47 protein-coding genes (1 of these 47 only partly in view) are annotated in these 57,671 nt (G+C 65.7%); 34 read left to right on the top strand and 13 right to left on the bottom strand.

Annotation, left to right across the window (positions count from 1 at the left end; all coding sequences use genetic code 11):
* The 8 genes from carB to FNL14_RS08765 all read left to right on the top strand — a co-directional run.
* Positions 1-3,147: the 3' portion of a carbamoyl-phosphate synthase large subunit gene (gene carB, locus FNL14_RS08800; protein WP_091419894.1), read on the top strand. Its footprint begins 168 nt before the window's first position; the window shows 3,147 of its 3,315 coding nt (coding positions 169-3,315); the start codon falls outside the window, past its left edge; it ends in the stop codon at positions 3,145-3,147.
* Positions 3,140-4,018 carry an orotidine-5'-phosphate decarboxylase gene (gene pyrF, locus FNL14_RS08795; RefSeq protein ID WP_142059294.1) on the top strand — a complete coding sequence of 293 codons (879 nt, stop codon included), beginning with the start codon at positions 3,140-3,142 and terminating at the stop codon, positions 4,016-4,018. The genes carB and pyrF overlap by 8 nt, the downstream gene beginning before the upstream one ends.
* Before the next feature lie 112 nt (positions 4,019-4,130).
* Positions 4,131-4,448: an integration host factor, actinobacterial type gene (gene mihF, locus FNL14_RS08790; protein WP_170850801.1), complete on the top strand. Its 318-nt coding sequence runs from the start codon at positions 4,131-4,133 to the stop codon at positions 4,446-4,448.
* Between the two features lie 45 nt (positions 4,449-4,493).
* Positions 4,494-5,090: a guanylate kinase gene (gene gmk, locus FNL14_RS08785; protein WP_142059293.1), complete on the top strand. Its 597-nt coding sequence runs from the start codon at positions 4,494-4,496 to the stop codon at positions 5,088-5,090.
* Positions 5,091-5,105: 15 nt separating this feature from the next.
* A complete protein-coding gene (gene rpoZ / locus FNL14_RS08780) occupies positions 5,106-5,366 on the top strand; it encodes a DNA-directed RNA polymerase subunit omega (protein WP_003800778.1) in 261 nt (86 codons plus the stop codon).
* Between the two features lie 34 nt (positions 5,367-5,400).
* Positions 5,401-6,642 (top strand): bifunctional phosphopantothenoylcysteine decarboxylase/phosphopantothenate--cysteine ligase CoaBC, encoded by a 1,242-nt coding sequence (gene coaBC / locus FNL14_RS08775; RefSeq protein ID WP_142059291.1) that lies wholly within the window; start codon positions 5,401-5,403, stop codon positions 6,640-6,642.
* Between the two features lie 87 nt (positions 6,643-6,729).
* Positions 6,730-7,965, top strand: coding sequence for a methionine adenosyltransferase (gene metK, locus FNL14_RS08770; protein WP_050054961.1), 1,236 nt, complete (start codon positions 6,730-6,732; stop codon positions 7,963-7,965).
* Between the two features lie 107 nt (positions 7,966-8,072).
* Positions 8,073-10,220, top strand: a complete 2,148-nt coding sequence (locus FNL14_RS08765; protein WP_255470750.1) for a primosomal protein N' — start codon at positions 8,073-8,075, stop codon at positions 10,218-10,220.
* A gap of 53 nt (positions 10,221-10,273) precedes the next feature.
* Here the strand turns inward: FNL14_RS08765 and FNL14_RS08760 are convergent, their stop codons facing one another.
* The 4 genes from FNL14_RS08760 to FNL14_RS08745 are packed head-to-tail and all read right to left on the bottom strand — an operon-like array spanning position 10,274 to position 14,102.
* Positions 10,274-11,356, bottom strand: coding sequence for a glycosyltransferase family 1 protein (locus FNL14_RS08760; protein ID WP_142059289.1), 1,083 nt, complete (start codon positions 11,354-11,356; stop codon positions 10,274-10,276).
* Entirely contained in the window at positions 11,353-12,282 is a 930-nt protein-coding gene (locus FNL14_RS08755) for an alpha/beta fold hydrolase (RefSeq protein WP_142059287.1), read from the bottom strand. Before FNL14_RS08755 ends, FNL14_RS08760 begins: the two co-directional genes overlap by 4 nt.
* Positions 12,283-12,289: 7 nt before the next feature.
* Entirely contained in the window at positions 12,290-13,159 is an 870-nt protein-coding gene (locus FNL14_RS08750; protein ID WP_142059285.1) for an aldo/keto reductase, read from the bottom strand.
* Positions 13,160-13,169: 10 nt separating this feature from the next.
* Entirely contained in the window at positions 13,170-14,102 is a 933-nt protein-coding gene (locus FNL14_RS08745) for a sugar-binding transcriptional regulator (protein WP_370455829.1), read from the bottom strand.
* Positions 14,103-14,269: 167 nt separating this feature from the next.
* Here FNL14_RS08745 and FNL14_RS08740 point away from each other — a divergent pair, with 167 nt between their 5' ends.
* From FNL14_RS08740 to glpK, 3 genes are all read left to right on the top strand, one after another.
* Positions 14,270-16,087 (top strand): glycerol-3-phosphate dehydrogenase/oxidase, encoded by a 1,818-nt coding sequence (locus FNL14_RS08740; protein ID WP_142059283.1) that lies wholly within the window; start codon positions 14,270-14,272, stop codon positions 16,085-16,087.
* Positions 16,088-16,178: 91 nt separating this feature from the next.
* The gene (locus FNL14_RS08735; protein WP_142059281.1) at positions 16,179-16,925 is read left to right on the top strand and encodes an MIP/aquaporin family protein; all 747 of its coding nucleotides are present in this window, start codon (positions 16,179-16,181) and stop codon (positions 16,923-16,925) included.
* Positions 16,926-16,969: 44 nt separating this feature from the next.
* A complete protein-coding gene (gene glpK / locus FNL14_RS08730; protein WP_142059279.1) occupies positions 16,970-18,484 on the top strand; it encodes a glycerol kinase GlpK in 1,515 nt (504 codons plus the stop codon).
* Positions 18,485-18,600: 116 nt separating this feature from the next.
* Here glpK and FNL14_RS08725 read toward each other — a convergent pair whose 3' ends face one another.
* Positions 18,601-20,142, bottom strand: a complete 1,542-nt coding sequence (locus FNL14_RS08725) for an FAD-dependent oxidoreductase (RefSeq protein ID WP_255470749.1) — start codon at positions 20,140-20,142, stop codon at positions 18,601-18,603.
* Between the two features lie 287 nt (positions 20,143-20,429).
* Here FNL14_RS08725 and leuS point away from each other — a divergent pair, with 287 nt between their 5' ends.
* From leuS to holA, 5 genes are all read left to right on the top strand, one after another.
* A complete protein-coding gene (gene leuS, locus FNL14_RS08720; protein ID WP_142059277.1) occupies positions 20,430-22,955 on the top strand; it encodes a leucine--tRNA ligase in 2,526 nt (841 codons plus the stop codon).
* 55 nt (positions 22,956-23,010) lie between these two features.
* Entirely contained in the window at positions 23,011-24,006 is a 996-nt protein-coding gene (locus tag FNL14_RS08715) for a DegV family protein (RefSeq protein ID WP_255470748.1), read from the top strand.
* Between the two features lie 80 nt (positions 24,007-24,086).
* Positions 24,087-25,004, top strand: a complete 918-nt coding sequence (locus FNL14_RS08710) for a ComEA family DNA-binding protein (protein ID WP_142059274.1) — start codon at positions 24,087-24,089, stop codon at positions 25,002-25,004.
* Between the two features lie 333 nt (positions 25,005-25,337).
* Complete coding sequence (locus tag FNL14_RS08705; RefSeq protein ID WP_255470747.1) at positions 25,338-27,152, top strand: ComEC/Rec2 family competence protein; 1,815 nt, start codon at positions 25,338-25,340, stop codon at positions 27,150-27,152.
* Positions 27,086-28,102, top strand: coding sequence for a DNA polymerase III subunit delta (gene holA, locus FNL14_RS08700; RefSeq protein ID WP_142059270.1), 1,017 nt, complete (start codon positions 27,086-27,088; stop codon positions 28,100-28,102). Before FNL14_RS08705 ends, holA begins: the two co-directional genes overlap by 67 nt.
* Before the next feature lie 342 nt (positions 28,103-28,444).
* Here the strand turns inward: holA and rpsT are convergent, their stop codons facing one another.
* Positions 28,445-28,705 (bottom strand): 30S ribosomal protein S20, encoded by a 261-nt coding sequence (gene rpsT, locus FNL14_RS08690; protein ID WP_091419918.1) that lies wholly within the window; start codon positions 28,703-28,705, stop codon positions 28,445-28,447.
* Positions 28,706-28,889: 184 nt separating this feature from the next.
* Positions 28,890-29,444 (bottom strand): type II toxin-antitoxin system PemK/MazF family toxin, encoded by a 555-nt coding sequence (locus FNL14_RS08685; protein ID WP_142059268.1) that lies wholly within the window; start codon positions 29,442-29,444, stop codon positions 28,890-28,892.
* Positions 29,445-29,621: 177 nt separating this feature from the next.
* Between FNL14_RS08685 and lepA the strand changes: the two genes are divergently transcribed.
* Together lepA and hemW are read left to right on the top strand one after the other, a co-directional pair.
* Complete coding sequence (gene lepA, locus FNL14_RS08680; protein ID WP_170850802.1) at positions 29,622-31,475, top strand: translation elongation factor 4; 1,854 nt, start codon at positions 29,622-29,624, stop codon at positions 31,473-31,475.
* A gap of 36 nt (positions 31,476-31,511) precedes the next feature.
* Complete coding sequence (gene hemW / locus FNL14_RS08675) at positions 31,512-32,741, top strand: radical SAM family heme chaperone HemW (protein ID WP_142059266.1); 1,230 nt, start codon at positions 31,512-31,514, stop codon at positions 32,739-32,741.
* 83 nt (positions 32,742-32,824) lie between these two features.
* Here the strand turns inward: hemW and FNL14_RS08670 are convergent, their stop codons facing one another.
* Positions 32,825-33,244, bottom strand: a complete 420-nt coding sequence (locus FNL14_RS08670) for a DUF4870 domain-containing protein (RefSeq protein WP_091419925.1) — start codon at positions 33,242-33,244, stop codon at positions 32,825-32,827.
* Positions 33,245-33,384: 140 nt separating this feature from the next.
* Positions 33,385-34,239, bottom strand: coding sequence for a DUF3097 domain-containing protein (locus tag FNL14_RS08665; RefSeq protein WP_091419927.1), 855 nt, complete (start codon positions 34,237-34,239; stop codon positions 33,385-33,387).
* 175 nt (positions 34,240-34,414) lie between these two features.
* Here FNL14_RS08665 and hrcA point away from each other — a divergent pair, with 175 nt between their 5' ends.
* The 3 genes from hrcA to FNL14_RS08650 all read left to right on the top strand — a co-directional run bounded on the left by hrcA (position 34,415) and on the right by FNL14_RS08650 (position 37,423).
* A complete protein-coding gene (gene hrcA, locus FNL14_RS08660) occupies positions 34,415-35,428 on the top strand; it encodes a heat-inducible transcriptional repressor HrcA (protein WP_091419928.1) in 1,014 nt (337 codons plus the stop codon).
* A gap of 82 nt (positions 35,429-35,510) precedes the next feature.
* Entirely contained in the window at positions 35,511-36,638 is a 1,128-nt protein-coding gene (dnaJ, locus tag FNL14_RS08655; protein ID WP_091419930.1) for a molecular chaperone DnaJ, read from the top strand.
* 2 nt (positions 36,639-36,640) lie between these two features.
* A complete protein-coding gene (locus tag FNL14_RS08650) occupies positions 36,641-37,423 on the top strand; it encodes a 16S rRNA (uracil(1498)-N(3))-methyltransferase (RefSeq protein WP_142059264.1) in 783 nt (260 codons plus the stop codon).
* Positions 37,424-37,434: 11 nt separating this feature from the next.
* Here the strand turns inward: FNL14_RS08650 and FNL14_RS08645 are convergent, their stop codons facing one another.
* On the bottom strand, positions 37,435-38,394 hold the full coding sequence (locus FNL14_RS08645; protein ID WP_255470746.1) for a GerMN domain-containing protein: 960 nt from the start codon (positions 38,392-38,394) through the stop codon (positions 37,435-37,437).
* A 376-nt stretch (positions 38,395-38,770) separates the two neighbouring features.
* Between FNL14_RS08645 and FNL14_RS08640 the strand changes: the two genes are divergently transcribed.
* From FNL14_RS08640 to FNL14_RS08620, 5 genes are all read left to right on the top strand, one after another.
* The gene (locus FNL14_RS08640) at positions 38,771-39,859 is read left to right on the top strand and encodes a PhoH family protein (protein ID WP_091419935.1); all 1,089 of its coding nucleotides are present in this window, start codon (positions 38,771-38,773) and stop codon (positions 39,857-39,859) included.
* Positions 39,856-40,329: an rRNA maturation RNase YbeY gene (gene ybeY, locus FNL14_RS08635; RefSeq protein ID WP_142059262.1), complete on the top strand. Its 474-nt coding sequence runs from the start codon at positions 39,856-39,858 to the stop codon at positions 40,327-40,329. The genes FNL14_RS08640 and ybeY overlap by 4 nt, the downstream gene beginning before the upstream one ends.
* Positions 40,326-41,657 (top strand): hemolysin family protein, encoded by a 1,332-nt coding sequence (locus FNL14_RS08630; protein ID WP_142059260.1) that lies wholly within the window; start codon positions 40,326-40,328, stop codon positions 41,655-41,657. The genes ybeY and FNL14_RS08630 overlap by 4 nt, the downstream gene beginning before the upstream one ends.
* On the top strand, positions 41,641-42,600 hold the full coding sequence (gene era / locus FNL14_RS08625; protein WP_091419940.1) for a GTPase Era: 960 nt from the start codon (positions 41,641-41,643) through the stop codon (positions 42,598-42,600). Before FNL14_RS08630 ends, era begins: the two co-directional genes overlap by 17 nt.
* 215 nt (positions 42,601-42,815) lie before the next feature.
* Entirely contained in the window at positions 42,816-44,264 is a 1,449-nt protein-coding gene (locus tag FNL14_RS08620; protein WP_142059366.1) for an LCP family protein, read from the top strand.
* 77 nt (positions 44,265-44,341) lie between these two features.
* On the opposite strand, the gene FNL14_RS08615 is transcribed toward FNL14_RS08620, so the two are convergent.
* Positions 44,342-46,294: a M13 family metallopeptidase gene (locus FNL14_RS08615; protein ID WP_142059257.1), complete on the bottom strand. Its 1,953-nt coding sequence runs from the start codon at positions 46,292-46,294 to the stop codon at positions 44,342-44,344.
* 252 nt (positions 46,295-46,546) lie between these two features.
* Between FNL14_RS08615 and leuA the strand changes: the two genes are divergently transcribed.
* From leuA to FNL14_RS08600, 3 genes are all read left to right on the top strand, one after another.
* Positions 46,547-48,286 carry a 2-isopropylmalate synthase gene (gene leuA, locus FNL14_RS08610; RefSeq protein ID WP_142059255.1) on the top strand — a complete coding sequence of 580 codons (1,740 nt, stop codon included), beginning with the start codon at positions 46,547-46,549 and terminating at the stop codon, positions 48,284-48,286.
* A 122-nt stretch (positions 48,287-48,408) separates the two neighbouring features.
* Positions 48,409-49,161, top strand: a complete 753-nt coding sequence (gene recO, locus FNL14_RS08605) for a DNA repair protein RecO (protein ID WP_142059253.1) — start codon at positions 48,409-48,411, stop codon at positions 49,159-49,161.
* A 2-nt stretch (positions 49,162-49,163) separates the two neighbouring features.
* Positions 49,164-50,000 carry an isoprenyl transferase gene (locus FNL14_RS08600; RefSeq protein WP_091419949.1) on the top strand — a complete coding sequence of 279 codons (837 nt, stop codon included), beginning with the start codon at positions 49,164-49,166 and terminating at the stop codon, positions 49,998-50,000.
* A 30-nt stretch (positions 50,001-50,030) separates the two neighbouring features.
* Here the strand turns inward: FNL14_RS08600 and FNL14_RS08595 are convergent, their stop codons facing one another.
* A complete protein-coding gene (locus tag FNL14_RS08595) occupies positions 50,031-51,029 on the bottom strand; it encodes an alpha/beta hydrolase (RefSeq protein WP_142059251.1) in 999 nt (332 codons plus the stop codon).
* A 121-nt stretch (positions 51,030-51,150) separates the two neighbouring features.
* Between FNL14_RS08595 and FNL14_RS08590 the strand changes: the two genes are divergently transcribed.
* A complete protein-coding gene (locus FNL14_RS08590; protein WP_142059249.1) occupies positions 51,151-52,233 on the top strand; it encodes a quinone-dependent dihydroorotate dehydrogenase in 1,083 nt (360 codons plus the stop codon).
* A 78-nt stretch (positions 52,234-52,311) separates the two neighbouring features.
* Here FNL14_RS08590 and FNL14_RS08585 read toward each other — a convergent pair whose 3' ends face one another.
* Positions 52,312-52,914, bottom strand: coding sequence for a DUF3043 domain-containing protein (locus FNL14_RS08585; protein ID WP_091419954.1), 603 nt, complete (start codon positions 52,912-52,914; stop codon positions 52,312-52,314).
* 91 nt (positions 52,915-53,005) lie between these two features.
* Here FNL14_RS08585 and FNL14_RS08580 point away from each other — a divergent pair, with 91 nt between their 5' ends.
* From FNL14_RS08580 to ctaD, 4 genes are all read left to right on the top strand, one after another.
* A complete protein-coding gene (locus FNL14_RS08580; RefSeq protein ID WP_142059246.1) occupies positions 53,006-54,457 on the top strand; it encodes a dipeptidase in 1,452 nt (483 codons plus the stop codon).
* A gap of 167 nt (positions 54,458-54,624) precedes the next feature.
* Positions 54,625-55,014, top strand: a complete 390-nt coding sequence (locus FNL14_RS08575; RefSeq protein WP_050055216.1) for an iron-sulfur cluster assembly accessory protein — start codon at positions 54,625-54,627, stop codon at positions 55,012-55,014.
* A gap of 187 nt (positions 55,015-55,201) precedes the next feature.
* Positions 55,202-56,074 carry a cytochrome c oxidase subunit II gene (coxB, locus tag FNL14_RS08570; protein ID WP_091419957.1) on the top strand — a complete coding sequence of 291 codons (873 nt, stop codon included), beginning with the start codon at positions 55,202-55,204 and terminating at the stop codon, positions 56,072-56,074.
* 10 nt (positions 56,075-56,084) lie between these two features.
* On the top strand, positions 56,085-57,671 hold a 1,587-nt coding region (ctaD, locus tag FNL14_RS08565), incomplete at its 3' end, for a cytochrome c oxidase subunit I (RefSeq protein ID WP_142059364.1).

Genomic DNA, 57,671 nt, shown 5'->3' with positions numbered 1-57,671 from the left:
GACCCCGAGTTCGCCGACGCCACCTACGTTGAGCCCATCACCCCCGAGGTGGTGGAGAAGATCATCGCCAAGGAGCGCCCGGACGCCGTGCTGCCCACCCTGGGCGGCCAGACGGCCCTGAACACCGCCATCGCCCTGGACAAGAACGGTGTGCTCGAGAAGTACAACGTGGAGCTCATCGGCGCCAACATCGCCGCCATTGAACTCGGCGAGGACCGCGAAAAGTTCAAGGGCGTGGTGGAACGCTGCGGTGCCGAATCCGCCCGCAGCCACATCATCCACAGCATGGACGAGGCCCTCAAGGCCGCCGACGACCTCGGCTACCCCATGGTGGTCCGCCCGTCCTTCACCATGGGCGGCCTCGGCTCGGGCCTTGCCTACAACGAGGACGACCTCCGCCGCATCGTGGGCCAGGGCCTGCAGTACAGCCCCACGTCCGAGGTGCTGCTCGAAGAGAGCATCCTGGGCTGGAAAGAGTACGAGCTCGAGATGATGCGCGACAAGAACGACAACGTCGTGGTGGTCTGCTCCATCGAGAACTTCGATCCCGTCGGCGTCCACACCGGCGACTCCATCACCGTGGCACCCGCCCTCACCCTGACCGACCGCGAATACCAGCGGCTGCGCGACATCTCCATCGCCGTGATCCGTGAAGTGGGCGTGGACACCGGCGGCTGTAACATCCAGTTCGCCATCGACCCCGCCACCGGCCGGGTGGTGGTCATCGAGATGAACCCCCGCGTGTCCCGTTCCTCGGCGCTGGCGTCCAAGGCCACCGGCTTCGCCATCGCCAAGATCGCCACCAAGCTCTCCCTGGGCTACACGCTGGACGAGATCCCCAACGACATCACCCAGAAGACCCCCGCGTCCTTCGAACCCACCCTCGACTACGTGGTGGTGAAGGTTCCCCGCTTCGCGTTCGAGAAGTTCCCGGCAGCGGACAACACCCTCACCACCACCATGAAGTCCGTGGGCGAAGCCATGGCCATGGGCCGCAACTTCACCGAAGCACTGCAGAAGGCCCTGCGCTCCCTCGAGCAGAAGGGCTCGCAGCTGGACTTCAGCAGCGTTCCCGAGTGGGAAGTCGCCGAGCTGATCGAAAAGGCCAAGCGCCCCACCACCGAGCGCCTGCACCAGGTCCAGCGCGCGCTTCTGGGCGGTGCCTCGGTGGAGGATCTCTTCGAGGCCACCAAGATTGACCCGTGGTTCCTGGACCAGCTCCAGCTCCTCAACGAGATCTCCCGCGAAATCCGCCAGGCCGGGGCGCTCACGGCTGAGATGCTCAAGCGCGCCAAGCGGCACGGTTTCTCGGACGAACAGATCGGTGCCCTCACGCACAACTCCGAGGCCGTGGTCCGCGGCGTCCGCCAGGCACTGGGCATCCGCCCCGTCTACAAGACCGTGGACACCTGCGCCGCGGAATTCGCTGCCTACACCCCGTACCACTACTCGGCCTACGACGAGGAGGACGAGGTAGCGCTGCACGCCAAGCCCTCGATCCTGATCCTCGGCTCCGGCCCCAACCGCATCGGCCAGGGCATCGAGTTCGACTACTCCTGTGTCCACGCCTCCATGGCCCTGCGCAAGGCCGGCTACGAGACGGTCATGGTCAACTGCAACCCCGAGACCGTGTCCACTGACTACGACGTCTCCACCCGCCTGTACTTCGAGCCGCTGACGCTCGAAGATGTGCTGGAGGTCATCGCGGCCGAAGAGCGCACCGGCGGCGTAATGGGCGTCTTCGTCCAGCTCGGCGGCCAGACACCGCTCAAGCTCGCCCAGCAGCTTGCCGACGCCGGGGTGCCCATCCTGGGCACGTCGCCGGAAGCCATCGACCTCGCCGAGCACCGCGGCATGTTCTCCCGGGTCCTGGACAAGGCAGGGCTGGTCTCGCCGAAGAACGGCACCGCCGTCTCCTTCGAGGATGCCAAGAAGATCGCGGACGAGATCGGCTACCCGGTCCTGGTCCGCCCCTCCTACGTTCTGGGCGGACGCGGCATGGAGATTGTCTACGACGAGCCCAACCTGTCCCGCTACATCGCCAACGCCACGGAAATCACCCCGGACCACCCGGTGCTGATCGACCGCTTCCTGGAGGACGCCGTCGAAATCGACGTCGACGCCCTCTTCGACGGCACCGACATGTACCTTGGCGGCATCATGGAGCACATCGAGGAAGCCGGCATCCACTCCGGCGACTCCGCCTGCGTCCTGCCGCCCATCACCCTGGGCGCCAACGTCCTGGAGCGGGTACGCACTGCAACCCGGGCCATCGCCGAAGGCGTGGGCGTCCGCGGCCTCATCAACATCCAGTTCGCCCTGGCCTCGGACGTGCTCTACGTCCTCGAAGCCAACCCGCGCGCATCCCGGACCGTGCCGTTCGTCTCCAAGGCCACCGGCGTGCAGATGGCCAAGGCCGCGGCCCTGATCGGCACCGGCGTGACCATCAACCAGCTCCGCAGCGCCTACAAGATGCTGCCGGAGGTGGGCGACGGCTCCACCCTGCCCCTGGACGCTCCGGTGTCCGTCAAGGAGGCAGTCCTGCCGTTCAGCCGCTTCCGCACCCTCGAAGGCAAGGTGGTGGACTCCCTGCTTGGCCCCGAGATGCGCTCCACCGGCGAGGTCATGGGCATCGACAAGCACTTCGACACCGCGTTTGCCAAGAGCCAGGCCGCGGCCAACAACGCGCTGCCCACCGAAGGCAAGATCTTCGTCTCCGTGGCCAACCGCGACAAGCGCTCAGTGATCATGGGCGTCAAGCGGCTCTCGGACCTCGGCTTCGAGATCGTCTCCACCGGCGGCACGGCGGACGTCCTGCGCCGCAACGGCATCCAGGCCACCCCGGTCCGCAAGGTCGCTGAAGGCAGCAGCGCCGAAGGCGAAGGCACCATCGCGGACCTCGTCATCGCCGGCGAGATCGACATGGTCTTCAACACCCCTTCCGGCGGCGAAGCCCGCAGCGACGGCTACGAACTTCGCGCCGCCGCCACCTCCATCGGCATCCCCTGCATCACCACGGTGGCCGAATTCAACGCCGCCGTCCAGGCGATCGAGGCCATGCGTACCTACGAGTGGTCCGTCACCAGCCTGCAGGAGCACGCGGCAGCCCTCGCCGAGTCCCAGAAGGCGGCCCTGCAGCATGCCTGAGCAGGCAGCAGGCAACAGCCCGGTATCCGCCGCCGGCCGGGAGTCCTTCGGCTCCCGGCTCGGCGCCGCCATGGCCGCCCGCGGCCCGCTGTGCGTTGGAATTGATCCGCACCCGTCCCTGCTGTCCGCCTGGGGGCTGAAGGACGACGTCGACGGCCTCCGTGCGTTTTCCCTGACGGTCCTGGAAGCGGTGGCTTCCCTCGCTGCCGCGGTCAAGCCGCAGGTGGCGCTCTACGAGCGCCATGGATCCGCCGGGATTGCCGTCCTGGAGGAAGTCCTTGCCGTTGCCCGGGATGAGTCCGTGCTGACCATCGCCGACGCCAAGCGGGGCGACATCGGATCCACCATGGCTGCCTACGCCGACGCCTGGCTCCGGGATGGTTCCCCGCTGGCCGCCGACTCGGTAACCCTGAGCCCCTATTTGGGCTTCGAATCATTGCGTCCGGCCCTGGACCTCGCGGCCGAAACCGGCCGCGGCGTGTTTGTCCTGGCTCTGACCTCCAACCCCGAAGGGCCGTCGGTCCAGCACGTCGGGGGAGCGGATTCGGTGGCCCGCCGCATTGCCCAGGCAGCCGGCGGGGAAAACCGCCGTTACCCCGGCGATCTGGGTTCTGTGGGACTGGTTGTCGGCGCGACGGTAGGCTCCGCCCTGGCGGACCTTGACGTGGACCTCGCGGCCATGCGTGGACCCATCCTGGCGCCGGGCCTCGGCGCACAGGGCGCCACGCCGGCCCATCTGCGCGCCACCTTCGGCAACGCCTATGGCCAGGTATTGGGAACGTCCAGCCGGGAGATCCTCTCGGCCGGCCCCAAACGGCAGGAACTGCGGGACGCCGCCCAGCGGACCCTCGACGGATTGCGCGGCGAATAGGGGAGCCGTTTCCCCTGATCCATTGATTCGAGCAGCACCAAAGGGTAGTTTCAGGACAAGTCCAAGGGCGGCCGCCCCTGGACGTAACCGCCGAGATCCGGGGGTGCCACCCATGGTGCTTCGACCCTTATCCGCGTCCGAGCGTACAGACGCCCTGAACAAAGCGGCGGCAGCCAGGGCCACCCGCGCGGCGGCCAAGGAAAGCCTGAAGAACCGCGAGCGGTCCGCGGCCGAGATCATCAACTCGGCCATGGAAGACGAAGCCATGGCGCGGATGAAGGTCTCGGAGTTGCTGGAGGCTTTGCCCGGCATCGGCAAAGTCCGGGCCGCCGCCATCATGAAGCAACTGGGCATTGCGGCTTCCCGCAGGCTCCGCGGCCTCGGCATCCACCAGCGCCGGGCGCTGGTAGATTTTATAGACGAGAACTAGGGCTGGCTCCGGCCGCCTTCCCTGAAATCCGGCATAAAGGAATACGTGAGCAAAAAACCTGGACTGACAGTCCTCGCAGGTCCGACGGCTGTTGGCAAAGGCACCGTGTCCACCTTCATCCGGGACAACTACCCGGAGGTTTGGTTGTCCGTATCAGCCACCACCCGGGCCCCCCGGCCGGGCGAAATCGACGGTGTCCACTACTTCTTCAAATCCAAAGAGGAGTTCGAGCGGCTCGTGGCGGACGGCGAGCTCCTGGAGTGGGCAGTGGTCCATGGCCAGAACACATACGGCACCCTGAAAAGCACCGTGAACCAGGCCATCGCCGAGGGACGCTCCGTGCTGCTGGAGATCGACCTGCAGGGTGCGCGCCAGGTCAAGGCCGCCGTTCCGGACGCCCAGTTCGTTTTCCTCGCGCCCCCCACATGGGACGAAATGGTCCGCCGGCTGGTGGGCCGCGGCACCGAAACCCCCGAGGAACAGCAGCGCCGGCTGGAAACCGCTAAACTGGAGCTTGCTGCTGAACCGGAGTTCGACCATACCGTCATCAATGACGACGTTCGCCGGGCGGCGGACGAGCTTGTTTCACTCATGGGGCTGACCCCGCATCCGCATGGAGCGCGGGAAGCGTCAGCCCGCTAGGAATTTGGAGAATTCGTGTCCACGAACCTTGAAGGCATCATCAACCCGCCGATCGACTCGCTGCTCGAGGCAGCCGATTCCAAGTACGGCCTGGTGATCTTCGGTGCCAAGCGTGCTCGTCAGATCAACGCCTACTACGCCCAGCTGCACGAGGGCCTCTTCGAGTACGTCGGCCCGCTGGTTGACACCAAGCTGAACGAAAAGTCGCTGTCGATCGCCCTGCGCGAGATCAACGAAGGCAAGCTGGTTTCCACGCCGATCGAAGCCGCGGAGTAATTCTGCCGCCTGAGGTGCTGTTGACGGAGGTCACGTGCGCATAGTCCTCGGAGTCGGGGGAGGGATTGCCGCCTACAAGGTGGCATCACTCCTCCGGCTTTTTACTGAAGCCGGCCATCACGTCACGGTGATTCCCACGGAGGCTGCCACCCGCTTTGTGGGCACCGCCACCTGGGAGGCGTTGTCCGGGAACCCTGTGAGCAACAGTGTTTTCGACGACGTCCACCAGGTCAACCATGTCCGTCTGGGCCATGAAGCCGATCTGGTGGTCATCGCCCCGGCAACTGCCGACCTCCTGGCCAAAGCGGCGACCGGCCAGGCCGGCGACCTCCTGACCAACACCCTGCTGATGGCCCACGGGCCAGTGCTGTTCGCTCCTGCCATGCACACCGAGATGTGGCAGCACGCGGCCACCCGCGCCAATGTGGAAACACTGCGCAGCCGCGGCGTTGCGGTCCTCGAACCGGCTACCGGCCGGCTGACAGGATCCGACTCCGGACCGGGCAGGCTGCCCGAACCCGAAGTGATATTCGACGCCGCCATGGCCCTGGTCGAGGGGCAGTCGGACTACCAGTTGCCGCTGGCAGGCAAGACCGTGACCATCAGTGCCGGGGGAACCCGCGAACCCCTGGATCCTGTCCGGTTCCTCGGCAACCGTTCTTCCGGCAAGCAGGGTGTCGCGCTGGCCGTCGCCGCCCGGAACGCCGGGGCAACGGTCCGGCTGCTCGCGGCCCACATGGAAGTCCCGCCCCCGGCCGGGGTGGAAGTGGTCCAGGTGGAGACTGCCCTGCAATTGCGGGAGGCCGCGCTGGCAGCCGCTGCCGATTCCGACGTCGTGATTATGTCCGCCGCGGTGGCCGACTTCCGTCCGGCAGAGGTCTCCAGCACCAAAATCAAAAAACGCGACGACACCGCCGATCCCGTGATCACGCTGGTCCGCAATCCTGACATCCTGCACGAACTCGTGGAGCGCCGGAACAGCTCCGGATCCGCGGAAGGCGAGCAACTGATCGTAGGATTTGCCGCGGAAACCGGGGACAGCCACGGCGATGTGCTGGCCTACGCGGAAGCCAAGCTGCAGCGCAAGGGCTGCGACCTGCTGGTGGTCAACCACGTCGGCGCGGACAAAGTCTTCGGCCAGGACACCAACTCCGTGGTCATCCTGGCCCGCTCCGGCTCCGAACCACAGGAGGCGTCCGGAACCAAGACCCAGGTTTCGGCCGCCATCATCAGCCGGATCGGCTTCGAACTGAACCACGTATCGCCCCGCACCTGACTGTTCCGCGGGCACGTCCGCTGAACAGAGTGACATCGCATGACGTCCCGTCGGGGCAGTCCGGATTCCAACAAGTAAGGTAATTGAGTGACTTTACCGCTGCACCTTCCCCAGTCCCATGGGGCCACGCCCTCCGCGCTCCGGCTCTTCACCTCCGAGTCCGTCACCGAGGGCCATCCGGACAAGATCTGCGACCAGATCAGCGACGCCATCCTGGACGCACTGCTCGCAGCCGACCCCGAATCGCGGGTAGCCGTGGAGACCATGGCCACCACCGGCCTGGTCCACGTGGCCGGCGAAGTCACCACCGACGCCTACGTCGAAATCCCGCAGATTGTCCGCGAAACCATCCTGGGCATCGGCTACGACTCCTCAGCCAACGGGTTCGACGGCGCCCGCTGCGGGGTCTCCGTATCCATCGGCCAGCAGTCAAACGACATCGCCGGGGGCGTCTTCAACTCCCTCGAAGCCCGCGAAGGACGCCAGGAAGACGACTACGACCTCCAGGGCGCCGGCGACCAGGGCCTGATGTTCGGCTACGCCAGCGACGAGACCCCGTCCTACATGCCCACCCCCATCTGGCTCGCGCACCGGCTGTCCGAGCGGCTCACCGAAGTCCGCAAGTCAGGCCAGCTGCCCTACCTCCGCCCGGACGGCAAGACGCAGGTGACCGTAGGCTACGACAAGGACCTGCCCGTCTCCGTCGAAACCGTTGTGATCTCCAGCCAGCACGCCGAAGGCGCCAGCCTGGCGCAGCTCCGCGCGGACCTCGCCTCCATCGTCATCGAGCCCGTCCTTGCCGGCGCCAACCTGGACATCTCCCGTGCTGCCAACATCCTGAATCCGGCCGGCGAATTCGTCATCGGCGGGCCAGTGGGCGACGCCGGCCTCACCGGCCGGAAAATCATCGTCGACACCTACGGCGGCATGGCCCGCCACGGCGGCGGCGCCTTCTCCGGCAAGGACCCGTCCAAGGTTGACCGCTCAGCTGCCTACGCCATGCGCTGGGTCGCCAAGAACGTCGTGGCAGCAGGACTGGCCAAGCGTGCCGAGATCCAGATTGCCTACGCCATCGGCCAGGCCCGCCCCGTGGGAACCTACGTTGAAACCTTCGGAACGGAAACGGTTGATCCGGCCCGCATCAGCGCGGCCATCGCGGAAATCTTCGACCTTCGTCCCCGCGCCATCATCGACGCCCTGGACCTGAAGCGGCCCATCTACGCCAAGACTGCCGCGCACGGCCACTTCGGCCGCGACGATCCGGACTTCACGTGGGAGCGCCTGGACCGCGTGGATGACCTGAAGGCGTTCTTCAACGCCTAGCAGGACCGGTGTCCCGTGCCGGCGGCGATGCCGATGCACCGGAATGTCTGTGCCTGGCGGTTTGCTGGCTCTGTCCACATAGGTGATGCTGAACGGAGGTGGCCGCAGTGGTTGCTGATGATGCAGCGCAACCTTTGCTGGACCTGCCCGCGGCCGTGCAGCCGTCCCTGCTGCAGGGGTTCCCGGACCGGAAACAGCAGTCCGGGCCGAAGTTCGCAGGCCACCTGCCGGTGGCCCGCGTCCTGGTGGAGTCCTCCCTGCCCCATCTGGACAGGCCGTTTGATTACGGTGTCCCGGCCACCCTCGATAATGAGGCGCAGCCCGGCGTCCGGGTCAAGGTCAAATTCAACGGCCAGGACCTCAGCGGCTTCATCATCGAGCGGGTGGCGGAATCCGACGCCGGCCACAGCCTCCTGCCGCTGGCAAAGGTGGTTTCCCCGGTTCCCGTCCTCACGCCGGAAATCCGGGACCTCGCCACCGCTGTTGCTGCGCGTTATGCCGGAACCGTATCTGATGTCCTGCGTGTCGCAGTCCCGCCCCGGGTTGCCCGGCTGGAGAAGACCTTTCCTGCCGCTAGGGAATCCGGAGGCGCCCAGGAACCAGCGGCTGAGGCGGCCGTGCGCCAGCCAGGTAACACCCGTGCAGACGTTACCGGCCACTCCGCCTGGGCTGACTACCGCAACGGCCCGGCATTCCTGCGCCACCTGAGTGAAGGTGGTGCGCCCCGGGCTGTAATGAATCCGCTTCGGGGCTTCGGCACCTCCGGCTGGCCCCACTTGCTGGCCCAGGCCGTAGCCGCAGCCTTTGAATCCGGCCGGGGCGCCCTGGTAGTGGTGCCGGACAACCGCGACCTTGACCTGCTGGAGGACGCGGTGAACGGCCTGCTGCCCGAAGATGCCGTAGCCCGCCTGACGGCAGAGGACGGACCCACCCCCCGCTACCAGAATTTCCTTCACCTCCTTGCCGGGACCGCCCGCGTGGCCATCGGCACCAGGTCGGCTGCCTATGCGCCGGTAAAGGACCTGGGGCTCGTTGTCTGCTGGGACGACGGCGACGACCTCCATATCGAGCAACGCGCACCGTATGCCCACGCCCGTGAGGTCCTGCTCCTGCGCGCCGAGCAGGCAGGTGCGGCGTGCCTCCTGGCCGGCCATACCCGGAGCACTGAAGTCCAACGGCTGGTGGAAACGGGCTGGGTGCTTCCTGTCGAGGCTGAGCGGAACGTTGTCCGCCGGACGGTCCCAAGGGTTGTGAACACCGCTGACAGCTTCGAACAGGAACGGGACCCGCTGGCAAGGATTGCCCGGCTGCCAGGCGCTGCCTGGCGTGCGGCCAGGGAAGGACTCGAACGCGGGCCTGTCCTGGTCCAGGTGGCCCGTGCAGGCTACGTGCCCTCGCTCGTGTGCGAAACCTGCCGGGAGCCCGCCCGTTGCGGAACCTGCCAGGGGCCGCTGGCCCTTGCCGCCGGCAGTTCAGCGGTACCGCAGTGCCGCTGGTGCTCCACCCCGGCACTGGAGTGGGGCTGCTCCCATTGCGGTGGGCGGAGGCTGCGCAAGGGTGCTACCGGTGTGATGCGGACGGCCGAGGAACTGGGCCGCGGTTTCCCTGGCAAAACGGTGATCACGTCCTCCGGGGACCACGTCAAGGCAAGCGTAGGCCCGGGTAAGTCCCTGGTAGTGGCTACCGTGGGCGCCGAGCCGGTGGCCGAGGGCGGGTACGCGGCGGCTCTGCTCCTGGACGGCGACTCGCTGCTGCGGCGGGAAAACTTGCGCGCCGGTGAGGACACGGTGCGCCGCTGGTTCAACGCCGCAGCCCTGGTACGGCCGGCGTCCGATCACGGCCTCGTGGTCATCACGGCCTCGGAGACCTCCGCCGTGGGTGCCCTGCTCCGGTGGGATCCTCCTGGTTACGCCCGGCGGGAGCTGTCCCTTCGCACGGAACTCCAACTGCCGCCCGCGGTGCGGATCGCCTCGGTCACCGGCCCCCGGGCCGCCGTCGAACACTTCACCGCTGCAGCGGCGGCGAACCTGCAACCTGCGGGAATCAGCCTGCGCACCGCCGGACCTGCCCCTGTGCTCCTTAGCGGTCCCCCCTCGTCACGCCGGGTGGGGGATGACGTGCGCACGCTGCTGTTTTTCCCGTACGCCCAGGCGGCAGCCGTAACGCGCGTCCTGCGTGCAACCAGGGCAGCGACGGCCGCAAAGCGGAGCGCGGAACCCGTCCAGCTTCGACTCGACGGCGTGGACGTTCTGTAGCAGCGGCGCCGCTACTTCCCGCGGTGGCGTTGTTACTTTCTGCCGCGGCCCAGTTACATTTTGCCGCGGCGCTGGGCGACGATGTCGTGGGCCACGTCCACCAGCTGGCGGGCAGAGGCGTCCCACGTGAACTCTCCCGCACGGGCCAGGGAGCGCCGCGAGGCTTCCTCCCACCGTTCCCGGTCCCGCAGTCCCATGACCGCCGCCGCGAACTGCTCCGGCGAGGCCGGATCAACATAGCTGGCGGCGTCACCGCCCACTTCCCGGAAAATGGGGATGTCACTGGCAATGACGGGCGTGCCCAGGGCCATGGCTTCTACCAGCGGCAGGCCGTACCCCTCAGCCCGGGAGAGGCTCACCAGCGCAGTGGCGGTGGACAGGAATTTCGCGTATTCCTCGTCCGTCACACCGTTGTGGAACACCACGTCTGCCCCGGCCGGAACGAGCTTTTCCAACTCACCGCGGCGTTGCGGGGTGATCCGGCTGAGCAGGTGAAGAGTGTAGCCGGGAAGGGCAGCCATCCCGGCCACCATGGTCTCCACATTTTTGTAGGGCATAAACGACCCCATGTAGACAATTGACGGTTCGGCGCCCGCTTCCGGTGCGCGTGGTTCCGCGGCCGGCTGTGGTGCGTTGCCGATGATCCTGACCGGACGCCGCGTCAGCCGGTATTTGGCCATCAGGGCTTCGGTGGTCCGGCTGACGGTGGCCACTGCATCGGCCCGGTTGAGGAGGAGCCGCTGCGGCCAGAAGGCCTTGTGGTAGAGCCGCCACAGCACCCGGACCGGGGCGGGCAGGAAACCCGGCGGTGCAGGGTGCTCATAGTAGATGAGGTCATGCAGCGTCAGGACCAGCCCATATTTCCGGCCCCACGTGCCCATTGTCTGCATCGGGCAGACCACAACGTCCGCGCCCAGCGGGTTCACCTTGCGGGCCACAAACAGTTCGGCGGGGGAGAGCGGACTGTTGATCAACGTGTAGGGAACATCCGGCAGGAGGGCGAGCTGCCGGAGGTCAGAGACCAGCATGGAAACGTCTGCGATTTTGGCCGTCGCCTCAATCAGGCTGGCGCCGTAGCGGCTGATGCCGTCGTGGTGGTCGGTCCTGGTGAAACGAGCATCAATGAGTATCTTCACGCGGGATGGTCCTTCAGGAAGCTGCGGATGTACCGGGCGGCGGGCTCCGGCGTTTCGTAGTGGATCAGATGGCCGACGCCGGCAATGACCTCAAGTTTGCCGCTGGGCAGCAGCTCAAGAAGCCGGTGCTGGTCAGGAAGTGTTGCAATTTCATCTTTTTCACCGGCGATGAGAAGCACGGGAAGCTGCAAGCGGGAGGCTACCTCCGCCACATGGCTGCTGACCGAGGCCGTGAAAGATTCCAGGAGGCTGTCCCGGCTGGCGAACGCGCTGAAGTACGCGTGGTGCTGGCCGTGGATAAACCGCCGCAGTTCCCGGTCCCTCGTCTTGGCCATGGCCTCACTCATCACCCGGACAATCAGCGGACTGCGCAGCAGGGCCTGCCCCAACGGGCGGGGAAGCCGGGCGGCGAGCTTGTAGTACAGCACGGCCAGCCTGGTCATGATGCCTTTTGGACCCTCAAGGGCCGGCGCGGCAATCGGATTAATGAGGATCAGGGGATGGACTGCGTCGGGATGGGCTGCGACGAAGTGCGCTGTGATGATGGATCCGAAAGAGTGGCCCAGGAGCACGGTGTCCGGTCCCAGGCCCAGGGCGGCCATAAACTCCTTGATGAACGCCCCATAGCCGGCTACGGTGTGGCCGCCCGGCCCGAAGGCCTCTGAGCTGCCGAAACCGGGCAGGTCCGGCATGATGATGCGCATATCGGGCAGCAGGTCGGCCACTCGCAGGAGTCCGTGGTGGTCACCGCGGAACCCGTGGATCACCAGGATGGTCCGGGTGTCCGGCAGCTCCTGTACGGGTTCATATGTCCAGAAAGCCACCTTCCCGCCGGCCAGCTGCACGGACGAGTCGCGGGTGCGTCCGGCCAGATGCGGGCTGAAGTAGGCGGGCGGGGCGGACTGCCCTGAGTGTGTTGTTTTCATGCAGGTCCTAGTTGACGTTGTCCGGGTGGGAGCCGGTGCGCTGTCCCCGGTCGAGGCCGGCGAGCGCTTCCATGTCCCGATCCGAAAGTTCAAAGCGGAAGATGTCCAGGTTCTCGCGGATGCGCGCCTCTGAACTGGCTTTGGGGATCGCGATGTTGCCCAGCTGGATGTGCCAACGGAGGATCACCTGGGCGGCTGTCCGGTCATGTTCAGCAGCGCAGGCCTGGACCACGGGGTCGGCAAGCACTTGGCCGCGCCCCAAGGGGCTCCACGCTTCGGTCCGGATGCCCAGGTCGTCGTGGATTTTCCGCAGCTCCTGCTGCTGAAGCCAGGGGTGAAGCTCGATCTGGTTGACTGCGGGGGTAACTTCCGCCGTCTGCATCAGCCGGTCAAGGTGGGAAGGCTGGAAATTGCTGACGCCGATGGCCCGGACCTTTCCTTCCCGGTAGAGCGTCTCCAGCGCCCGGTAGGTTTCCGGAAACAGTCCGCGCCGGGGGCAGGGCCAGTGGATGAGGTACATGTCCACGTAGTCCAGGCCCAGGTTGACCATTGAGTCATCGAAGGCCCGGAGGGTCGCATCGTAGCCGTGGTGGTCGTTCCACACCTTGGTGGTGACAAAGAGGTCTTCCCTGGCGGGGGCGGGAAAGAGCTCCCCGGAGCCGCCGCTGCCCGCCGACGCACCCAACAGGGAGCTGATGCCGCGGGCCACACCGGATTCGTTGCCGTACATGGCGGCCGTGTCGAAATGCCTGTAGCCGGCATCGAGGGCCGTCGCTACGAGTCCCGCGGCGTCTGACGGCGGCACCTTATACAAGCCAAAGCCCAGCTGGTCGATCAGCACGCCGTTGTTCAGGCTGATCCGCGGTGAGGTCCTCATAACCTTGACTCTACCTACTCGACGTCGCCATGCCCTCCAGGTCCACGAGGCGGCGCGCGGTTGCCTCATCGAGGATCAGGTCCGTCGCGAGGCCGGCTGCGAGGGCGCCTTTGAGGCCGTTGATTTTGGAGACCCCTGAAACCACGCAGATCCTGCGCCGGACCTGCCGGAGTTCGGAAAGGGCAGGCCCCGTGGACCGCTCATTCAGGACAATGCCGTCTGATGAACCGTCGCTGCGGAAGAAGACCGTGGCCACATCGCCCACTACATCGGAACCGGCCAGGATCTTGAGGTCGTTCTCGTCCAGGTAGCCACCGGCGTACACGTGGCTCGGGTAGTCCGCGTCAACCGAGCCGACGCCGAAGATCGCGATGCTCATCTTGGCCTGGAGTTCGAGGATGCGCTGCACGCTGCGTTCATTCCACATCGCGGTTTTTGTGGCCGCGTGGTCAAAGAAGGCGGGAACCGGAAACTGTTCCACCCGGGCTCCGTAGGCGCTGCCGAAGCGGCGCATGATGTCGCTGGCATAGGTGATGCCCGTCGTGTGCATATTGCCTGCGCCGTTCAGCTGCACAATCACGCTGTCGTGCGTGATCTTCCTGGTCAGGTGCCTGCTCACGGCGCTGAGCGTGGAGCCCCAGGCGACGCCGATGATCGCGTTGGAATCCACCAGGGGCCCGAACGTCCGCGCGGCCTGCATCGCCACGCGGTCCAGGGTTTCGGCTTCGTTGAGGGTTTCCACCACCGGGACAACGTGCACGTCAACCCCGTACCGGCGGCGGATCAAGCCTTCCAGTTCCGGCGCAGTGTCCAGGGGATTGCGGATCTGGACCTGGACCAGGCCCGAATCCCGGGCCGAGGACAACAGCCGGGAAACCGTGGACCGGGAGGTCCGCAGCTCCCTGGCGATGGCGTCCATCGTGAGGTCCTGCAAATAATACATTTGTGCAGCCCGCAAAGCGTCCGCATGCCGGGAAGGATCCACCCCGACCTCCGTTCTGCACGTTTGTGCATAGTCCTTGACTCCATTTTCCATTACTCCAAACAATAGATGAGAACGGCGGCGCACCCAGGGGTGGCCGCGACACACAAAGCCCCAAGGGAGTTGTTTTGGGACCCAAGGATTCACCTGTCCATCCCTCCGCGTCGAAGCCTGGCGCCGAACGCGCATCGGTTCACAACCTGAGGCGGCGGCCCCACGCAAAAGTGCTGGTGGTAGGCGGCGGGATCAACGGCGTCGGAACTTTCCGGGACCTCGCACTGCAGGGCGTGGACGTGGCACTCGTGGAGCGCGGGGACTACTGCCAGGGGGCCAGCGGGGCGTCCTCACACATGATCCATGGCGGCATCCGCTACCTGGAAAACGGTGAATTCCGGCTGGTGCGGGAATCTGTAGTGGAGCGCAACCGCCTGCTTCGGATCGCCCCCCACTACGTCAAGCCGCTGCAGACCACCATCCCCATCCTCAGCACCTTCTCCGGAATCCTCGCTGCACCGCTGCGGTTCCTGACCCATAAGCAGCAAGGCAAGCCCAAGGAACGCGGTGCATTCCTGATCAAGGTTGGCCTCAGCCTCTACGACTCCTTCTCCCGGGACGGCGGTTCCGTGCCGCGGCACCAGTTCCGGGGCCGCAAACGCGCCCTGGCCGAACTGCCCGCCCTGCGCCCGGACATTAAGTACGCGGCAACGTACTTTGATGCCTCGGTGCACAACCCGGAACGGCTCACCCTTGACGTCCTGCAGGATGGCGAGAAAGCAGGGCAGGTGCCCGGGGCATCCATAACCCAGGGCAGCACCGCCCGGGCCAGCAACTACCTTTCGCTGAAGTCCATGACCAGTGAGCCCAACCGCGGCACCGGCACAGGCAGCACTGTCCGGCTGCGCGATGAGCTGACAGGTGAGGAGTTCGACTTCACCGCTGATGTCATTGTCAACACCACGGGAGCGTGGGTGGATCTGACCAATGAGGCCATGGGAACCGCCTCTGCCTTTATGGGCGGCACGAAGGGATCGCACATTGTCCTGGACCATCCGGTACTCCTGGACGCCTGTCGTGGACGCGAAATCTTCTTCGAGCACACCGATGGCCGTATTGTCCTCATTTACCCGATGGGGGACCGCGTCCTGGTCGGAACCACCGATGTGGATGCGGACATGCGCCAGGACGCCGTCTGCACCGATGAGGAGATCGAATACTTCTTCGAACTGATCGGCCACGTGTTTCCGGACATTCCCGTCAGCCATGAACAGATCGTCTACACCTTCTCAGGTGTGCGGCCCCTGCCCCGGCACGATGCGACCCAGCCCGGGTTCGTTTCGCGGGACTACCGGATTGAGCGCCGCGGCCCGGCCGGGCCGGAATCCGGTGCGGGCGCCGTCGTGCTCAGTCTCGTGGGTGGAAAATGGACCACCTTCCGGGCCCTCGCGGAGCACCTGACCAACGATGTCCTCGCCGAGCTCGGCATGCAGCGCAAGGTATCGACGGCGCAACTGGCCATCGGCGGCGGCGCAGGCTTCCCCGCTGACGACGCCGGCGTGCAGACGTGGATCAAGCAGCACATGGTTCCCGGCCGGGATGCAGACCGCACGGCCGGCCTGCTGACCCGCTACGGGACCCGGGCCGAAGAAGTGATCGCCTACCTCGACGCCGAACCTGACCACGCGCTGCGATCCACGCGGGAACTCAGCGTCCGCGAACTGGAATTCATGGCGGCCCATGAGCAGGTGGGGCACCTGGTGGACGTCCTGATCCGGCGTACCTCCCTGGCCTTCCGCGGGCTGGTTACCGGAGAACTTCTCAATGAAGTGGCGGAAGTTCTGTCCGTCCCGCTGAAGTGGGACGCCACAGCCCGCGCCGCCGAGATACAGCACGCACAGGACGTGCTGCAGCGGTTCCACCGAGTGGAAATCAACAGCCTGGTCGCTTGAGGCCCGGCTTCCGGCCGGGGCCATAACCCGCCCCGGCAAACGGTCCTTCAACCCGCGAAGGACTGACAACAGAAAATAAGGAGAGTCAAAGATGTCTCTTGGAATTGTTTTCCTTTCCGAAGTATTCGGAACGGCGATGCTCACCCTGCTCGGTTGCGGTGTCGTGGCCAACGTCGCCCTGCGGGGCACCAAAGGCAATAGCGGCGGGTTCCTGATGGTCACGTGGGGATGGGGTGTTGCTGTCTTCGCGGGCGTCTATGTGGCCGCGAAGTCCGGGGCACACTTGAACCCCGCCGTGACACTCGGCTTCCTGGCCAAGGGCAACACGGAATACGCGAAGGGCGTCCCCGTCGATGTCGTCTCAACCCTGACCTATTTTGGCGGTGAAATGCTCGGCGCCTTCCTTGGCGCAGTGCTCTGCTGGCTCGCCTACAAGCAGCACTTCGACGCCGAAGAGGCAGTTGCTGCCAAGCTGGGCGTCTTCTCCACCGGCCCGGCCATCCGGTCCAGCTCCTGGAATCTGGTCACTGAGATCATCGGCACCTTTGTCCTGGTGTTCGTCATCCTGGCCTTCGGCGGGACCCCTTCGGGCCTGGGCCCGCTCGCTGTGGCACTCCTGGTCGTCGGCATCGGCGTATCCCTGGGCGGCCCCACCGGCTACGCCATCAACCCTGCCCGCGACCTCGGCCCGCGCATCGCGCACGCCCTGCTTCCCATCAAGGGCAAAGGCTCCAGCGACTGGGGCTACTCGTGGATCCCCGTGGTGGGACCCCTCGTTGGCGGGGCCCTGGGCGGGCTCGTCGCCCGGCTGGTCCCGATCATCGCCGCAGCCGCCTGACCCTTTACCCAGCCACCCACCCAACTCAAGACAAGGACGTCACCATGAACCAGTACGTAATCGCCATCGACCAGGGAACCACCAGCACCCGCGCCATCATTTTCAACCACAGCGGCGCCATCGTCTCCTCGGGGCAGATGGAGCACGAACAGATCTTCCCGAAGGCCGGGTGGGTGGAGCACAACCCGGCCGAAATCTGGAACAACACCCGTGAGGTCATCGCCTCCGCCCTCTCCAAGGCGAACCTGACACGGCACGATATTGCCGCCGTCGGAATCACCAACCAGCGTGAAACCGCCGTGGTGTGGGACAAAACCACCGGGGAGGCTGTGTACAACGCCATCGTCTGGCAGGACACACGGACCCAGGACATCGTGGACGAGCTGGCCAGGGACGGCGGCGCGGACCGCTTCAAGCAGAAAGTGGGCCTGCCGCTGGCAACCTATTTCTCGGGAACCAAGATCAAGTGGATCCTGGACAACGTCGACGGCGCCAGGGAGAAAGCCGAAGCGGGGAACCTGGTGTTCGGCAACACCGACGCCTGGGTCCTCTGGAACCTCACGGGCGGCGTGGACGGGGGCGTCCACGTCACCGATGTCACCAATGCCTCCCGCACCCTGTTTATGGATCTGGAGACCCTCCAGTGGGACGACGAAATATTGGGGATCTTCGGCGTCCCGCGGTCCATGATGCCGGACATCAGGTCCTCCTCGGAGGTCTACGGCACGGTCCACACCTCGCAGCTGCTGCGCGAGGTCCCCGTGGCCGGCATCCTTGGCGACCAGCAGGCAGCAACCTTCGGCCAGGCAGCGTTCCAGACCGGCGAAGCGAAGAACACCTACGGGACGGGCTGCTTCCTGATCTTCAACACCGGCGAGGAGATCGTGCACTCGAAGAACGGGCTGCTGACAACGGTCGGCTACAAGCTCGGCGATGCTGCACCGCACTACGCCCTGGAAGGCTCCATCGCCGTCACCGGCTCGCTGATCCAGTGGCTGCGCGACAACCTGGGCATGATCAGCAGCGCGCCCGAAGTCGAAACCCTTGCCGCATCCGTGAAGGACAACGGCGGCGTGTATATCGTCCCGGCCTTCTCCGGGCTCTTCGCGCCGTACTGGCGTTCGGACGCCCGGGGTGCCATCGTGGGCCTCACCCGGTTCGTCAACAAGAACCACATCGCCCGGGCCGCGCTCGAAGCCACCGCGTTCCAGACGCGCGAGGTGCTTGACGCCGTCAACGCAGACTCCGGTGTTCCGCTCTCCGAGTTGAAGGTCGACGGCGGCATGGTGGCCAACGACGCCCTCATGCAGTTCCAGGCGGACATCCTTGGCGTCCCGGTGATCCGGCCGAAGGTGGTTGAGACCACCGCCCTCGGCGCCGCCTACGCTGCCGGCCTTGCCGTGGGCTTCTGGAAGGACCTCGGCGAGCTGTCGGCCAACTGGTCCGAGGACAAGCGCTGGGAGCCACAGATGGACCAGGCTGAGCAGGACCGCCAGATGCGGCTCTGGAAGAAAGCAGTGACCAAGTCCATGGACTGGGTGGACGTGGACGTGCGGTAATCTCGATCCGTCGCGGGCCGCCCTGCCAATCCGGCAGGGCGGCCCATGCCGTCTCCAGGCCATGCCCGGCAAGGCGCCGTGCGTCCCAGGTTCCTGGTGTCCCGGCTGCAAAGGGGTCAGGAGGTGGGCCGTGGCGGCAGATCCTCTGTGGCCGGTCCCTGGATGACCTTGCCAGACGCGTCGAACCGGGATCCGTGGCAGGGGCAATCCCAGGTGCGCTCTCCCCGGTTGAAAGCAACGGTGCAGCCCAGATGGGTGCAGATCGCGGACACGGCGTGGATTTCTCCTGCTTGATCCCGGTAATACGCCGTGCTGGTCCCGGCGGATTCAATCACCGTGCCGTCAGCGGGAGCGAGGTCCGCTACCTGCCGTGCAGCGCCGTCAGGGTGGTTCTCCGCCCGGTCCACAGAACCCGCCGGCGTCGATTCCGTGGGTCCTTCTGACCTGGTCCCAATCCGTGCGGGCGCCCGGTTGCTGTCAAACAAGGGCGCCCAGCCGTTGGGTGTGCCATTGAGCAGGTCTGCCAGCATCAGGGCGGCGGCGGTCCCATTCGTCAATCCCCATTTCCGCAGGCCTGTGATGACGAAGGCGTGCCGGCTGTCCGGATTCAGCGGCCCGGCGTACGGCAGCCCGTCCAGGGGCATCGCATCCTGGGTGGACCAGCGGTACGCGACGGGCCCGGCGCCGAAATGGCTGCGCGCATACGCGGCCAGGCTGGCATGGCGCGACGCCGGATCCACCCGTTCCGCGGCAGGGTGGCCCTCCCCGCCCGCCAGCAGGTAAGTCATCCCGTTGAGCCGGACCGTCAACACCGACCGCATGGGCTCATCCGCGCTGATAAAGGTGGCGTCCAGGGGAGGTGTATCCACCGTCGCGGCAACGATGTAGGAGCGGTGCGGCGGGCACAATGCTTCAAACCGGCCATGGTCTCCGAAGGGAACATTCGTGGCCACGATCGCATCAGCGGCCAGCACTGTACCGTTCCCGGCGGCTACTTTCACCGGCGTCCCCTCCTGCAGTTCAGTCGCGCGGGTCCCCTCGAACACGAAACTTCCGTCCCCCTCCACCCTGGCAGCCAGTCCCTGAAGGTACTGCACGGAGTGAATCTGGGCCTGCCCGTCGAACCGGACGGCGCCCGCCACAGGGAACGGCAGGGGTACCTCGGCCGTAAATGTGGCCGGAAGACCCAGCTTGGAAGCGAGTCCGGCTTCTGCACGCAGCTGCGGCAGGGTGTCTCCACTTACGGCGAAGGTGTAGTTCGCAACCCGGCGGAAACCGCAGGAGATGTTTTCGGCGGCCACCACGTGCGCGATGTGTTCCACGGCAGCCTGGTTGGCGAGCCCGTAGGTTCCGGCGGCGCTGCTGCCGTGAGTCCGGGCGAGATCCGTGTAGGCCAGGCGGTGCAGCGACGTCACCTTGCCGGTGGTATGGCCGGTAACACCTGTGCCGATCCGGGCCGCCTCAAGGACGGCCACCGAGCGGCCCGAACGTTTCAAGGCCAGTGCTGCCGTCAGCCCGGCGACGCCGCCGCCGATGATGGCCACGTCCACTTCCACGGTGCCGCGCAGCTCCGGGAAGGAGGTGGCGCCGGCGGTTGCGAGCCACAGGGAAAGGGGCTCACCCTCAGCGGACCCGGCGGCGGTTGAATCCGGCATCATGCTCACCCCTCCCAACGTCGTGGGATGATCATGGCCCCTCACACCGGGTAATGCAACGAACGGCATCCTGGCTGCGGCAGCCTGCGTGCCGGTGCGCTAAAGTAGATCCATGCGTGCGATCCTTCTGCTTAGTTAGCCGCCCGGCGTCCGGAACAACGGATAACGGTGCGGCAGCCCCTCCCTGGTGAGGGGCTTTTGTGTGTCCGGGCGTGTTTGCCGGGCCGGCAGCAGGAGGATCAGGCCGTTATGGCAGCACAGATGCCGTAACAGAACAGAAGAGGGCAGCAGTGGGCGTTCAGCCGGAGACAGAGACCGGAACAGCAACAACAGTATCGGCGGAGCCTGAAGAGGGCACCTACAGTTTCACCGCCATGGAGGCCAAATGGCCCCAGGTGTGGGAGGACCTCAAGGTCTTCACCCCGGTGGATGACGGGTCCCGGGAGCGCCGCTACGTGCTGGACATGTTCCCGTACCCGTCCGGCGACCTGCACATGGGCCACGCGGAAGCATTCGCCATGGGCGACGTGGTGGCACGCTACCTGCGCCAGAAGGGGTACGACGTCCTGCACCCCATCGGTTGGGATTCCTTTGGCCTGCCCGCGGAAAACGCCGCGATCAAGCGCAACGCCCACCCCAGCGAGTGGACCTACGCCAACATCGACACCCAGGCAGCGTCCTTCAAGCGGTACGCCATTTCCGCTGACTGGTCGCGCCGCCTCCACACCTCGGACCCCGAGTACTACCGCTGGACCCAGTGGCTGTTCAAGCGCTTCTACGAGCGCGGCCTGGCCTACCGGAAGAACTCCCCGGTCAACTGGTGCCCCAAGGACCAGACTGTCCTGGCGAACGAGCAGGTAGTCAACGGCGCCTGCGAGCGCTGCGGCACCACCGTCACCAAGAAGTCCCTCAACCAGTGGTACTTCAAGATCACCGAATACGCCGACCGGCTGCTGGACGATATGGAGCAGCTGCGCGGCCACTGGCCCGAGCGTGTCCTGGCGATGCAGAAGAATTGGATCGGCCGGTCTGAGGGCGCACACGTCAACTTTGTGATCGAGGCCGACGGCGGCAAGCCCGCCAAAGAGGTCACCGTCTTCACCACCCGCCCCGACACCCTGTACGGCGCAACGTTCTTTGTGGTGGCAGCGGACGCGCCGCTCGCCGTCGAACTTGTCACAGAGGAGCATGCCGCTGCCCTGGACGAATACCGGGAGCAGGTCAAAGCACTCTCGGAAATCGAACGGCAGTCCACCGAGCGTGAGAAGACCGGTGTCTTCACCGGCCGGTACGCGATCAACCCGCTGAACGGGGAGAAGCTGCCGGTCTGGGCCGCGGACTACGTCCTGGCCGATTACGGCACCGGCGCGATCATGGCCGTCCCCGCCCACGACCAGCGGGACCTGGACTTCGCCCGCACGTTCGACCTTCCCGTCCGGGCTGTCCTGGACACGGGCGTGGAAGACCCTGCAGTGTCCGGCACCGCAACCGCGGGGGAGGGGACACTGATCAACTCCGGCGACCTGGATGGCCTGCCCAAGGCCGAGGCTATCCCGGCAGCAATCGCCATCCTGGAGCGCCAGGGCACCGGTGAGAAGTTTGTGAACTTCCGCCTGCGTGACTGGCTGCTCAGCCGCCAGCGCTTCTGGGGCACTCCCATCCCGATCATCCACTGCCCGTCCTGCGGCGAGGTTCCCGTTCCTGACGAGCAGCTGCCCGTCACGCTGCCCTCCGACCTGCGCGGCGAGGACCTCTCGCCGAAGGGCACCTCGCCGCTGGCTGCGGCCGAAGCCTGGGTCAACGTCGAATGCCCCTCCTGCCACGGTCCGGCCAAGCGGGACACGGACACCATGGACACCTTCGTGGACTCGTCCTGGTACTTCCTGCGGTTCGTCTCGCCGCAGTACACCGAAGGCCCGTTCGACCCCGAAAAGATCAACGACTGGATGCCCGTGGGCCAGTACGTGGGCGGCGTTGAGCACGCCATCCTGCACCTGCTGTACGCCCGCTTCTTCACCAAGGTCATCAACGACCTCGGCATGATCGAGGCCAACGAGCCCTTCAGCGCGCTCCTGAACCAGGGCCAGGTGCTCAATGGCGGCAAGGCCATGAGCAAGTCGCTGGGCAATGGCGTGGACCTCGGCGAGCAGCTGGACAAGTACGGCGTGGACGCCGTCCGGCTGACCATGATCTTCGCCTCCCCGCCCGAGGACGACGTCGACTGGGCAGACGTCTCGCCCTCCGGCTCGGCGAAGTTCCTGGCCCGCGCCTGGCGCCTCGCGCAGGACGTGTCCAGTGCGCCGGGCGTGGACGTCACCACCGGAGACCGCGCCCTGCGGTCAGTCACGCACCGGACTATCGCTGACGCGGCTGAACTGCTGGACGCCAACAAGTTCAACGTGGTGGTGGCCAAGCTTATGGAGCTGGTGAACGCCACCCGGAAGGCCATCGACTCCGGTGCCGGCGGTGCCGACCCGGCAGTCCGGGAAGCCGCAGAAGCTGTTGCCGTCATCCTGAGCCTCTTTGCCCCCTACACGGCCGAGGACATGTGGAACGTCCTGGGACACCCGGCCTCGGTGGCCAACGCGGGCTGGCCTGCCCACGACGCTTCACTCCTGGTGCAGGACACCGTCACGGCTGTCGTCCAGGTCCAGGGCAAGGTGCGGGACCGGCTTGAGGTCTCCCCGGATGTCTCTGAGGACCAGCTGCGGGAACTGGCGCTGGCCTCGGACAACGTCCAGCGCGCCCTCGACGGCCGGGGCATCCGCACGGTCATCGTCCGCGCCCCTAAACTGGTCAACATCGTCCCGGCTTAGGCTGGACCGGGCCGCCGGAAACCTCCGGCGGCCTGCTTGACCCCAGGAGGCCACTTTGCCCCACCGCGACGCTGCCGCTTGGCCCTGGCTCCGGGCGCGCGTAGCCGCCATGCGCGCCAAGCAGGACGACGCCCGGCGGGGCAGCGCCGCAACCCGGCCGGACGCCGTCGTACGGACTGCCGTGGTCACCGATTCCGCGTCTGCTTTGCCCGCGGACTGGTCAGCAGATCTCACTGGTGACGGACGCCTGACCATCATCCCCATGCCCGTGATGGTGGGTGAGGAGATCTACGGCGAGGGTGAGGACGATATTTCCGAGACCATCGCGCTGGCACTGGCCAGCGGCACCTCCGTAAAAACCTCGCGGCCCTCGCCAGGACAGTTCGAACAGGCGTACCTGGCCGCGCAGCGCCGCGGCTACGAGGCAGTGGTCTCCGTGCATATTTCCGGCGGCCTGTCCGGGACGGCGGATGCGGCGCGCCTGGCGGCGGCGCGCGTGGGCATTCCCGTGGAAGTGGTCGACTCAGCAACAGTGGGCATGGCCCTCGGCATGGCAGTGCAGGCAAGTGTCCGCACGGCGGCGGGCGGCGCAGCAGCAGGGACGGTGGCCGCTGCTGCGGCGGACCAGGCAGCCAGAACCAAGGTCTATTTCTACGTTCCCAGCCTGGAGCAGCTCCGCCGCGGCGGGCGGATCGGAGCGGCAGCTTCGCTCTGGGGCACCATGCTGGCCATCAAACCCATCCTGGCAGTCGACGACGGCAGGATCGTACCGCTGGAAAAAGTCCGGTCCGCTGCCAAGGCGGTCGCGCGCCTTGAGGAAATTGTCGCCGCCGACGCGGCCGCACGGCCGGACGGGGTGCGGCTGGCCGTCCACCACTTCGGAAACCCGGCAGAGGCCCAGAGCCTGGCGGCACGTCTTGAAGCGGCTTTGCCGCAGTGCCCCCCTGCCCAGATCAGTTCCCTTCCCGCCGTACTCGCGGCTCATGCGGGCCTTGGTGTCCTGGCCGTCATTGTGGGCAGCGGCAGCGGTTCGGGTGAGGACAGCGCTTAAGGTGCCGGGTACGGGCACCCTTTCCACATAGCAGGGCCCCGCCCTGTTGCGGGGTGCGGCATGTCCCTAGCGTGGGGTGCATGTCACGCCGGGATGCTGGAGCCGCAGGTCAGCAGGCGCGCCATGCCAGGAACCGGCTGGCGGCCACGCTGGGCACCAGTACTGGCGGGCTCCTCGTTGAGGAGGACGGGCATGCCTTCAAATACCGGGGCGCACCTGGTCCCGATGCCGGCGCTGACACCGTCGGCGGTGCACGTCATACCCAAGCCCACGACGCCGGACCGGCTATCCGCTGGCGCCTTGGCCTGCGGCTTGCCGTGCTCGTGGGCGTCCTTGCCGTGGCCGGAGGTGCCTGGTTCTGGTGGCAGGCAGCCTCGGGGCGGCCCGAGATCCTTCCCCTGAGCGGGGTTGGTCCGGAGACCACAGCCAAAACTGGTGAGGACGCCGCATCAGGCGAGGACGGCGGTGGCGGGAGCCGGGCCGGTCCATCGCCCGGAGCCCCTGCCGACGCGCTGCCGGGAGCGCAGGAAAGTGCCCCGGCCGGCACGGCCGTGGTCCACGTTGCCGGGGCCGTGATGCGGCCCGGGGTGGTGCAGTTGCCGGCAGGGAGCCGCGTGCACGATGCCGTCGCGGCGGCAGGAGGAGGAAGTCCCGGCGCCGACCTGGACCGCCTGAACCTTGCTGCAGTGGTGGAGGACGGACAAAAGATCCATGTCCCGCGGCAGGGCGAAATGGTGCCCGGCAGTGCCGGGGAAGCCGCAGCGCCGGATGCGGGAGACTCCCCGGACGGACGTGCGGCCGCGGGTTCAAAGGTGAACCTGAATACGGCCGGAGTGGAGGAACTGGACGGTCTGCCGAAGGTCGGCCCCGTGCTGGCCCAGCGCATCGTGGACTGGCGCAAGGAACACGGGCCCTTCAAAGCAGTGGAGGAACTGGATGCCATTGACGGCGTCGGCCCAAAGATGCTTGAGGCCCTGCTCCCGCTGGTGAGCATATGAGGCGAAGGGAAGATGCGGTGACGACGTCGATGGCCTGCCGCTGTTATGGGTAACCGGACGCCGGGGACGGGCTCCAGCCCGTGGAGCCGGTATGTAGAGTCAGCCGTCCGGGGGTATGCGACGCCACCGGATGATGATGGGCGCCCGGGACCGGGGGAGGCCCCGCATGAGGCCCGCGGGGCTAGGGGACAGGAGCCCACGGCGGCGGGCAGGCCGGACTTCCGGACGTTGCCTCGGGGCCTGGGACCCACCGGAGCTATACGGAAATACTGGACTGCGCAGTCCGCCAGGTTTGCCGCCGGCACCAAGAAGGCGGCCCAGGACGCGGATTCGGTGGACGAAGCACCACGACGGCGGACCGACCTGCGGCTGGCACTGCCTGCGGCGTTCGTCTGGGCCGCGTCGATTGCGGGGCTCTGGCTGCCGCCCGGTGCACTGGCGGGCCTCTGCTGCATATTGCTGCTGCTTTCGGCCATGCTGCTGCACAAGACCTGGCGTGTCCGCAGGATGAGGCCGGTCACTGACGACCCTCGGAAACCCGCCCGGCGGAGTTTCCTGACCACCACAGCGATTGCGCTCCTGCTGGCCGCCACCGCGGCGGCGCACTCGGCGGTGGCGTCCACCCAGCGTCATGAAGGCCCGCTGGCAGTTGCGGTTTCGTCAGGCAGGTCGGTGGTGGCGGTCGTGGAAGTGGCAGGAACGCCGCGGGCCTTGAACCCACCGAACCAGGCAGGTACGCCCTCGCGCTGGTCGGTCGCTGTATGGACCCGGGACGTCAGTACAGGAGGCGTGCTGCTGCGAACGCGGGCCCAACTCTTGATAACAGGCGGCGGCGCCTGGGGAAACGTGGTGCCCGGACAACTGGTCCGCGCAACGGGGAAGCTCCGGCCCCCGGATCCCGGGCGGGAGGAAGCCGGCATGCTGACGGCGTCCTCGGGACCGGGAAAGCCCACCGATTCGCCGTTCCTGCAGGAATCCGCGAAGGAATTGAGGGAACGCTTTGTCTCGGCGGCCTCGTTCCTCGCCCCGGATCCACAGGGCCTGCTTCCCGGGATGGTCACCGGGGACACCAGCGCCCTGGATGAGGGCCTGGAGACCGCAATGAAGACCGTGGGTATGACCCACCTGACCGCTGTCAGCGGGGCCAACTGCAGCCTGGTGCTCGGCGCCCTGCTGCTGGCCTGCCGGCGGCTCCGCCTGCCCCGGGTGCCTGCGGCGGTACTCGCCGTGGCAGGCCTTGGACTGTTTGTCCTGCTGGTGGGTCCGGACGCAAGCGTCCTGCGGGCAGCCCTGATGGGAGCCGTTGCAGTGGCTTCCCTGGCTGGTGGACGTACCGGCCGGGGACTGAGCTTCCTGTGCCTGGCCGTGATCGGCCTGTTGCTGGCGGACCCGGGGCTGGGGTCGAGTTTCGGCTTCCTCCTGTCGGTGCTGGCAACGCTCGGAATCATCATCCTGGGCCGGCACATCATGGACTGGATCCCGGCACTGATACCGCGCTGGGCAGCAGCAGCGGTTGCTGTTCCCTTGTCCGCGCAACTGCTGTGCGGGCCGGTGACCGTGGTGCTTCAGCCGCAGTTTTCAACGTACTCGCTGCTGGCCAACGTCCTGGCCTCACCATTTGTAGCGCCGGTGACACTGCTGGGAACCGCTGCCGTTCCCCTGGTGGTGCTGGTCCCGTGGGCGGGAACTGCCTTGGTCGCGGTGGCAGGCACCTTCAGCGCGGGAGTAGCAGCCACAGCGAGATTTGCGGCGCAGCTTCCGGGGGCGGCCCTGCCATGGCCCGAAGGTGTTCCCGGACTGCTGACCATGCTGTTCCTGTCCGTGCTGACCTACGGGGCTTTGTGGGCGGCAGCCCGCCCACACCGGCTCCGCCGCGGAATCAGTGCTGCCCACGGGCAGACCGTTACTCTGATTGAACGGCTGGAGGGATACGCGGCCCGGACACTGCGAAAAACTCACGGCAGGCCGCTGCCCGGGCCTGGACGGGGATCACGGCAGGTGCGCCGCGGGGCCGGCTTGGACCGCGCCGCGGGACATGGCAGGCTGAGATACTCCACTAAAATTTCCGGAAGGAAGCCCCGATGGCCGCTGCGCAGAAGCGTGCAACCCGTTCCCCGGCACCGAACGGCCCCACCTGGCGGGATGTAACTCCAGCCGGCGTGGTCCTGGTGGGCGGCCCGGAAGAGTATCTGGGCATCAGGGCCATGGACCGGGTACGCGCCCAGGTGCGGGCAGCTACCCCTGATGTCGAAGTGAGCCGCATCAACGCCGCCGCCTATGAGGCCGGCACATTAATGATGCAGGTCAGCCCCTCCCTCTTCGGCGAAAGCAAACTCATCGAGGTCGAAGCCGTTGAAGCGATGAACGACGCTTTCCTGGCGGACGCGCTGGCCTACCTCGCCCACCCGGAGCCCGATGCTGTTCTGGTGCTGCGCCACGGCGGGGGAGCCCGGGGCAAGAAACTGCTCGACGCCATCAAAAAAGGCGGGTGGCCGGTAGTGGACTGCCAGCCCCTGAAAAAGGACGCGGACAAGGTGGCGTTCGTGGCGGCCGAGTTCAAGGCCGGGGGACGGCGGATCGAACCGGACGCGGTGCAGGCGCTGGTCAACGCCGTCGGGGCGAATCTCTCCGAGCTGGCCGCAGCCTGCAGCCAGCTCATCGCCGACGCCGTCACCACGGTCACCACTGACGTCGTGGACCGCTACTACGGCGGCCGGATCGAGGCAACGGCCTTCAAGGTGGCAGATGCCGCCATGGCAGGAAACGGCCCGCTGGCACTGTCCACCCTCCGCCACGCACTGGCCACGGGAGCAGATCCCGTTCCGCTGGTCGCTGCCCTGGCGGCCAAGCTCCGGACCGTGGCCCGCGTGGCCGGCGCTTCCGGTTCGTCAGCGCAGATCGCGGCAGAACTCGGAATGCAGCCATGGCTGGTGGAACAGGCACAGCGCGATGTCCGGCGATGGACGCCGGAAGGCCTGGTGCGCTCCATCCAGGCGACGGCTGAGGCCGACGCCCAAGTCAAGGGATTGGCCAGGGACCCCGTGTATGCGGTGGAAAATGCGGTGCGGATCATTGCGATGTCAGTCCAGGGCAGGTAGGCCGCCAGTACCTCGCCGGGCCGAACTCTCGGACCGGTCGGCAGCCAGGTATGGGGTCGGCGTTATGGCGTTGCGACTTGTTCAAGTGAACTTCAACGCGGGGGATGGCTCAGCGCTCGGCCGGTACTGGGCGGACGCGCTCGGCCGGGGCGTATCCAGCGAAGGGCCCGGTGTGTGGCGGAGCAATGGACTGGACCCTGCATGAGGCAACCCCCGGGCTGATTCAATCCGCCCAACCGGGGTTAGCCCCCAACCGCCCGGAAAAGATTGTCGCCGTTAAAGATGTGTGGCCGGTACCAAACGGTACCGGCCACAACCATCAGTTCAAGCGAACTGGAAACCTTACAGTGCGTTGACCTTCTTGGAGATCGCCGACTTGCGGTTCGCTGCGTTGTTCTTGTGCAGAACACCCTTGCTAACAGCCTTGTCCAGCTTGCGGCTGGCAGCAACCAGGGCCGTAGCAGCGGCATCCTTGTCCGAGGACTCAACGGCGGTGTTGACGGCGCGGATGGCCGTCTTCAGCTCGGACTTGACTGCGTTGTTACGCAGGCGTGCCTTCTCGTTGGTGAGGATGCGCTTCTTCTGGGACTTGATATTCGCCACGTGTGAACTCTCTTTTTAATGCGGAAATGGTCTAGAGGGCTTTCAGATTGGCCATTGACTGAGCGGCGTGGGGATACCTATGGCGGCCAACCATCAGTGGCCGTCGACCTGCACGGACACACAGCTATAAAGAATAGCAGGTCAGGCGCGGGGCTGGCCATTTTGCCGCCTAGTCCCAGCCGTGTCACCGCCGGAGTGCTGCTGCCACCTTGTCAAAACGCTTCCGGTCCAGCACTGAGCCTTCCCTGCGGATGCTGTCCGGCCGCAACTGCACGATGCGGTCCACCCGAGCCTCACTGGGGCGTCCCTGCCGGTCCCAGGCGCCAGGTCCAAGGTCCACGTAGTCCTTTGATGCTGCCGACGCCGGAACGTGGTCTTTGCTGGTCAGCATCAGTCCCAGCAGGTAGCCGCCGCTTCTGCCCACCACGAGCACCGGCCGGTCCTTGCCCCGGCTGAAGTCCTCCTCATACGGGACCCAGGCCCACACCACTTCGCCCGGATCGGGTGCACCATCGGGTCGGGGCGCGTACCGGACAGAAATGCTGCCCCGATAATCGCCCGGATACAGGGTGTCGAACCGCGCTCCGCCCTGGTCCTTCGCGGGGATGGAGTTACTCCGGCCGGGCCTGCCGCGCCGGGCCGGGCGGCCCCCGCCCGCAGGTCTGCCTGTGCCTGCGTTTCGAAGGATGCGCAGGCCAGCTTTGACGGCGCTTGTGAGGGAATGGAGGTTGATGGCCATCCGGCAACCCTATCCCCGGCAGCCTCCCCGCCGGCGGAACGTCAACGGGACCGGGGAATGCGGTGACACGGGCGTGGACGTGGGACACTGGAGATTCCAAGATGTGCGGCTGACCGCTGGGGCCTTCGTTGTGCCCTGCCGGCGGAACCGCGTGAATGCCAACAGTAAGGACCCTGCGTGTCTCCCATGGCCCGCACCGCCCCGGTGCCCGCCGCGACAGATCCGGCTATTATTCGGAACTTCTGCATCATCGCGCACATTGACCACGGCAAGTCCACCCTGGCGGACCGCATGCTGCAGTTCACCGGGGTCGTCCAAAGCCGCGACATGAAGGCCCAGTACCTGGACCGCATGGACATCGAACGCGAGCGGGGCATCACCATCAAGTCCCAGGCTGTCCGTATGCCCTGGGAACTCGACGGCACCAGCTACGCGCTGAACATGATCGACACCCCAGGCCACGTGGACTTCACCTACGAGGTCTCCCGCTCCCTCGCCGCCTGCGAAGGCGCAATCCTGCTGGTTGACGCAGCGCAGGGCATTGAGGCCCAGACGCTCGCCAACCTGTACCTGGCGATGGAAAACAACCTCACCATCATTCCGGTCCTGAACAAGATCGACCTCCCGGCGGCCCAGCCCGAGAAGTACGCGGCAGAACTTGCCAGCCTGATCGGCGGCGACCCCGAGGACGTGCTCCGTGTTTCGGGGAAGACCGGAATGGGCGTTGAGGCGCTGCTGGACAAGATCGTCCGCGACCTGCCCGCCCCCGAGGGCGACGCAAATGCTCCTGCCCGGGCCATGATCTTCGACTCCGTCTATGACACGTACCGCGGAGTGGTCACCTACGTCCGCGTCGTGGACGGCATGCTGCATCCGCGCGAACGCATCCAGATGATGTCCACCCGGGCCACGCACGAACTCCTCGAGATCGGGGTGAGCTCCCCGGAGCCCACCCCCTCCAAAGGCCTGGGCGTCGGTGAAGTGGGCTACCTCATCACGGGTGTTAAGGATGTCCGGCTGTCCAAGGTCGGTGATACCGTCACCAACCTTGCCAAACCGGCCGCTGACTCGCTGCCCGGCTATGCCGATGCCAAGCCGATGGTCTTCTCCGGACTGTATCCCCTGGACGGCACTGACTACCCCGTGCTTCGCGACGCACTGGAGAAACTGATGCTCAACGATGCCGCGCTCGTATACGAGCCGGAAACGTCTGCTGCACTGGGCTTCGGTTTCCGCGTGGGCTTCCTCGGACTCCTCCACCTGGAAATCACGCGTGAACGGCTCGAACGCGAATACAACCTGGACCTCATCTCCACCGCTCCCAACGTGGAATACGAGGTAACGCTGGAAGACAAAAAGGTGGTCCACGTGACCAACCCCAGCGAATACCCTTCCGGCAAAATCTCCGAGGTCCGCGAGCCGATGGTGTCCGCCACCATCCTGGCGCCGAACGAATTCGTCGGCGCCATTATGGAACTGTGCCAGAGCCGCCGCGGTGTTATGGGCGGCATGGACTACCTGTCCGAAGACAGGGTGGAAATCCGGTACCGCCTGCCGCTGGCCGAGATCGTCTTCGACTTCTTCGACATCCTGAAGTCCAAGACCCGCGGCTACGGCTCGCTGGACTGGAAGGCCGACGGCGACCAGGTGGCCGACCTCGTCAAGGTGGACATCATGCTCCAGGGCGAGCAGGTGGATGCCTTCTCCGCCATCACCCACCGCGACAAGGCGTACTCCTACGGCGTCATGATGACCACCAAGCTGCGCGAGCTCATTCCGCGCCAGCAGTTCGAGGTGCCCATCCAGGCTGCCATCGGCTCCAGGATCATCGCCCGCGAAAGCATCCGCGCCATCCGCAAGGACGTCCTGGCCAAATGCTACGGCGGCGACATCTCCCGCAAGCGCAAGCTGCTGGAGAAGCAGAAGGAAGGCAAGAAGCGCATGAAGATGGTGGGCCGCGTGGAGGTTCCCCAGGAAGCGTTTATTGCCGCCCTCACCACTGACGAGTCCAAGGACAAGGCCAAGAAGTAGTGAACACCGCGTCCGGCAACACCGGAGGCCCCCGCAATGCCTAGCACTCTTCCCCTCGGCGACCCGGCGCCGTCGGACGGCCTGCTGCCTGCCCAGGCAGCGGACGGTGCGGCGGAGCGGGCGTTCGGGCTGTACGTCCACATACCGTTCTGTGCGGTGCGCTGCGGCTATTGCGACTTCAACACCTACACCGCAACGGAACTGGGCGGTGGCGCCTCCCAGGATGCCTACGCCCAGACTGCCGCCGCAGAGGTGACACTGGCAGCGAAGGTCCTCTCGGCGTCGGGCCTTCCTCCGCGCAAGCTGGGCACGGTGTTCTTCGGCGGCGGCACTCCCACGCTGCTGCCCGCCGCAGACCTGGCCCTGATCCTCCGCCGGGCCATCGACCAGTGGGGCATCGAAGACGGCGCCGAGGTCACCACGGAGGCCAATCCGGACTCGGTAACGCCCGAATCCCTCGCGGTCCTGAAAGAGGCAGGGTTCACCAGGGTCTCCTTCGGCATGCAGTCCGCCGTCCCGCACGTCCTGAAAGTCCTGGACCGGACGCACACCCCAAGCCGCGTTCCACAGGTGGTGCAATGGGCACGCGAAGCGGGACTGGCAGTGAGCCTGGACCTGATTTACGGGACGCCGGGGGAGTCGCTCGCTGACTGGCGCCACTCCCTGGAAACCGCGCTGTCCTACGAGCCCGACCACATCAGCGCCTACGCGCTGATCGTTGAGGACGGGACCAAGCTTGCGGCCCAGATCCGCCGTGGCGAAGTTGCCGGTATTGACGACGATGATCACGCCGACAAGTATGAGCTGGCCGATCAGCTGATCACCGAAGCCGGCCTGGGCTGGTATGAAGTCAGCAACTGGGCCCGCACGCCGGAGCAGGCCTGCCGCCACAACCTCGCCTATTGGCGCGGGGATGACTGGTGGGGGATCGGGCCGGGTGCACACTCCCACGTGGGCGGCGTCCGCTGGTGGAACGTCAAACACCCCACGGCCTATGCAGGCCGCCTGGCCCAGGGCCTCTCGCCTGCCGCCGGCCGGGAAACCCTGGACCTGGAAACCCGGAACGTGGAGCGGGTGATGCTTGAGGCGCGGCTGCAGTCAGGGCTGGCTGTCTCCACCCTCGGTGCCGACGGCAGGCACGAAGTGGCCGGCCTGATCGCGGACGGCCTGGTGGAGCCGGCGGCAGCCTTCCGGGGCCGGCTGGTCCTCACTCTCAAGGGCAGGCTCCTGGCCGATGCGGTGGTGCGCCGGGTCCTCCCGGACTAGATCCGCCAACACCAACGCGGGGTCACTCGCTGCCCAACAACGCCTGGTTATTGGGCAGGGAGTGACCCCGTGTTGCTGGAACGCTACTTGATCCAGCGGAGGTTGTACTGGTAGCGGTGCGGTTGGCCACGGTTCACGTGGATTCCGGCCGCCACCGAGAAGCACGTCAGGGCAATCCAGATCAAGGTTGCGATGACGGCGAAGATGTTGCCCACGACCGGCACAAACACCAGGATGTTGGCGAGCACGGCGGCGATGGTTGGGGGCAGGCTGAAGTTCAGCGCCTCCTTGGACTCCTGCGCGGTGAAGGGCCCCCGGTCACGGAAGATCAGGTAGATCAGGAGTGCAGGGACGCAGCCCAGGATCCCGCCGAAATGCGAGAGCGTAGCCCACTGCCTGTCTTCGCTGGCCGTCAGGGGCAGCGCATTCGCGGGGACGCCATGGTACTCCGAACGGCCCTCGCCGCCCTGGCTGTCCCTGTGATCTTGTGCGTTTTCTGCCACAGTCTGTTCCTTCGAAAGTGCAATGGTGCTGGGTAAGAATGCCAATATCTGCTGAGGCACTGCCAGAAGCAGACACCGCAGTACCAAGAATACTTGGTGAAGCCGCCCGCTCCGACGTCCTGCCGCTGGATCCTGTCAGTTCAGGGGACAGTGAGGAAGTCAATTACTTCCTCCACCCTGCCCAGCAGCGACGCTTCCAGGTCCGCGTAGGTGCGCACTGCGCCCAGCAGTTTCTGCCAGCCCAGCCCGGTGTCCTCCTTGGTGGCGTGCGGCCACCCGAACGCCTTGAGGATGCCGGTCTTCCAGTCCTGCCCGCGCGGCACTTCGGGCCACTTTTCAATGCCCAGGACGGACGGGCGGATCGCCTGCCAGACGTCGACATAGGGGTGGCCAACGATCAGCACGTTGCCGGCGGCTCCGGGGGAGGCCATGACCGCATCCGCGATCCGTGACTCCTTCGAATCGGGCACCAAATGGTCCACGAGCACGCCCAGGCGCCGCCCGGGACCGGGCCTGAAACCGGCAACCGCCGCCGCCAGGTCATCAATGCCGTGCAGGGGTTCGACGACGATGCCCTCCACCCGGAGGTCATCGCCCCATACTTTCTCCACCAGTTCGGCGTCGTGCTTTCCTTCCACCCAGATGCGGCTCGCCTTGGCCACCTGTGCCCGTTGGCCCGCCACCCGCACCGAACCGGATGCTGTCCGGCCGCCGGCCGGGCCCCCGGCCTGGGTTTGCTTGGGTACCGGTGGCATCAGCCGGATGGGCTGGCCTTCCAGGAGGAAACCGAAACCCAGCCGGAAGGACCTGGACTTGCCCCGGCGGTCCTCCAGGGCCACCACGTGCATGCCGCCTGATTTTTCCACCCGCGTCACTGCGCCTACCCAGCCGGACTGGACCTCCTCCAGTACCATGCCGCGCTCCACCGGCACTTCGGGCAGTTGCGTTCGTGCAGGTGCCGTCAGGTCCTGGGCTCCCCAGTTCTGGTATTGCATGGATGAACTCCGCTTCGTGCTGGATCCGGGCCCGGAATTTCGCCCGGAGCGGTACCAATGCTAACAACGGGGCGAGTCATAATAGACTGTTAGCACTTAGGCATGTCGAGTGCTAACCCCTGTGAGGTACGGTGCGGGCGGAACGGCTGCCCTGATCCCTGGATGGAGGTGGAGTGTGAGCGAACCGCGCAAGCTTGAAGTACTGCGGGCCATCGTGGAGGACTATGTCCACTCGCGCGAGCCCGTCGGGTCCAAGGCCCTGGTGGAACGGCACCATCTTGGTGTCTCCAGCGCCACCATTCGCAATGATATGGCCGCACTTGAGGACGAAGGGCTGATCACAGCCCCGCACACAAGCGCAGGCCGCATTCCCACGGACAAGGGCTACCGGCTCTTTGTGGACCAGATTTCTGCGGTCAAGCCGCTGTCCCAGGCCGAACGCCGGGCCATTCAGTCCCTGCTGGAAGGGGCAGACGACCTCGACGACGTCCTGGAGCGCACCGTCCGGCTGCTGTCCCAGCTGACCAACCAGGTGGCAGTGGTCCAGTATCCGCACCTCAACCGAGCCCTGGTCCGGCATATCGAATTCGTCCTCCTGGCACCGCGGAAGGTGCTGGTGGTGCTGATCGCCAACAGCGGCAAGGTGGAGCAGCGGGTCATCGACGTCGGGCAGGACCTTGGCGACGACGTCCTCGGTACTTTACGCACGCATTTCCTGGCATCCCTTGGCGGGACTGCCCTGAGCCAGCTGACGCAGTCGCTGCCCGCAGTGGTGTCCGGCGTCGCCCCCGCACAGCGGCAGGCAGCCCAGGCATTGGCGCACGGGCTGGAAGCCCTGGCGCACAGCAGCCGGGAGGACCGCATGGTGATGGCCGGGACAGCCAACCTTGCCCGTTCCAACGTGGATTTTCCGCTCAGCATCGGCCCCGTGCTGGAGGCGCTGGAGGAACAGGTGGTGATGCTGCGGCTCCTGAGCGAGATGGCACAGGACCACCGTGGGGTGGCCGTCAGCATCGGCCGCGAGAACCCGTACGACGGCCTGGCGGAGGCATCGGTGGTGGCCACCGGGTACGGGCCGGACAGTGTCGCGAAGATTGGCATCCTGGGCCCCACGAGGATGGACTACCCCACCACCATGGCCGCGGTCAGGGCCGTCGCCCGGTACCTGTCACGGATTTTAGGTCCCTGACCCGAACCGTCCGGCGGCCAGGCACGAACAGTAGCGCCCGCAGTACAACTGCAGGCAAAACAACAAGGAAGAGATACGAACTTTGAGCAGCCACTACGAAGTCCTTGGAGTCTCACCGGATGCAACCGGGGAAGAGATCAAGAAGGCCTACCGCAAGCTGGCCCGCACCCTTCACCCGGACGTTAACCCCGGCGAAGATGTGGCAGACCGCTTTAAGGCCGTGACCCACGCCTACGAAGTTCTCTCCGATCCCCAGAAGCGCCGGGTGTACGACACCACCGGCAACGAGAACGGCACGGACAACGGGTTCGGCGGGGGAGCCTACGCCGGCCAGGGCTTCGCCTTCCAGGACATCTTCGATACGTTCTTTGGCGCCGGCGGTTCCTCCGGGCCCGCATCCCGTGTCCGGCGCGGCCAGGACGCCCTCATCAGCGTCCGGATCGAACTTCGCGACGCCGTTTTCGGCGTCAACAGGAAGCTCGAAGTGGATACGGCAGTGGTGTGCCCAACGTGCGAAGGCTCGTGCTGCCGCCCCGGCACCCACCCGGAGCGCTGCGACATCTGCGGCGGCAGCGGCCAGGTCCAGCGGGCGGTCCGGTCCATCCTGGGCCAGGTCATGACCGCTGCCCCGTGCGGCACCTGCGAAGGCTTCGGCACCGTCATCAAGGACCCCTGCAACGAGTGCAGCGGGCAGGGCCGCATCCGCAGCCGGCGTTCGCTGACCATCAAGGTTCCCGCCGGCGTTGCCACAGGCACCCGCATCCAGCTCTCCGGCCAGGGCGAGGCCGGTCCTGCCGGCGGCCCCGCCGGAGACCTGTACGTTGAGATCCGCGTCAACAACGACGCCACCTATGTCCGCGAGGGCGACGACCTGCACGCCACCCTGAACATCCCCATGACCGCAGCCGCGCTGGGAACAGACGTCACCCTGGAAACCTTCGACGGTCCCCAGGAGATCGACGTGAAGGCAGGAACGCAGTCCGGCGAAATCATCACCTTGCGCGGGCTGGGCGTGACCCACCTGCGCGGTTACGGCCGTGGTGACTTGAAGGTCCATCTGCAGGTGGAGACGCCGGCGAAACTGGACGCGGCGCAGGAGGACCTGCTGCGCCAGCTCGCCAGGTTGCGCGGCGAGCAAATCACGGAGGGCAAACTGGCCGCCAGTGGCGGTATGTTCGCCAAGCTCCGGGACCGGTTCGGTAACCTGTAGCGGTGAGCAACCCCGTCTTTTTCACGGCGTCCGGGTCCCTGGACCAGATGGCACCCGAAGGGCGTTTTGTCCTGGCGGGACCTGAGGCCCGGCACGCAGTGACCGTCAAACGGCTGGCTCCCGGCGAGCCCGTGGACATCGTGGACGGCGCCGGCACCCGGATGAGCGGGAAAGTGCTGGCAGCCTCCCCGGCCGGGCTCGAGGTCGAATGCACGTCCGTGGTGATTGAGGAGCGGCCTGGCGTCAGGCTGGTGCTGGTCCAGGCCCTTGCCAAGGGCGACCGGGATGAGCTGGCCATCGAAACCGCCACCGAACTGGGGATCGACGCCGTTATACCGTGGCAGTCCGAAAGATCCATCGTGCGCTGGAAGGGGGACCGGGCGGCCAAGGCGCATGCAAAGTGGCAGTCTGTAGTTACCGCGGCTGCCAAGCAGGCCCGGCGGGCCTGGATCCCCGAGGTGCGTGCCGCCGTCGACACTGCCGGTCTCGCTGCTGCTGCCGGGGCGGCCGACCTCGCCGTTATCCTGCACGAGGACGCCGCGCGTCCACTGCGGTTGGTCCTGGAATCGTGGCTCTCGAATGATGCTGTAGAAGGGCCGCGGGAAATATTCCTGATTGTCGGCCCCGAAGGGGGCATCAGCCAGCGCGAGGTGACGAAACTGTGCGGCCAGGGAGCCGTGACTGCCCTGCTGGGACACCATGTGCTGCGCTCATCAACCGCCGGCCCCGCCGCCGTCGTGCTTGCCAGCGATGTCCTGGGCCGCTGGGCGGCGCCCGCAGCCTGAACGGCCACGGCTTACCGTACTTTGAATCCCCGGGTATCTTCGGTGCCGTTTTGCTGGCCATCGGGGTTGGACGTTTGCCCGACCCGGAGCTCGTAGTCGCCGGCGGGCAGGGTCAGGGCCAGCGTAAAGACTCCCGCCTGGGCAGGGTCCGCCGCGGCGGTGGTCTCGCCGGTCAGGAATGGTGTCTTGGTCCCGTTCTCCTCCGACCGTAGGATCTGCCAGCGGAGCTTGCCGCCCGCGGCCGTGCTCCGGCCGGTGATCTTGACGCTGCCGTCCGCCACCTCGACGTTTTCCTGCGGATCGATGATCCACACCGGAGCCACGAGCCCGGCCGTGCGGGCCATCAGGGACCCTAGTTGCACGTGGTTGAACGCCACGTAATCTGTGTGCCCGTCCACCAGGATGCGCACGCGGATCTGCTGGCCGGAGTCAATCAGGCCTGAGCTTGCCGCAGCGGCGGTGGCCGTATAGACCAGCTGCTGGATGGCCCTGGCCGCCATATCGGCGTCCAGGTTGCTGTTGAAGGCGTCCTCCGACACGTCAACGGTGATGATGTCCTTGCCGGAAATCGAGGTTGCCAGCTGTTTGGGGTTCTGCCAGGGGGTGAAGAAGTCCGGGTCCAGGGGCTTTTCGGACATCATGGCGCGCAGGGCCCGCGTCACGGGATTTTCCTGCTCGGGAACATCCCTGAACTCGCGGTACAGGAAAACGTTGCTGTTGCTGCGGCCAATCCAGTAAACCGGGGCCTTGTTGGAGGACTGCGTGGTTTCCAGGGGTGCGCTGGTGGCGGGCGCACCAGAGACACTGCCGGTGGCGGCGGGAGTCGAGGCCAGGAGGCCCGTGGGTGACGGGCCCGGTTCGGCGATGCAGCCGGTCAGGGCAGGGATGGCAACCAGCAGCCCGGCAAGAACCATTGAACGGGCGCCGTTCAGTGCTCTTCCGGCCCGGTGGGGCCCTGCGGTTTCCGGCACCGTAATTGCCTGTCCTTCCCTGGTTGGATTGGCCGATCCCCGGTCAGCCTGGGCGCTTCCGTAGCACCCTGGATTTCCAGCATTACACAGCGCCGGCGGGCAAAAGCCGCCGGATGCGCCCAGCGGCCCAACTGCAACGTGAACGATATGAGGCCGATATGAAGTTGATACCTAATGACGGGCGGCGGGAACCGGAACAGTATCGGCGGCCAGGGGCAAGCACCCCGCGCCCGTATCGGGGCGGGCATCGGGCCAGGGCTGCCCTCTGGCGTAAGATGGAAGGTACCGCTGAGACGCAACGGGGACAGCCCGCCGCCGATCAGCCAGCAGCTACTTTTTCGAGATCGAGGGGATCACGGGCCCGCGGGCCAACACCATGACTGAATCAGCTAACGGAAAGCGCAGGCTTGTCACCGGCGAAGGCGCCGCGGGGGAATTTCCCCACACACTCCCTGGCGTCCGCACCGAAGTGGTCCTCTTCGACAGCTCCGACCAGATGGTTCAATCCCTCGGCAGCCATGATGAAGCGTTGCGGTTCATTGAAGAGCAGTTCCCTGACGTGAACTTCCACGTCCGCGGCAACGAGCTTTCCATTAGCGGACCGGCTACGGACGTGCCGCGGATCATGCGGCTCCTCCACGAGGTCCGGGGACTGGTGGCACGCGGAACCGTCATCAGCCCGGCCGTGCTGCAGCAACTCGTTGCCCTGCTCCGCACCCAGTCCCTGCAGAACCCGGTGGATGTGCTGACCCATGACATCCTGTCCAGCCGCGGCAAAACGATCCGCCCCAAGACGCTGAACCAGAAGAACTACGTTGACGCCATTGACGCCAACACAGTCATTTTCGGGATCGGTCCGGCCGGCACCGGTAAGACCTACCTCGCCATGGCCAAGGCCGTCCAAGCCCTGCAGCAAAAAGAGGTCAGCCGCATCATCCTGACCCGCCCGGCAGTGGAAGCAGGGGAGCGGCTTGGCTTCCTGCCCGGCACCTTGAGCGACAAAATCGATCCGTATTTGCGTCCGCTGTATGACGCCCTGCACGACATGATGGACCCGGAGTCGATTCCGAGGCTCATGGCAGCAGGAACCATTGAGGTGGCGCCGCTGGCCTACATGCGCGGCCGTACCCTCAATGACGCCTTCATCATCCTCGACGAGGCCCAAAACACCACGCCGGAGCAGATGAAGATGTTCCTCACCAGGCTGGGATTCGGGTCCAAGATGGTGGTCACGGGCGATATCACCCAGGTGGACCTGCCGTTCGGCACGCGCTCGGGGCTGCGGATCGTGGAGGAAATCCTGCAGGGCATTGACGATGTGAACTTCTCCGTCCTGGACGCCGCAGACGTGGTCCGTCACCGGCTGGTGGGTGACATCGTTAACGCCTACAGCATCTGGGACGACGCCCAGCGGAACAGGGTGAAGCATTCGGCAAGCCGGGAAAAACGGGGGGAACGCGCGTGAGCATCGAGGTGAACAACGAGTCCGGCGTCCAGGTGGACGAATCTGAACTCGTTGCGCTGTCCAGATACATCTTCGAGCAGCTGTACATCCACCCGCAGGCCGAACTGTCCATCCTCCTGGTGGACGAGCCGGCCATGGAGAAGCTTCACATCGAACTGATGGACGAGCCCGGCGCCACGGACGTCCTGTCGGTGCCCATGGATGAACTGACCCCGGGGACCCCGGACCGGCCCACGCCGCAGGGCATGCTCGGGGACATCGCCGTTTGCCCCCAGGTGGCCACGGTCCAGGCCAAGAATGCCGGCCACTCGCTGCAGGATGAAATGCTGTTGCTGACCACGCACGGCATCCTGCACCTGTTGGGCTACGACCATGCCGAACCTGAGGAGAAGGCCGAGATGTTCGGCCTCCAGCGCGAACTCCTGTCCGGCTTCACCGGTAAAGAAGCGCCCGCCGAGACTACCCAGTGACGCCTTTGCTCCTGGTCGCGATGGCCCTGGCTTTCCTGGGTATCGCGGCAGTACTGACCGCGGCCGAAGCCGCCTTCAATTTCCTCCCGCGCCACGACGCGGAAGAAGCGCTCCTGAAAAGCCGCGGCACCGCCATGCGGCGGATTCTGGCCCAGCCGGTGGCCCATATCCGGGCCCTGCGGTTCTGGCGAATCTGGTTCGAGATGGCCTCGGCGGTTGCTGTCGCCGTCCTCCTCTACAGCCTGCTGGACAATATCTGGTTTGCGGGCCTGGCTGCCACAGGCATTATGGCCCTGCTGGGATTTGTGATTGTGGGCGTCTCACCGCGCCAGCTCGGCAGACTGCATTCGACTGCGGTGGTGCGGTTCACCGCGCCCATGATCCGCTTCCTCACCTGGGTCCTGGGGCCCATCCCGGGCTGGCTCGTGGCGGTGGGAAGCGCGGCGGCCCCCGGGGCGCCCACCGGTGATGAGGCGTTCTTCAGTGAGCAGGAATTCCGCGAGCTGGTGGACCGGGCCAGCGAATCGGACATGATCGAGGACACCGAGGCGGAGATGATCCAGTCCGTCTTCGACTTCGGCGACACCCTGGTGCGGGCCGTTATGGTGCCCCGGACCGACATCCTCAGCGTTGAAGCAGGCTCCAGCCTCCGCCGGGCCATGTCACTCTTCCTCCGTTCGGGTTACTCCAGGATGCCGGTGATCGGCGAAGACAGCGACCACATCCTGGGCATTGTCTACCTCAAGGACGTGGCGGCCGTCCTCCATGAGCTGGCACCGGATGAGGAACCGCCCCTGGTGGACTCCCTGGTCCGTGAAGTCCGGTATGTCCCCGAATCAAAGCCGGTCAGCGACCTGCTCCGGGAACTGCAGAAAGAATCCACGCACGTTGCCATAGTGATCGATGAATACGGCGGCACCGCGGGGCTCGTCACCCTCGAGGACCTGATTGAGGAAATCGTGGGCGAAATCGTGGACGAGTACGACACCGAAAGTGCCGAGGCCGTGGAGCTCGGGGACGGCTCCTACCGCGTCAGCGCCCGGATGAGCATCGACGACCTCGGTGAGCTTTTTGACATCGAGCTCGACGACGACGAGGTGGACACCGTGGGCGGCCTGCTGGCCAAAGCGCTCGGCCGCGTTCCCATCGTCGGCAGCCATGTGGAAGTGGACGGGGTGTCGCTGCGCGCCGACCGGCTCGAAGGACGCCGGAACCGTGTCAGCCACATCATTGCGGCGCCCGTTCCAAAAGTAGACACTGACCTTGAAGACCTCTTCCAAGAGGCGGAAGCAACCCAGCAGGGAGTTCCACGTGAGCAAGAAAAATAAGGCCGCCGGCGAAGAGGATTTCGGCGGTTTCCGCGCAGGGTTTTCGGTCCTGGTGGGCCGTCCCAATGCCGGAAAATCCACCCTGACCAACGCGCTGGTGGGCAAGAAGGTGGCCATCACCTCCGCCAAGCCGCAAACCACCCGCCACACCATCCGCGGCATCGTCCACCGGGAGGACGCGCAGCTGATCCTGGTGGACACTCCCGGCCTGCACCGGCCCCGCACCCTGCTCGGCAAGCGCCTGAACGATCTTGTGGCCGACACCCTGGCCGAGGTGGATGCCATTGGCTTCTGCCTTCCCGCCAACGAAAAAATCGGCCCGGGCGACAAATTCATCGCGGCGCAGCTCGCCGCCGTGGGCCGCAAGCCCGTCATCGCCATCGTCACCAAGGCGGACCTGGTGGACAGACAGGCCCTGACGGAACAGCTCCTGGCCGTGGCCGCGCTCGGACGCGAAGTGCTGGGGGAGGAAGGCTGGAAGGATATCGTCCCGGTGTCCGCCACGGACGGCTTCCAGGTGGAAACCGTAGCCGATGTGCTGATCAGCCACATGCCGCCGTCGCCCCCGCTCTACCCGGATGGGGAGCTGACCGATGAACCGGAAGCCGTGATGGTCGCCGAGCTCATCCGGGAAGCGGCGCTGGAAGGTGTCCGGGACGAGCTGCCGCACTCGCTCGCGGTGGTTGTGGAAGAGATCGTTCCCCGGGAGGACCGTCCGGACGATAACCCCCTCCTGGACGTGCGCGTGAACCTCTATGTGGAGCGGCCGTCGCAGAAGGCCATCATCATTGGCAAGGGCGGCAGCCGGCTGCGCGAAGTGGGCACCAACGCACGCAAGGGCATCGAGGCGCTCCTGGGGACGCGGATCTACCTGGACCTGCATGTCAAGGTTGCCAAGGACTGGCAGCGGGACCCGAAACAGCTGGTCAAGCTGGGCTTCTGAGCCCGCCTGCCGGTGCCGCAAAGGGCAGCACGGCAATTTCCCAGACTGGGCCACTAAAATGGACCGGATTCAGAATCTAGAGGAAGGTTCATTACGTGGGGCGAGGCCGCGAAAAGCGCGATAACGGAGCTGACGTGTCAGCCGGGGGACCAAGGTCCAGGCACGCGGAAGCCGGCACCGTTGGAGCCGCGCGCCACCTGGGCCCCGAGCGGGGAATGCCGGTGTGGTTGAAGATCGTCACCGGTATCCTGTCGCTGGTGATGATCGGCGCCCTTGCGTTCGCCGGATTTTGGTTCGTGCGGCTGCAAAGCAACATCTCCAAGGCCCCGCTGAACGCCGGCGGGGGCGGCACTGACGCTCCAGTGAGTGACGCCACCGGGCGGATGCAGATCCTGATCCTGGGCTCGGACACGCGCGACGGCCTGAACGGCGAGTACGGAACTTCTGATGATTCAAAGGGCTATGGCAAGTCCGACGTCATGATGCTGATGGATATTTCCGAGGACAACAAGCGCGTCAGCGTGATCAGCTTTCCGCGCGACCTCCTGGTTGATATTCCGGAGTGCAAGGACGAGAAGACCAAGCAGACCTTCCCTGCCCGCAGTGGTGTCATGATCAACGAGGCCATGGGTGAGGCGGGGATCGGCTGCGCCGTGGATACCGTCAACAAGTTGACCGGGTTGACGGTGGACCACTTCATGATGGCGGACTTCAACGCGGTGAAGGAACTGTCCAATGCCGTGGGAGGCGTGGACGTCTGCATCAGCGACGCCGTCTACGACCCCGATTCGCGGCTTCGGCTGCCCAAGGGGACCTCCGCCGTCCAGGGTGAAATGGCCCTCGCCTTCCTGCGCACCCGCCATGCATTTGCCGACGGCGGCGACCTTGGCCGCATCAGGGCGCAGCAGGGCTTCCTTTCCTCGCTTACCCGGAAAATCAAGGATGAAGGAACGTTGTCCGATCCCGGCAGGATGCTGAAGATCGCCGACGTCGTCACCCAGAACCTGACCGTGGACGAGGGACTCGCTTCCGTTCCCAGTCTGCTGACCATCGGCAACCGGCTCAAGGACATCGACATCAGCAAGGTCGCCTTCGTGGCGGTTCCCACCACCCCGGCGCTTGTTGATCCGAACAGGCTACAGATCGCGGAACCGGCCGGCCCGCAGCTCTTCTCCGCCCTGCAACGGGACATCGACCTGACTGACCCGACGGCGCCCACCACGCCTGCGCCCAGCGAGACGCCCTCCGCAGCTCCAACCGAGACGGCCACCCCCCTCCCGCCCTATGACAAGGCGGTCCAGCCTGTCACTGTGGCCAACGGCAGCGGCCTTCCCGGCCGCTCTCAGGAGATCGTGCAGGCCCTGGTCTCCGGCGGGTTCACCCAGACCGGACGGTTCGAGGCCGTGGCTGTGGACCAGTCCGTGGTCTACTACGGGACCGGCTTCCAGGACGTAGCCGCCGACGTCGCCGCCCAACTGGGGATACCCGCAGCACAGATCCTCCCGGCTCCGGCAGTATCGGGTGTCCAGGTCTACCTCGGCACCGACTTCACCTCGGGGACCACCTACGGTGCGCAGGTCGCGTTGCCCGATGACATTGTCAACCAGACCGCCGGCGATGCCACGTGCCAGCAGGCCAATCCGGAGCTGATCGTCAACAACTAGCCGGCGTTGGCTGCAGGCCACACCAACCAGCACTAAAAAATCGGGGCCCGCAATGGCGGGCCCCGATTTTTTAATGGCTACCAGATGCTGACGCGCTCCCCGGGGGCCATCCACATCCCGTCCTGGTCAGTGACGTCGAATGCTTCGTGGAAGGCGTCCAGGTTCTTCGCAATGGCGTTGGTCCGGAACTCGTTGGGGGAGTGCGGGTCCGTGGCGAGCCGGCGGATCGCCTCCTCACTCCGGATGACCTGCCGCCAGCCCGCTGCCCAGGAAGCAAAGAAGCGTTGCTGCCCCGTGAGGCCGTCAAGGACCTCGGGCTCCTTGCCGTCCAGGCTGATCAGGTAGGCCTTGTAGGCAATGGCCAGGCCGGCGAGGTCGCCGATGTTCTCGCCAAGCGTGAGCCGGCCATTGACGTTATGCCCCGGTGCTGCATAGGGGGAAAGGGCATCATACTGGGCCACCAGTTTCGCAGTCAGCTGCTCGAAGGCCTGGCGGTCCTCGTCGGTCCACCAGTTCCGAAGCGCCCCGCCGCCGTCGAACTGGGACCCCTGGTCATCGAATCCGTGGCCGATCTCGTGACCGATGACCGCCCCGATCCCGCCGTAGTTCACGGCATCGTCAGCGTCGGCGGTGAAGAACGGCGGCTGCAGGATCGCCGCCGGGAACACAATCTCGTTCATCATCGGGTGGTAGTAGGCGTTCACGGTCTGCGGGGTCATCAGCCACTTGTTGCGGTCCACCGGCTTGCCCACCTCGTCCAGGTGCCGGTCGACGTCGGCATTGTGGGCCCGTTCGACGTTGCCCAGGAGATCAGCAGGGTCGATCTCCACGGCGGAGTAGTCAATCCATTCCTCCGGGTAGCCGATCTTCGCGCGGAACCCTTCCAGTTTCCGCAGCGCCTCCGCCTTGGTGGCCTCACCCATCCAGCCCACGGCGGTGATGCTCTGCCGGTAGGCCTCAATCAGGTTGCCAACAAGTGTCTGCATCCGCGCCTTGTGGGTTTCCGGGAAGTGCCGGGCAACATAGATCTGCCCAACGGCTTCGCCGAGGGCTCCCTCCACCACGCCCACGCCGCGCTTCCAGCGGTCCTTGTTCCGCGGCGTTCCGCTGATGGTGGTGCCGTAAAACGCAAAGTTGGCGTCGACGAAAGCCGAGGACAGGTAGGGCGCCGCGGCACTGACCACACGCATGGCAAGCCATTCCTGCCAATGGGCCAAAGGCTCGGACTCGAGGAGCCCGGCGGCGCCGTCGAAGAATGGCGGGGTGCTCACCACAATCTCCTGCCGCTTGGCCTCATCGATGCCGGCGGCTTCGAACCAGGCTGACAGCAGAGGGAACAGTGCCGAGGCCTCGTCCGCTGTCTTCAGGTTGTAGGTCTTCTGCGGATCCCGCAGCGTGACGTTGTCCCAGTGATGTGATGCCAGCTTTGTTTCCAGCTCCACCACCCGTGCGGCGGCGGCACCGGCGTCCGGCACCTCCGCCAGATCCAGCATCGTGCGTACATGTGCCTCGTAGGCGGTGACCATCGCCGAGAACTTTTCTTCCCGATAGTAGGACTCGTCCGGCAGCCCGAGGCCGCCCTGTCCCGTGTAAAGGAGGACGCGGTCCGGGTTCCCTGCATCCGGTGCCGGGTAGATGTAGAAGAGTCCGCCAACATCGGCGCGGAACAGCCGGCCCGCCAGGGACACAAGATCGGCCACGGACGTGGTCGCAAAAACGTCGGCCAGGCGCTGGCGGATCGGTTCCATCCCCTTGGCCTCCGCGGCTGCTTCGTCCATGAAGCTGCTGTAGAGCCCACCCACTTTCCGCTCGATGCCGCTGGCGTCCGCGCCCTTCGCAGCCGCTTCCTCGATAATGTCGCGGACGGCGATTTCCGATCCGTCGCGCAGCGCGGTGAACGTGCCTTCGAGGGGCCGGTCATCGGGAATCTCGGTGGCCTTGAGCCAGGCCCCGTTCACATGCTGGTAGAGGTCATCCTGCGGCCGGACAGTGTTATCAAAGGTGGACAGGTCGATCCCCGAAATGGGCACGGAAGCTCCTTCTGACGAAGAGCCGCGGCCAGCTGGATACCGGGCGGCGTCTGCATGGTGGACGTAACGGACGGTAGTGCCCTTTCATCTTACGCATGCGTGCTACCCTCAAAAGGTGCGTGCAGAGCTTCTTCTTCTTAGCTGCCGCGGCGAGGCCTCAGACGCGATCTAGCGCAAGGCCACCCTCGCTGCGGAGTTTGTGTTGCCCGGCCACCCTTTCAAAGAAGAACCACAGAAAAGGCCCCGATAGTAATGCGAAACGCACAGAAGCCCTCCGGAATGCCCGCCCACCGTTACACGCCGTTCCAGGACCAGATCAAAGTTGAGCTGCCGGACCGCACCTGGCCGGACAAGATCATCACCAAGGCTCCGCGCTGGTGCGCAGTGGACCTGCGCGACGGCAACCAGGCCCTGATCGATCCGATGAGCCCGGCCCGCAAGATGAAGATGTTCGACCTGCTGGTCCGGATGGGCTACAAAGAGATCGAAGTCGGCTTCCCCTCCGCCTCCCAGACGGACTTCGACTTTGTCCGCCAGCTCATCGAGGGCAACCACATCCCGGACGACGTCACCATCCAGGTCCTGACCCAGGCCCGCGAGCACCTGATCGAACGGACCTATGAGTCCCTGGTCGGGGCCAAGCAGGCCATCGTCCACCTCTACAACTCCACATCAGTGCTGCAGCGCCGGGTGGTGTTCAACCAGGACGAGGACGGAATCCTGGACATCGCGCTCCAGGGCGCACGCCTGTGCAAGAAGTACGAGGAGACCCTCGCGGACACACACGTGACCTACGAGTACTCCCCGGAATCGTTCACCGGCACCGAGCTGGAATATGCCGTGCGCGTCTGCAACGCCGTCGCCGATGTGTTTGAAGCCTCCGCTGACCGCCAGGTCATCATCAACCTGCCCGCCACCGTGGAAATGGCCACCCCCAACGTTTACGCCGATTCGATCGAGTGGATGAGCCGCCACCTGCACCCGCGGGAGGGCATCATCCTCTCCCTGCACCCGCACAACGACCGCGGAACGGGCGTCGCGGCCGCGGAACTGGGTTACATGGCCGGTGCGGACCGGATCGAGGGATGCCTCTTCGGCAACGGTGAGCGGACCGGCAACGTGGACCTGGTCACCCTGGGCCTGAACCTCTTTGTCCAGGGCATCGACCCCATGATCGACTTCTCCAACATCGACGACGTACGCCGGACCGTCGAGTACTGCAACCAGCTGCCCGTCCCGGAGCGTTCCCCCTACGGCGGCGACCTCGTGTTCACCGCGTTCTCGGGATCGCACCAGGATGCCATCAAGAAGGGCTTCGAGGCCCTGGAGCGCGATGCAGCCGCCGCCGGCAAGGACGTGGCCGACTTCACCTGGCAGGTTCCGTACCTGCCTGTGGATCCCAAGGACCTGGGCCGCAGCTACGAAGCCGTGATCAGGGTCAACTCGCAGTCGGGCAAGGGCGGCGTGGCCTACCTGCTCAAGAACGAGCACAGCCTGGACCTGCCGCGGCGCGCCCAGATCGAATTCTCCGGCGTCATCCAGAAGCGCACGGACACCGTGGGCGGCGAAGTCAGCGGAGCCCAGCTGTGGCAGGTCTTCCAGGACGAGTACCTGCCGTCCGGGAAAGCTGACGGGCAGTGGGGACGCTACTCCCTGGGCGGGGTCAAGACAGAAACAGATGCCGACGGCGGCATGACGCTGCACGCCTCCCTCACCGTGGACGGCGTTGAGGTCCAGCGCACAGGGACCGGCAACGGTCCCATCGCCGCACTGCTGAGCATCCTGGGCGAGGACGGCGTGGACGTCCGGGTGCTGGACTACAGCGAGCACGCCCTCTCTGAAGGCGGAAACGCCATGGCCGCCGCCTACGTCGAATGCGCCGTGGGGGAACGCGTCCTCTGGGGTGTAGGTATCGACGCCAACACCAGCATGTCCTCCCTCAAAGCCGTGATCTCAGCGGTCAACCGCGCCATCCGGGACGCCCAGGGCTGATGCCGGATATTGTGCCGCCGGGCAATGCCCGGCGGCACAATGGCAGGGGCATCACTGGTGTCCGGGGGCGGCTGTCCGGGAGCGGCGCGAGGCCGCACCGCAAAGAAATGGGAAGATAAGGCGTGGCCCAACACTCTTTCGCCTCCCGCGCGTACCGGGACGACGCCGTCGTCCTCCGTACCCACAAACTGGGTGAGGCGGACCGCATCATCACGCTCCTGACCAAACACCATGGCCAGGTCCGTGCCGTCGCCAAGGGCGTCCGGCGGACCAGCAGCCGGTTCGGCGCCCGCCTCGAGCCCTTTATGGTGGCGGACCTGCAGCTTGTGTCCGGGAAGAGCCTGGATATCGTCACCCAGGCAGTGGCCAAAGGGGCCTACGGCGGCCGCATCGCCGCAGACTATGGCCGGTATACGGTCGCCGCCGCCATGACGGAGACCGCCGAAAAACTCACGGACGTCGATGGCGAATCGGGAACCGCACAATACAACCTGCTGGTCGGGGCGCTGGCTTCGCTCAGCCGGGACGAACATGCCGCGGGGCTGATTTTGGACTCCTACCTGCTCCGGGCCCTCGCCACCGGCGGCTGGGCGCCGAGCTTCACGGACTGTGCCCGCTGCGGACAGGCTGGGCCCCACAACGCCTTTTCGGCGCCTTTGGGCGGGATGGTCTGCGCCGGATGCAGGCCGCCGGGATCACCGGCGCCCGCGCCGGAAACGGTGGTGTTGCTGGCCGCGCTCCTGACCGGGGAGTGGGCAACGGCAGACGCCTCACTGCCGGTACACCGCAAGGAAGCAGGCGGCCTGGTGGCCGCATACCTGCAATGGCATCTTGAACGAGTACTGAAGTCCCTCAAACATGTGGAGCGCAGCTGACAGTGGCCCTGGGAAAAAAGAACAACGCAGCCCCGAAGCGGAGCCACCCCGTGGTTGCGCCCTACCCCCATCCCTCCGGCGCCGTTGCGCCGTCCATCCCGTCAGAGTTCATTCCGCGCCACGTGGCCATTGTGATGGACGGCAATGGCCGCTGGGCCAACCAGCGGGGGCTGCCCCGAATCGAAGGGCACAAAGCCGGCGAGCCGGCACTGCTGGATGTGATGGCCGGGGCCATCGAGCTGGGGATTGAGTACGTGAGCGTCTACGCCTTCTCCACCGAAAACTGGCGGCGTTCCCCTGAGGAGGTGCGCTTCCTGATGGGATTTAACAAGGACGTGCTACGGCGGCAGCGGAACCAGCTCGACGAATGGGGCGTCCGGGTCCGCTGGTCCGGCCGGCGGCCGCGGCTTTGGGGCTCAGTCATCCGCGAACTCGAAGAAGCAGAAGAGTTCACGGCCGGCAACAGTACGTGCACGTTAACCATGTGTGTTAATTACGGCGGCCGGGCGGAAATCACGGACGCTGTCTCCGCCATCGCCGCCGACGTTGCAGCGGGCAGGCTCAAGCCCGGCGCCATCACCGAGCGCACTATCCAGAAATACCTTGACGAGCCCGACCTCCCGGACGTGGACCTTTTCCTGCGGAGCTCCGGAGAGCAGCGGCTGTCCAACTTCATGCTCTGGCAGTCCGCCTACGCCGAGTTCGTGTTTATGGACACCCTGTGGCCCGACGTCGACCGCCGCACCCTGTGGACTGCAGTGGAAGAGTACGCCCGCCGGGATCGCCGGTACGGCGGTGCCGTTGACGCTGCCGGCCCGGCAAGAGACGCCGCACAGTAGGGCCATCCGGGGCAGGTCACGCTTCCACCTTCACGCCGTCCCGCCATAGGCAACGAGCCAGCGCGCCAGCCTCTCGTAGGCGTCGGCGCGGACGGCAGCGGGGGAGAGGAACACATCGTGCAGGGCACCGTCGATCCTTTCAACCGTGACCGTGCGGCCCAGGGTGAGGGCCCGGGCGGCAATAACGTTGACGTCAAGCACGGCGTCGGTCCGCCGCATCTCCTCCGACCAGAAGAGGCCATTGGCGCTTCCGCGGGACAACAGCACCAACACCGGGACCTCGAGGTTGAGGCCGCGTGCCACCCTTGCGTGGCCGGCGAGCACGGCGCTGAGCCAGCCCGCCCGGACCGGAAACGCCATGGGCGGACGGTACTGGTCATCCAGGGCCCATTCGCCCTCCGCCGCGCTGCTGATGGTGCGCCAGTAGAAGCCGCGCGGCGGCAGGCGCAGCACCGCCTCCGGACGGAAACGTGCTACCGGCCCCACCATGCCGTAGGCCGCGCGCCGGACCAGGGCGCTCCCATGCATCTCCAGCCACGGACTGTTGAGGATCAGCTGCGACACGGCCCCGGGGTGTCTGCTTGCCCACAATGCCGCAACCAGCCCGCCCGTCGAATGGCCCATCAGGGTCAGCGGGGCGGCAGCGCCCTCCTGGCCGATGAGCCGGTATGCCGTCTCAATTTCAGCGTCATAGTCGGCCAGATCGGACACATATCCGCCTGGGGATCCGGGGCGCAGGCTGCGTCCGTGGTTGTGCATATCCAGGGCGTAAAAGTCGTAGCCTGCGGACGACCAGAAACGGGCCAGGTCAACGTTGAAGAAGTAGTCGCTCCAGCCGTGCAGGAAGAGGACGGCCCTCCGGGGCTTCGTGGATGCAACTGGCTCCTGGCTGGACTCCCGCTGCCCTGATTCCTGGTGGGCCGGCCGGAACCGGACCAGCGTGGCCGTCCGCTCCACCGCGTCGTCCCCGACGGCGGAAAAGGCATAGGATTCGAATTCCTCGCCCAGGATGTCCCGCTGCCATTCCATGGCTTTATGCTAATCCGCCTTCCAGTTCCTTTGCCTCGTCCGGCCCGGTCCGTGGAGGTCCCGGTTCGTCTCGTGGCCGCTCCGTTTGGTGTGGCGCCAACAAGACGGAAAACTAGGATGCATGCGCGTTTACCCCACATTCTTCAGGCTGGCCTTTTCATGGATGGACGCCGAGCGCGCCCACAAGATCGGATTCAAGGGCATCAGGCTCGCGCACCGCTCGGGAGCAGGGAAAGTCCTGGCGAAACTGACAGCGCCGGCACCATCTCTGCAGACAACGGCGTTCGGGATCACCTTTCCCTCGCCCTTTGGCCTTGCCGCGGGCTTCGACAAGGAAGGCCACGGCATTGAAGCCCTCACTGAGCTCGGCTTCGGCCATGTCGAGGTGGGAACCATCACCGGCCAGGCCCAGCCCGGCAACGAAAAGCCGCGCCTGTTCCGCCTGATTGAAGACCGGGCCGTGATTAACCGGATGGGATTCAACAACGACGGCGCCACTGCCGTGGCCCCGCGGCTGAAGGCTGCCAGGGCTGCCCTTCAACGCAGGCACCCTTCTGTTCGCCCCGTCATCGGCGTCAACATCGGCAAGACCAAGGTGGTGGAACTGGCAGACGCCGTGGAGGACTACCTGGTCAGTGCCCGCAGCCTCGCCCCCGCCGCGGACTACCTGGTGGTCAACGTCAGCTCGCCCAACACGCCCGGGCTGCGGCTCCTGCAGGATGTTCAGAGCCTCCGGCCGCTGCTCACGGCCGTGGGAGAAGAAGCAGACCGTGCCGCCGGCCGCCACGTTCCCCTGCTGGTGAAAATCGCGCCCGACCTGAGCGATGAGGATATCGACGACGTTGCCCGCCTTGCGCTGGACCTGAAGCTGGACGGCATCATCGCCACCAACACCACCATTGCCCGCACCGGTCTGGCCAGCCCCGCGGAGCAAGTGGAAAAATGCGGTGCAGGCGGGCTTTCCGGCGCACCGCTGAAACAACGCTCCCTGGACGTGCTGCGGCGGCTCAAGGAAATTACCGGTGATTCCCTGACCCTGGTGGCGGTTGGCGGCGTGGAGACTGCCCAGGATGTCCAGGACAGGCTCGACGCCGGAGCAACCCTGGTGCAGGGCTACACGGCCTTCCTGTATGAAGGACCCTTCTGGGCTGCCCGCATCAACAAGCAGTTGGCGAAGAACCGCACGGCCCAACCGGCTTTGTAGTTTCAAATAGACAACCCCGGCGGGTCATCCCGCCGGGGTTGTTTTTGTTCTGTGGGGCGCCTGTCCCGCCGCAGGGGATCAGGCCGGGTACTGCCCGCGCTTGACCTGGGGCTTGGGCAGCCGGAGCTTGCGGAACTGCAGTGAGCGCATGGAGCCGTACCAAACGGTGCCGCGCTCCACCTCGCCGAACTTTTCGGCCAGCCGCTTGCGGAGCTTGCGGGAGAGGATGAACACGTCCACGAAGACGGCCAGGAACATTACCCAGAAACCACCCAGCACATAGATCATCATGTCGCTGGACGCCGGCACCACCAAGGACACCAGGACAAATACCAAGGCGCCGAACATCAGGTATTCGCCGAGGCTGAACCGTGCATCCACATAGTCACGGGCGAACCTCTTCTGCGGCCCCTTGTCCCGGAGCGGGAGGAACTTCTCGTCCCCGGTATCCAGCGCCTGGCGCATCTTGAGGCGCTGGTCCTGGACGGCCTGCCGCTCGGCAGCCTTCGAGGCTTTGCGGTCCTCGGGCACCAGCGGGCGCCTGCGGGCCGCTTCCTGAGCCTTGCGCGTTGGGGTGGGGGCGCCCTTGCCGGCTACGCCGCCCTGCCGCGCCGCAGCATCCGCAGCCTGCTGGTCAATTAATTCCTGCGCCGAGGGCGCTTCCTTTTTACGTCCGAACACCTGAACAGAATACCTTGCGGGAGGGCGCCGGATTCCTGTGTCTGCGCATGCCTGCGGCAACGCCCAATGTGACGGGGGTAATGTTTTTTCCATGACTTCACCCTCACCGGAAACCCCGGTCAGTTTTGTCGGTGCCCAAACGGCCGGTTCCGGCTCCGCCGCGGTTACGGAAGACCTCCGGGCCGCCATAGACCGTTCCTTTGACCAGACCCTCACGCGCCTCAAGGACCTCGTGGCGATTCCCGGTATCGCCTGGCCCAGTTTTGACAGGTCGCCCCTTGAGCGGAGCGCGGAAGCCGTAGCAGTGCTGCTGCGGGATTCCGGTCTCGAAGACGTTCAAATCCTCGGCTGTGACAAACCGGACGGCACTCCCGGCGGCCCCGCCGTCGTCGCCCGCCGTCCCGCCGCGGAAGGCAAGCCCACCATCCTGCTGTACGCGCACCATGACGTCCAGCCAGCAGGCGACGAAGCACTGTGGGAAACAGAACCTTTCGCCGCCGTCGAGAAGAACGGCCGCCTGTATGGCCGGGGCGCTGCGGACGACAAGGCCGGCATTATGGCGCACATCGCCGCTTATGCAGCAGTTTCCGAGGTCCTCGGTGCGGAGCTTGGCCTGGGGGTCACCTTCTTTATCGAGGGTGAAGAGGAAGCCGGCTCACCCACGTTCAGGCCTTTCCTGGAGGCGAACAGGGAACTCCTCCGCGCCGATGTGATTGTCGTCGCGGATTCCAGCAACTGGAAGGTGGGCATACCCGCCCTGACAACAAGCCTTCGGGGGCTGGTGGACGGAACCATCGAAGTCCAGGTCCTGGAGCACGCGGTGCACTCAGGGATGTTCGGCGGCCCCGTGCTTGATGCCCCCACCCTGTTGGCGCGCCTGATTGCCACCCTCCATGACGACGACGGCAACGTCGCCATCCCGGGGCTCGTCGCCACTGATAACGCCTCAGTGGATTTCCCCGAGGCCGACTACCGGGCCGACGCTTCAGTGCTCGACGGCGTCCGCCTCGCCGGCACGGGCAGCATCGCCTCACGGCTCTGGACGAAGCCTGCCCTGTCCATCATCGGCTTTGATGCGCCGGCCGTGGATGTGGCATCCAATACGCTGCTGCCCAGGGCGCGGGCGAAGTTCAGCCTGCGCCTGGCGCCCGGGCAGTCGCCGGAGGAAGCCATGGCGGCAGTCCGCAAGCACGTTGAGTCCAACGCCCCCTTTGGCGCAAAGGTCACTTTTACGCCGGGGGAGAGCGGCAACCCGTTCCAGACGGACACATCCTCGGCTGCCGCAGCCTTGGCCATGTGGGCGCTGGGGGAGGCGTGGGGCGTGCCGGCGGTGGAGACCGGAATCGGCGGTTCCATCCCGTTCATCGCCGACCTCACGGAGCTCTACCCCGACGTCCAGATCCTGGTGACGGGGGTGGAGGACCCGGACTCGCGCGCCCACAGCGCCAACGAGTCGCTGCATCTCGGGGATTTCCGGAAAGCCATCCTTGCCGAAGCGCTGCTGCTCGCGCGGATGGACAGCGGCGGGCTCCAGGAAGCCTGAGGTCCTGGCCAGGCTCCGCGGGAACAAGAGCGGCCCCTGCATGGTTACGTCAGGAGTTAGAGCTACACGTGCGCCCCGCGTAGCATGTAGCTATAGCCCATACCGTATCCGTAGGGGCAGGCCACCGTTAGCGCGGGGCCGCCAGACCGTCCTAAGAAGGTAGGCCAATGAGCACCGCAACCAATGAGAACAGCACCGAGACCACCAGCGCTGCTACTGATGAGCTGCCCGTCCACGAGGTCAACCTGACCGACGTCGCCGCAGGCAAGGTCCGCAGTCTCCTTGAGCAGGAAGGCCGCACGGACCTCCGCCTCCGTGTCGCCGTGCAGCCCGGCGGCTGCTCAGGGCTGATTTACCAGCTCTACTTCGACGAGCGCCTCCTTGACGGAGATGCCGTCCGCGACTACGACGGCGTTGAGGTAGTGGTGGACAAGATGAGCGTTCCGTACCTCAGCGGCGCCAGCATCGACTTCGAAGACACCATTTCGAAGCAGGGCTTCACCATCGACAACCCGAACGCCGGCGGCTCCTGCGCCTGTGGAGATTCGTTCCACTAGAACCGGTTGTTTCGCCTGGTGCCGGCGCCGTGGCCTCCCGCAATCAACACTGCGGGAGCCACGGCGCCGACATGTGGGCGAAACGCCCGGGGGAGCGGTAAGCTCTACACCGAGTAGTAAAACTTTTAGTGTGCCCGCGGCGCCGATGGGCTGCCCGGACAACAGCAACAAGTAGGAAGGGCCGTCTGTGAGTTCGCAGAACCGAACCGGCAGCCGACGCAAAACGATCACCACGATCTCAAGCTTGGCAATTGCCGGCGCGTTGGTTTTGACCGGATGTTCGCCAGAGGTAGAGAAGGGGTGGCTGCCCACAGAACGTGGCACCACCAACAACAGCGACCGCATCATGGACCTCTGGGTCAACTCATGGATTGCCGCCCTTGCTGTGGGCATCATTACCTGGGGCTTGATCGTCTGGTGCCTGGTCGCCTACCGGCGCCGCAAGGGCACCGTGGGATTCCCGCGGCAGACCAGCTTCAACCTTCCCCTGGAAGTCTTTTACCTGACCATCCCCCTGTTTATGGTCCTGGTGTTCTTCTACTTCACTGACCGTGACCAGCAGGCCATTGATGACCGCTCCAAGCCCGCCGACGTCGTTGTTGATGTCCGCGGCAAGCAGTGGGCCTGGGACTTCAACTACAAGTCCGGCGACGTCATCGAAGAAGACCTCCACGAGGCCGGCGTCCAGGCGCACCTCACGGGTAACACGATCGACAAGGAACAGCTCCCCACGCTGTACCTGCCCGTCAACAAGTCCGTTGACCTCGAACTCAACGCACGCGACGTGATCCACTCCTTCTGGGTTCCCGCCTTCCTGCAGAAGCGCGACATGATCCCCGGCAAGACCAACTACATCCGGTTTACCCCCACTAAAGAGGGCACCTACGACGGCAAGTGCGCCGAACTCTGCGGCGAGTACCACTCCGAAATGCTGTTCCGCGTCAAGGTGGTGTCGGAAGCTGAATTCCAGGCCCACATGGAAGAGCTCAAGGCCGCCGGCAACACGGGCCTCCTTGGTGTGGAGTACGACCGCAACCCGAACCTGAACGAAATTAAGTAAGGGGAGCGACGTGGCTACGTACACTCAATCCGCACCCACCGGAGTCCTCACGGCTCCCGTGGTTCCCAAATCCAAGGGACGCATCGTCGTCAACTGGATCACCTCCACTGACCACAAAACCATCGGGTACATGTACCTGATCGCTTCGTTTGTGTTCTTCTGCCTCGGCGGCGTGATGGCACTGCTGATCCGCGCCGAACTGTTCGAGCCCGGTATGCAGATCCTGCAGACCAAGGAGCAGTACAACCAGCTGTTCACCATGCACGGCACCGTGATGCTGCTGATGTTCGCCACCCCGCTTTTCGCCGGCTTCGCGAACGTCATCATGCCCCTTCAGATCGGCGCACCCGATGTCGCGTTCCCGCGGCTGAACGCACTGGCCTTCTGGTTTTTCCTCTTCGGCTCCACCATCGCGGTGTCCGGCTTCATCACCCCGCAGGGTGCCGCTTCCTTCGGCTGGTTCGCCTACGCGCCGCTGTCCAACACCACATTCAGCCCCGGCATCGGTGGCGACCTGTGGGTGTTCGGCCTGGCACTGTCCGGCTTCGGCACCATCCTTGGTGCGGTCAACTTCATTACCACCATCATCTGCATGCGCGCACCGGGCATGACCATGTGGCGGATGCCGATCTTCACCTGGAACACCCTGGTCACCGCCATTCTGGTACTCATGGCGTTCCCGCCGCTGGCCGCCGCGCTGTTCGCACTCGGTGCCGACCGCCGCTTCGGTGCCCACATCTTCGATCCCGAAAACGGCGGTGCCGTCCTCTGGCAGCACCTGTTCTGGTTCTTCGGCCACCCCGAGGTGTACATCATCGCGCTGCCGTTCTTCGGCATCGTTTCCGAGATCTTCCCGGTCTTCAGCCGCAAGCCGATCTTCGGCTACAAGGGCCTGGTGTACGCAACGATCGCCATCGCCGCCCTGTCCGTGACCGTGTGGGCCCACCACATGTACGTCACCGGCGCCGTGCTGCTGCCGTTCTTCGCCTTCATGACCATGCTGATCGCGGTGCCCACGGGCGTGAAGTTCTTCAACTGGATCGGCACCATGTGGCGCGGATCGCTGACGTTCGAAACGCCCATGCTGTGGAGCATCGGCTTCCTGATCACCTTCCTCTTCGGCGGCCTCACCGGCATCATCCTGGCATCCCCGCCGCTGGACTTCCACGTCTCCGACTCCTACTTCGTGGTGGCACACTTCCACTACGTGGTGTTCGGCACCGTGGTGTTCGCGATGTTCGCAGGCTTCTACTTCTGGTGGCCCAAGTGGACCGGCAAGATGCTCAACGAACGCCTGGGCAAGATCCACTTCTGGCTCCTGTTCCTCGGCTTCCACGGCACCTTCCTCATCCAGCACTGGCTGGGCGTCGAGGGCATGCCCCGCCGTTACGCGGACTACCTGGTGGAGGACAACTTCACCTGGATGAACCAGTTCTCCACCGTGGCCTCGTTTGTCCTGGGCGCATCGCTGATCCCGTTCTTCTGGAACGTCTACATCACGTGGCGCAGTGCCGAAAAGGTACAGGTGGACGACCCCTGGGGCTTCGGCGCCTCGCTCGAGTGGGCCACGTCCTGCCCGCCGCCGCGGCACAACTTC

It is taken from the genome of Pseudarthrobacter sp. B4EP4b (assembly GCF_006680095.1).
Taxonomy (GTDB): Bacteria; Actinomycetota; Actinomycetes; order Actinomycetales; family Micrococcaceae; genus Arthrobacter.
Note: the sequence above shows the minus strand (reverse complement) of the source record. Positions and strands in the feature narration are given on the sequence as shown.

Coding starts and splice junctions, on each gene's coding strand:
- pyrF (WP_142059294.1), top strand. CDS start 3,140: ATGCCTGAGCAGGCAGCAGGCAACAGCCCGGTATCCGCCGCCGGCCGG.
- mihF (WP_170850801.1), top strand. CDS start 4,131: ATGGTGCTTCGACCCTTATCCGCGTCCGAGCGTACAGACGCCCTGAAC.
- FNL14_RS08755 (WP_142059287.1), bottom strand. CDS start 12,282: ATGAAAACAACACACTCAGGGCAGTCCGCCCCGCCCGCCTACTTCAGC.
- FNL14_RS08750 (WP_142059285.1), bottom strand. CDS start 13,159: ATGAGGACCTCACCGCGGATCAGCCTGAACAACGGCGTGCTGATCGAC.
- FNL14_RS08745 (WP_370455829.1), bottom strand. CDS start 14,102: ATGTATTATTTGCAGGACCTCACGATGGACGCCATCGCCAGGGAGCTG.
- FNL14_RS08735 (WP_142059281.1), top strand. CDS start 16,179: ATGTCTCTTGGAATTGTTTTCCTTTCCGAAGTATTCGGAACGGCGATG.
- glpK (WP_142059279.1), top strand. CDS start 16,970: ATGAACCAGTACGTAATCGCCATCGACCAGGGAACCACCAGCACCCGC.
- FNL14_RS08725 (WP_255470749.1), bottom strand. CDS start 20,142: ATGATGCCGGATTCAACCGCCGCCGGGTCCGCTGAGGGTGAGCCCCTT.
- FNL14_RS08710 (WP_142059274.1), top strand. CDS start 24,087: ATGTCACGCCGGGATGCTGGAGCCGCAGGTCAGCAGGCGCGCCATGCC.
- holA (WP_142059270.1), top strand. CDS start 27,086: ATGGCCGCTGCGCAGAAGCGTGCAACCCGTTCCCCGGCACCGAACGGC.
- FNL14_RS08685 (WP_142059268.1), bottom strand. CDS start 29,444: ATGGCCATCAACCTCCATTCCCTCACAAGCGCCGTCAAAGCTGGCCTG.
- hemW (WP_142059266.1), top strand. CDS start 31,512: ATGCCTAGCACTCTTCCCCTCGGCGACCCGGCGCCGTCGGACGGCCTG.
- FNL14_RS08665 (WP_091419927.1), bottom strand. CDS start 34,239: ATGCAATACCAGAACTGGGGAGCCCAGGACCTGACGGCACCTGCACGA.
- FNL14_RS08640 (WP_091419935.1), top strand. CDS start 38,771: ATGACTGAATCAGCTAACGGAAAGCGCAGGCTTGTCACCGGCGAAGGC.
- FNL14_RS08620 (WP_142059366.1), top strand. CDS start 42,816: ATGCCGGTGTGGTTGAAGATCGTCACCGGTATCCTGTCGCTGGTGATG.
- leuA (WP_142059255.1), top strand. CDS start 46,547: ATGCGAAACGCACAGAAGCCCTCCGGAATGCCCGCCCACCGTTACACG.
- FNL14_RS08595 (WP_142059251.1), bottom strand. CDS start 51,029: ATGGAATGGCAGCGGGACATCCTGGGCGAGGAATTCGAATCCTATGCC.
- FNL14_RS08590 (WP_142059249.1), top strand. CDS start 51,151: ATGCGCGTTTACCCCACATTCTTCAGGCTGGCCTTTTCATGGATGGAC.
- FNL14_RS08580 (WP_142059246.1), top strand. CDS start 53,006: ATGACTTCACCCTCACCGGAAACCCCGGTCAGTTTTGTCGGTGCCCAA.
- FNL14_RS08575 (WP_050055216.1), top strand. CDS start 54,625: ATGAGCACCGCAACCAATGAGAACAGCACCGAGACCACCAGCGCTGCT.